This is a genomic window from Arthrobacter nitrophenolicus, assembly GCF_045833485.1.
GTDB classification, from domain to species: domain Bacteria; phylum Actinomycetota; class Actinomycetes; order Actinomycetales; family Micrococcaceae; genus Arthrobacter; species Arthrobacter nitrophenolicus.
Genome location: NZ_CP174504.1, coordinates 3,459,588 through 3,517,258, shown reverse-complemented (window position 1 = coordinate 3,517,258; position 57,671 = coordinate 3,459,588). Strand labels below are relative to the sequence as shown.

Genomic DNA, 57,671 nt, shown 5'->3' with positions numbered 1-57,671 from the left:
GGTCAGCCACCACGGCACCGGCGTGCAGGAACCCGCCGCCATGCAGGAAATCTGTGACAGCTCCCACAAGTGTGTCGGGCGCGTCGCGGTGGATCTGCCAGAACCCTGCGCCCGTGACGCGGTAGTCGTGGCCGGCAGCCGATTCCTGCACCCAGGTCCGGCCGCGGAGCTGTGTGACGTCCTCCGTGACGGGATCGAAGGATGCGACGGACACATCCCCGGGCAGCTGCGCTGCCACGGCGGCCAGCCGCTTCGCCTTTGTCCCGGGCGCGGGGGCGAGAAGCACCAGTGGCCGTGACCCGTTGGCCGGCGCGGCCACCTCCACCCGTTCGATCCCCTGCAGGTCCAGGTTCCAGAGCTGCAGGGCATTGATCGCGTCGGTGGCCAGCGGCATCTCGCGTACCGGGACGATGTGCCCGGACCGGTGCGCATGCATCCCGAGCTTGCCGCCGGGGGTGACCGAGAAGCTGGCGCGCGTCCGCCACCCGAGGCCCGTGCCGCCGTCGGGCGCTGCTCCCCCATCGCCTGTGCCGGCTCCCACTGGCTCAACTGCCGGGGAGAGTTCGACGCCGGCCAGCCGCCGCAGCTGCTCGGCCAGCACGTCGGCCTTGAGGCTGCGCTGCCGCGGGAGCGCGATGTGCCCGAACTCGGCCCCGCCGACGGGTGGGCGGCCCTGCTGCCAGGCGCGGCCTGAATCTGCGGGGCGCCAGAAGTGCTCCACGCGGTCAGGCGAGGCTTCCAGCACTTCAATGACGTCGGCCCGCCAGAACTTGGCGTTGTCCTCGGCGTCCGTCAGGCGCACCCGGACTTTTTCGCCGGGGATGGCGTGCCGGACGAAGATGACCCGTCCCTCGTGGCGGGCCACGCAGTGCCCGCCATGGGCGACCGGTCCGACGTCGAGGACGGCTTCCTCGCCGCTGTGTCCGCCCGCCTCCGGCGTGGCGGCGGGGGTGGTGGAGGTTCTGGCGGTCATTGGACGTCCTGGAGGTTCTTGGCTTCTTCGGATGATTTGAGCTGCCAGGGAACACTGGCCACCATGACCCCGGGTTCGAAGTGCAGCCGGGTCTTGATGCGCAGTGCGGTCTGGTTGTGCACCAGCTGCTCCCACCACTTGCCCACGACATATTCGGGGATATACACCACGATAAGGTCGCGCGGGGAGTCCAGCCGCATCTGCTTGACGTAGTCCATGATCGGGTTGACGGTTTCGCGGTAGGGACTGGCCAGCACGGTCAGCGGCACAGGGATCTCAAGTTTTTCCCAGTCCGCGACGGTCTGCGCGGTTTCTTCCGCGTCGATGTCCACGGTGATCGCGTCCAGGCGTGAGGGCCGTGACGCCCGGGCGTAGGCCAGGGCGCGCAGGACGGGCTTGCGCACGTGCGAGACCAGGAGGACTGCGTGCACCCGGGTGGGCAGGGCGCGCGGGGACGCGTCCTCGTCCACCGCCAGTTCCTTGGCCACGTTGTCGTAGTGCGCGCGGATGCTCCACATCACGAGGAAGAGGACGAACATGGCCAGCAGCGCGATCCACGCGCCCTGCTCGAATTTGGTGACCAGCACGATCACCAAGACCAGCGCCGTCATGCCGAAACCGATGCTGTTGATGGTGCGCGACTTCACCATGCGCCGCCGCACCATCTTGTCCTTCGCCAGCTTGAGCTCCCGGCCCCAGTGCCGGATCATCCCCAGCTGGCTGGCCGTGAACGAGATGAAGACGCCCACGATGTAGACCTGGATGAGCTTGGTGACGTCCGCGTTGAACGCCAGGATCAGCACCAGCGCACCGGCCGCGAGGGCCAGGACGCCATTGCTGAAGGCGAGCCGGTCGCCGCGGGTCCGGAGCTGGCGGGGCAGGTAGCCGTCCTGGGCCAGGATGGAACCCAGGACCGGAAAGCCGTTGAAGGCGGTGTTGGCTGCGAAGACCAGGATGATGCCGGTGGCGGCCACCACGATGTAGAACGGGATGGACCCGGGGCCGAAGATGGTCTGGGCGATCTGGCTGATGGCGGGGTTCTGGATGTAGCCCTCGGGCAGCGGATTGCCGTTCACCAGGAACTCGGTGGCAGGGTCCAGGACGATGTGGACCCTGGTGGCCTGGGCGAGGTACATGATGCCTGCCAGCATGGTGGCGCTGATGACGCCCAGGAGCAGGAGCGTGGTGGCCGCGTTCTTGCTCTTCGGCGGGCGGAAGTTGGGTACGCCGTTGCTGATGGCCTCCACACCCGTGAGCGCGGCGGCACCCGAGGAGAAGGCCCGAAGCAGCAGGAAGGCACCGGCGAGCCCCACCAGCCCCTCGTCGAAGCCAGGGGCGGGAACGATGGTGAAATCAGCGGACGGCGCCTCCCCCAGCTGCCCGGTGGCCGCCTGGAAGATGCCCACCGCCGTCATGCCGAGGATTGACGCCATGAAGATATACGTGGGAATGGCGAAGACGCTGCCTGCCTCCTTGATGCCGCGGAGGTTGACCAGGGCGAGGATCACGACGCCGGTCGCCGCGATGGCTGCCTGCTGCCCGTGGAGTGACGGAACGGCCGTGGTGAGGTACGTGGCGGCTGACGAGATGGACACGGCAACGGTCAGCACGTAGTCCACCAGCAGGGCGGAGGCGACGGTCAGGCCCGCGTACTTTCCAAGGTTGTCGCCGGCGATTTCGTAGTCCCCGCCGCCGGAGGGGTAGGCGTGGACGTTTTGCCGGTAGGAAGCAACCACGGTCAGGAGCACCACCATCACGGCGAGCCCCACCCAGGGTGAGAACGCCACGGCGCTGACGCCGGCCAGGGCGAGCGTCAGCAGGATCTCGTCCGGCGCATAGGCCACGGAGGACAGGGCGTCCGAAGCGAAAACCGGCAGTGCAATCTTTTTGGGAAGCAGGGTGTGGGCCATCCGGTCGTTGCGGAACGGCCTGCCCACCAGCACGCGTTTGACGGCGTTCAGTATTGTCAGCACCCCACAAAGCTAGTCTGATTCCCGGGTGATGTCATGACGGTCCCTTGACAGCGGCAACGCCGGATGCTGGCGGTAGAGTTCTAGCTGCACAACCTGCACAGGATTACAGAGGAGATACGGTGGCGCATTTCGTGATCATGGGATGTGGCCGGGTGGGGGCGACGCTGGCTCATACGCTGGAGGACGCCGGGCATTCCGTGGCCATCATCGACCAGGACGACCGCGCCTTCCGCCGGCTGCGCCAGGGGTTCACCGGCCGCAAGGTCACCGGCGTCGGCTTTGACCGTGACACCCTTAAGCAGGCCGGCGTGGCCGAGGCCTACGCATTCGCCGCCGTGTCCAGCGGGGACAACTCGAATATCCTCGCGACCCGCGTGGCCCGCGAGACGTTCCATGTCCCGCACGTGGTGGCCCGGATCTACGATCCCGGCCGGGCGGAAATCTACCAGCGGCTGGGGATCCCCACCGTGGCCGCGGTGCGCTGGAGCGCGGACCAGGTCCTGCGGCGCATCCTCCCGGAGCAGCACCTGGCGGGTGATTTCCGTGAGCCTTCCGGACGCCTGGTCCTGGCTGAACTGGACCTCGACGCCGGCTGGATCGGACACCGGATCAGCAGCATCGAAAAGGCGGCGGACGTCCGGGTGGCCTACCTCACGCGCTTCGGCGAGGGCATGCTCCCCGACGCCGGAACCGCATACCAGGACGGCGACACGGTGCACGCCATGATGCAGGTGGACCGCAGCGCGCACGTTGCCCAGGTCCTGGCCAAAGCCCCCGCCAAGGAGATGCAGTGAAAGTCGTTATTGTCGGCGCGGGAAGCGTCGGGTCATCCATCGCCAGGGAACTGCTGGCCCACAAGCATGAGATCCTGCTGATCGACCTGAAGCCGGAAGTGATCGGCCGCAGCGGACTGCGAGGCGCACACTGGCTGGTGGGTGATGCCTGCGAACTGAGCACGCTGCAGGGCGCCAAGGTGGAAGAGGCGGACGTGGTGGTTTCCGCCACCGGTGACGACAAAGTCAACCTTGTGGTGTCCCTGCTGGCCAAGACCGAGTTCGGCGTCGGCCGCACCGTGGGACGGGTGAACAACCCGAAGAACGACTGGATGTTCAATGATTCCTGGGGCGTGGACGTGGCCGTCAACACGCCGCAGCTCATGACGGCGCTGGTGGAAGAAGCCGTGGAGATCGGCGACCTGGTCCGGCTCCTGACCCTTCAAACCGGCGTGTCGTCCCTGGTCGAGTTCACCGTCCCGCACGATTCGCATGTGATTGGCCAGACGGTGGGGCAGATCTCCTGGCCGGAGGATTCCACCCTGGTGGCGATCCTGCGCGACCACGCCCCCATTACGCCCAGCCGCGACGACGTCATTGACGGGGGTGATGAGCTGTTCTTCGTGACGACCATTGCCGCCGAGGATGAACTGCGGGCACTGCTGTCACCGGAGGCGGCGGAGGCGGCCGATTCTGACGAGGAAGAGCAGCAGGAAGAAGGAGTGCCGGCAGGCCGCACGGAACAGCAGCCCCTTGAGGACGACGGTTTCGACGGCTGACGGACCCCGGCGCCGTCAGGCTTTCGGCGCCGGTTCCCCGTCCGTCAGGTCCTTGGCCGGCGCAGGACGGGTTACCAGCCAGGCCACCCAGACGCCCAGGATGTACAGCGGGGCGCCCATCAGCAGGCGGGTGGTTGCCAGTGCGGCAAGGCCGTCCGGGCCCATCAGGTACAGCGGCACCTGGACGAGAAGCCGGAGCGCCAGGACTCCCACGATGATCCAGGTCCCCAGCCGGTAGGCCTTGAGCCGGTCCGGGTCCTTCCGCCAGTCGAGGCCTTCATTGCGGATGAACCCGAACAGCAGCCCTGCCACCGGCCATTTGACCAGGATGGAGATCACCATCGCGATGATGTAGGCCGCGTTGGTGAAGAACCCCGGAAGGTAGAAGTCCTCGGCCTTCCCGGTGGTGTTGGCCAGCCACGCGGAAATTCCGACGCCGACAACGCCGGCGAGTGCCTGGGTCAGGGGCCGGCGCTGGATAAGGCGGACCACCGTGAACACGGCAGCGGTGCCCAGTGCGGCAACCAGCGACGGCGGGAGGTCCTGCGTGATGGTGAAGGCAACCAGGAACACCAGGCCCGGCATGATGCTTTCGGCGATGCCCTGGACACCACCGGCGCTGCGCAGGACATCCACCCTGCCGTCATGCGTCCTGTGCAGTCCCGCCTTGGCCGCGTATTCGGCCGCGAGGCCGGCCACGGGCGAAGAATCCTGCGCTGTCCCCGGCTCCTGCGCTGTCCCCGGCTCCTGCTCCGGGCTGTTGCTCCCGGGACGGGATCCTCCGGAGGACGGTTCGGGCTGGGGCGAAGTCATTCGTTCTCCTGACGGGACAATATCTCGTAGCGGGGGTTGAACATGGTGGGCAGGCCCTGGCTTTGGGAGAGCATTCCCTCGAGGCGGAGCTCGGTGCCGGCTTCGATCCCGGGCACCCGCCGGCGGCCGAGCCACACCACCCGGAGCCGGGGATGCCGGACCGCCGCGGGTCCCCGCCGGCCGGGCTCGGACTCGGAGACAATCGCGCTGAACGCGGCGGTCCGGTCCGCGGGGACGTAGGTGATGGACTCAATCCGTCCCTGGCAGAGCACCCGGCCTTTGACGGGCAACTGGCTGAGGGGGGTGGTGCGGCCACCGTCCCGCGCTGCTCCGTCCGGCAAGGAATCAGCCAATCTGGGTGATTTCGGGGCCACGCTCCGGTTCCTGCAGCCCGGGAGCAGCCGGCGGGGGCGTGGCGGTGGCGTCCTTCGGCAGGCGCAGCTGGAGAAGGTCACGGGGCGGCATGGGGCTGTCACCCCGGATGACCACTACCTTCTTGAACAGTGCTTCGAGTGGTCCGGCCGCGTCGCGGTCCAGTGCTGCAGCGCCGCCCAGGACGCCGCGGAGGAACCAGCGGGGACCGTCGACGCCGATAAAGCGGGCCACACGGTAGCCCTGGCTGCCGTCGGGCAGGCCGGCGGGAAGCTTGGCAACGAGTTCGGTCCCGAACTCGCCCTCCACTTCCTCGACCTGGCCGCCCTGGGCGCCAACGGACTGGCCGATCTGGCCGCGGATCTCATCCCACAGCTCTTCAGTCTTGGGTGCAGCGAACGCCTGCAGCTGAAGGCTCGAACCGTTGAGGTCCATGGTCACAGCCACCACGCGCTGTGTGGCCTCTTCAACTTCCAGTCGCAGCTGGAGGCCCTCGCTGGGCGTGATCAGGAGCGCACCGAGGTCAACATAGCCGTCGCGGCTGCTGATTTCGGATGCATCGAAGGGGCCGTTGGCGCGGCGTCCGGTGCTGCCCGCTTCCACGTCCGCGGGCTCCGCGAGCGTCAGCGGTTCGTCCGGTTCGGCCGCCTGTTCCTTCTTGGCTTTCCTGCCGAGCCCAAAGACCATCAGGGTGTCTCCTTTGTTGTGAAGTTCCGGTCCGGCCTGGGGAGGCCCCGCCGTCGTGCTTGTGCCGGCCGCCGGCGTCTGCGCCGGCACGAAACCGGCGTTAGGGAAGGGTGAATCCGCCGGTTGACCCGAACCCTCCGGTGCCGCGCACGGATTCGCTCAATTCTGCGACGGGGACGAACTGCGCGTGCTCTACGCGCTGGATGACCATCTGCGCAATTCTATCGCCGCGCCGCAGTTCGATGGGCTGGCTTGCGTCGGTGTTGAGCAGGGTGACGGAAATTTCGCCGCGGTAGCCCGCGTCCACCGTACCGGGGGCGTTGACGATGGTGAGGCCGTGCTTGGTGGCCAGGCCGGAGCGCGGATGGATCAGGGCCACATAGCCATAGGGAAGCGAGATGGCCACGCCGGTGGGAACGAGCTTGCGCTCACCCGGCTGCAGGACCACATCTTCCCGCGCCCGAAGGTCTGCACCGGCGTCGCCCGGGTGCGCGTAGGACGGTGCCTCCAGGCCGGGGTCCAGCATCTTCAGCTGGACCTGGAGGGTGGGTGCCGGGTTGTCCGCGGCCAGGGCTGCGGGTGCTTCGTGGGGGGCAGTGTCGAGTGTGGCGGGATGATCAGTCACAGTCACTCACTCTAACCCGCACGCCCGCACCGGACCTACTGCCAGCACCTCATCACGGCCCCGACCGACGCACGGGCAGGGGCAGCTTTGGTCTCCGTTCCAGCGGCACCCCCGGATGCCGGGCGCCAAGATGAAATAGCAGGGCAAAGGTGGAAAGCTTGGCGTATGCCCGAATCAAGCTCCCCTGCGCCCATGCCCAATTCTTCTTCCATGGGAGCGTCGGTGACCTACAAGGAAAAGCTTTGGCCGAACCTGTGGATCTGGATCATTGCTGCGGGTGTTTCGGGCGCCGGAATCCTGGTGTTTGCCCCCATCAGCGCGGCTGCCGGTTTTACGGCGGCGGCGGTTCTCTTCGTCATCATCGCCGTGCTGCTGGTGGTGTCCACTCCCACCATCCTGGTGACCGGGGACACGCTGACGGTGGGCCGTGCGACAATCGAGCGCAAGTTCGTGGGTGACGTCCAGGAATTCCGCGGTGAAGAAGCCACGGCGGAGCGCGGGACGCGGCTCAACGGCCTCGCCTACCTTTGCATCCGGGGCTGGATCGATCCCGTAGTGAAGATCGGCATCACCGACCCCGCGGACAACACGCCTTACTGGCTTACCTCCACACGGCACCCCGCCGAGCTCACGGCAGCCCTGACCCGCAGGTAGGCCCCGCTCCGGCGGCAACCGCGTCCGAGTCCCTTGCCGCCGACCCTTGGTCCACGGTTGCGGTCCTGGTTCTCCTGATATAGCGGAAAATCGCGGCACGCCCGGCCCCTTGAGGCAAAACACGTACACCGGGTGGCAGAGTTTCGATTGATAGTAATGCCAGGGTGGAGGATTTGGATGCAGGATCTACGGCTTGTGGGCGTGCACGACGACGGGACGCACCTCCTGTTGAGCGGAGCCGGCGGCGAGATGTTCCAGCTGCCGATCGATGAAGCCCTGAGGACGGCAAGCAGGTCAGCGGCATAGCGGCCCGCGGACCGGCCCGCCATTCCCATGTCTCCCCGGGATATCCAGGCCCGGATCCGTGCCGGTGCCACGGCCGCCGATGTTGCGGAACTGTCCGGGCTGCCGCTTGCCAAAGTGGAGCGCTATGAGGGGCCGGTCCTGGCGGAGCGCGAGTACGTGGCGCAGCAGGCCCGCAAGGTGGAAGTTGCCACCCCCTCCCCCGGGCACGACGTCTACCGGGCGGCGTTCGGTGACAACCCGGCCACCCTGGACGACATGGTCGCCCACCGGCTGTCCGCGCACGGCATCGATCCTTCAACAGTGGAGTGGGACTCCTGGCGCCGGCAGGACGGCACCTGGACTGTCTCCGCCAGCTTCGAACCCCTAACCGGCGGCGCAGCCGGCATCGGCGAGGAGCCTCCGGCGTTGTGGACGTTCAACCCGGTCCGCAAATCCCTGCAGAACACCAACCGGTGGGCGCAGCAGCTAAGCGAACTGGAACCGCTGGACGGTCCCGTCCCAGCGCGGCGGCTCTCGGCCGTCTCGGACAGGCCCTTCGACTTTGAGGCCGACGCGGACACCTCCCGTCCCGGCCCCGGCAACCAGGCCGGCCCTGCCCAGGGGTCTGGCAAGGACCCTGACGGGCTGCTGGACATGCTCCGCTCCCGCCGCGGACAGCGCCTGGGCGTGGACGAGGATTCCGACGACGCCCTTGCACTCCTGTTGACCCATGGCGTTCCGGCTGCCCACCCCCGCCCGTCGGAGGTCATCCCGGAACCGGAGGAGCAGGAGAACGGACCGCAGGACGACAAGGATGACGCGCCCGCCGCCAAGGGGGATTCCTTTATCCGCCGGCGCGACGCCCGCCCCTCGATGATGTCCAGGCTCAGCCTCATCCCGCCGCACCGCGATCCGGTGGAGGAGGCCCTGCGCCTGCACGACGGTGTCAGCACCGACACGCGCGAAATCACCATCGTCGCGTCCCCCACGCGTCCCTCGGGCAGCACGCCGGGCACGTCTTCCGGCTCTGACCAAACCGGCGAAGATGCGGAATCTTCAGCAACGAGCGGAGCCGCTGCATCGTCGAACGTTGGCCTGAACGAACTGCTGGGCGGAGCTCCCCGCCGGCGGGTTTCCCGGCACGACGACAGCACGCCTGCAACAGGCCAGCTGCCCGAGACGGAGGCACCTGAACGCCAGCCGTCCCGGCCGAAACGGTCCAGTGTGCCCTCCTGGGACGAGATCGTCTTCGGCACCCGCGGCGACTAAAGGCCACACTGGGACTGGCTCTGATGCTAGGACAGGCTCTCCACCAGCACGTGTTCGAGGTAACTCCATCCCACAGGCATCCCTGCTGGCAACTGACCTTCTGAGCGCTCTTCCCCAGGCAGGACCCGCCCGCCCGGAAGTCCTCGTGGCAGGTGTGGTGGTTCCCAGTCCTGGGATTCGCTGCTATAGGTGCGGCCCGACGGAGAGATCCAACCCGGAGGCCGGTCCTTGCTGGCGGGGGTGGGTTCCCAGCCGCTGGCGTGTTTCATCCGGTGATGTTTCGGGCAGAGCTGCCCCAGGTTCCTGATCCCGGTGGTCCCGCCGTGGTGCCAGGCGAGCAGATGGTCTGCCTCGTTATCGAGCGCGGCGTTGCTGCACCCCGGGAACGGGCACTTCCCGTCCCGCAACCGGAGCCACCGCCGCATTGCTGCCGGGATCCGGTAGTTCTTGCGGCCGATCTCCAGCGGCGCCCCGTCCCGCGGGTCCACCAGTACCCGGTAGAACGACGCCGCACCTTCGGCGACGAGTTGCCGGGCCATCGACGCCGGGACCGGACCATGGCCATCCAGCACGGCAGGTTCATCCGTGAGGCCAAGCAGGGAGAAGACCGGTACTGTGACGAGCACCTGCGCCCCCGGGGCAGGGACTTCCGCCAGACCGCCCGCGGCCCCGGCACCTGGGGTCACACCCGGCGCCACACCGCTCCCTGCGCCCAGGAGCGCCGCGGCCCCGGCACTTGGGGCCACACCCGGCGCCACACCGCTCCCTGCGCCCAGGAGCGCCGCGGCCCCGATATCGGCCATCAGCTGGGCCAGGGTGCGGGGCTCGTCCGGGCCCTGCAGCCCCCGGGCCAGTGCCCGGGTACGGTTCCACGCGGCGTTAGCCTGGTGCGCGGGCAGGCAGAGCGAGATCCACCCCATGCCGTCCCGGTCCGGGGTGTACTCCATCCGCCGTTGGGCCACACCCCGGGCGTGGCGGATTTCAATAGATTCGGGGTGGTGGCGTTCCCGCCAGGACCGGACCTTCCGCCGCAGCCTCGCCGGCGGCAACTCCCCCGCCAGACCACCGGCAACCACAGAGCCGGCAACGGGGGCGTCAGGAGTGTCGTCCAGCCCAAGGAAATGCGCTTCCAGCCTGGCGGTGGCAGCTGGGTCGAGCCCTGTGGTCTCGTCGACGATGACCTGGGCGTTCTGCCACGACACCGACCCGGCCTGCAGGGCATCCAGCGCGGCGGGCAGCGAACTGGTCAGCGCGTGCGAGGCACCAACCAAGGCACTCGCGGCCCGTTCACCGATGGTCAGGACGCAGGCAACCTCGGCCACCACGGCCATCTCCTGCCCCTTAGCCCACAGCGGGCTCGGATCCGGGTCCCCCAGCACAGCGGCGGCCTCCACATGCCCTGCGACCAGCCGCGCTTTCGCGGCCGCGGTAGATGCCTCTATTTTGGAAATCAACGCCAACCCGCCCAGGCAGGCATCCGCGAACGTCCGCAACGGATCACCCTCATCGGAACCACTGTCATCTGAACGGGCAGCAGAACTGCCCGCGGCCGTGGAATGAGCGGAATCGGCGGCAGAACGGCCCGCAACTACAACGGCGAGCTCATCGACAAACCCGGCCACCGACGCAACGGCAGCGAGAATCGCGTCCCTGCCATTGCCCTGCGTCGCTGTGCCGTCCATGAATCCAGCATGCCAAGGGGGTCTGACAAAACAGGCCCCTTCAGGGCGAGCGGGGAAAATGAATCTGGAAAATAGTGGCGGGGTGATGCAGCCCGCGGTGGCGTCAACCGGGAAGGCTAGATCGCGGTCCCGCCCGGAGCCCCCGCAGCGCCCGTTCCACCGGTTCCGTGCCAGAGGCAGGCATCCACTTCGAAGGGCAGCAACTGGTCCTGTTCCGCCATCAGGTTCGCCCCGTGGGCTGTCACGCGCCGCATAAAGTGCCGCCGGCACAGGGTCTCATAACCCACCACCGGGACATGCCCGCTCTCCACAGTGGCTGCCGGATCCATGGCCATATCAACGTCGCCCACCACCACCTGGGCACCCTCGGTGACCATGACGCCGTCGACCGTCCTGGCGTTGTGCGTGGCGCGCCGGCCACACCAGCACAAGGCCTCGACCTGGAGCACCTGCACCCGGTCGGCCAGTTCGATGAGCCGCTGGGAACCGGGAAACAGGCGGGTGCGGAAATCGGCCGTGATGCCGAAGGCGAAGACGTCGACGTCGATCTCGTCGACCACCTTGGCGAGCTGTTCCACCTGCTCCGGTGAGTAGAACTGCGCTTCGTCGCAAATCAGGTAGTCCACCCGCTGGCCCTGGGTGCGCCGGCGCATGACTTCCTCCCAGAAGTCGGTTCCGTCCCCGACCTCCACCGCATCCGTCTGGAGGCCGAGGCGGCTGGAGATGCGGGATTTCCCGGCGCGGTCGTTGCGGCTGAACCGGACCCCGCCCCGCCCGCGGGCGCGGTGGTTGTGGTCCATCTGCAGGGCCAGGGTGGACTTGCCGCAGTCCATGGTGCCGGAGAAAAAGACGAGTTCAGCCACGGCGCGCGCCCTTGCCGCTGGCGGTGAAGCACAGCAGCGGCACCTCGCGTTCGGCCTTGGTCAGCGAGCCGTGCTGGCCCACCACCTCCATGGCCGTGGGGCGGCTGCGCCGCGTGTCATACAGGGCCAGGCTGTCCCGGGCGGCGATCATGACGTCGCCGATCCTGCCTTCGACGGCGGGACGCACCGGGCCGAACAGGCCGGCGGACAGTGCGTCCTCGCGGGTGAACGCCCAGATCCTGCCGCGGAAGCGGGCACGCCAGGCTGCCAGCAGGCGGTCCCGGTCTGCGCCGTCTTCGAGGTACAGGTGCACCATCCGCGGTTCCCCCGCCGTGTGCCGGACACGGTCCACCAGTTGGGGGTCCGCGGAATAGTCGATGCGGTGCTGCTCGGGCACGTCCAGCATGCCGTGGTCGGCCGTGAGGAGGATGGTGGTGCCGGCGGGCAGGGAGGCGCTCAGCCGCTTGACGGTCGCGTCCAGTTCCTCGATCTGGTGCTCCCACTGCTCGGAGCCGCAGCCGTAGCGGTGCCCTGCCTTGTCCAGTTCGTTCAGGTAGAAGTACATCAATGACCGGTCGGAGCCGGCCATGGCTTCGGCGGCCGCGGCAGTGCGGGCGTGGGAGGTGGTCCCGGACACGAACTGGCCGCCACGGAGGGCGGCGCGGGTCATGGGTGAGTCACCGAACTGCGGCAGGCTGATGGTGGTGACGTCCACCTCGGCGGCAGCGCGCTCCAACACCGTGGGGAACGGCTGCCAGGCCTCGGGGTCCACCCCCGGGTCCCAGTTCCCCAGCAGGTTGACCACCTTGTCCTGCTTCGGATCGAGCACGTCGTATCCCACCATGCCGTGCTGGCCGGGCGGCAGTCCCGTCCCGAAGCTCGACAATGCCGCTGCCGTCGTGGAGGGGAAGGCAGAATCGAGCCACACCGGAACGTCGCCCTGCCCGGCCTGGATCACCGACCGCAGGAAGGGGGTGTGCGCCGTTTTCTGTTTCAGCAGGTTCCGCCCCAGGCCGTCCGCCAGGACCACGCAGACGCGCCGGGCGTCGGGCAGGCCAAGCGTGTTCGTGAAGCCCCCGACGCCGATGCTCGCCGCGGCGCTGGTGAGGACTTCCGCGACGGAGCGCCGGCCGTACGCAGGGGCGGGAGGCAGGTCCTGCGCCTGGCCTGCGGGGGCAAGGGGGGTGCTGACAGCCTGGTGCCGGTCTTCGGGCATCAGCGCTGCTGGTGGCCGCGGCTGAGCCGGGTGCCGAAGACACCGGCGCGCGGGCGTGGCGGGAGCGACTGCACGTGGGGTACCGGGGCGCTGGAGCCGGTGTTCACCGCGCGAAGGGCACGGGCGAAAAGCTTGGCGTCCTGGACCGCCTGCAGGCCGTCCGCCTCGGCACTGATCCGCAGGACGATGTCCTCCTGGGCGATGGTGCCGGTGTAGCCGTGGTCCGCTTCGCACTGCGGATCGCCGCAGCTGGCAGGGCCCATGTCCAGCCGCTGGCCGCCGGACCAGGCGATGGAGAGCGTGAGTTCGCGGACGGGATCGGAGGGCTTGTAGTTCTGCGGCTGGGAGTACATGTAGCTGAGGACCACGGAACGGATCTGCGCCACGGGTACCGATTCGGTGGAGATCTGGGCGACGATCTGCTCGCCGGCGTCGTCCAGCTGCTGGTCATCAACATGCGTGATCACCAGCATGTCCGAGGTCAGCACCAGGACGGTAATGTGGCGGCGCACCTCGGCACGGTCGAAGTGGGTTTCCAGGTGCACCAGGTGGGCCACGCAGTCGCGGCCGTCCAGGGCATCGTCCACGACGTCGGCCACCAGGCGGGGGTAGAAGCCGGCCTTCTGCAGGGCATCGTCCAGGCTCTGGCCCTGGGCACCGTGGCTGTGTGAGCTGTGGTGGCGGACGGCCTGGTTGTCATTGCCGGGCGTTTCGGGCGCCGACGCGGGAGGCTGTGAGCTCATGACCCCATTTTCACAGATCGGCCATCCACATTGCGAACCGCGCCGGTCCGGCACGGGCCGGTTCAGCCCAGCATGGCCCGCCGGGCGCTGTCAGTCCGCTGCGCGGCGTTGCCGATCCGGACGTCCGCGGCGAGGATGGTGGCGCCCGACGTGCCGCACAGCACCGGGTTGAATTCCACCAGGGCAATTTCCGGGTGGTTGTCCTTCATCCAGGCAAGCCTGCCGGCCAGGTCCTCCAGCGCTTCAACGTCCACCGCCGGAAGTCCCTGGTAGGCGAACAGCTTCCGGGCGGCCCGTGGAGCGCGGATGAAGTCGTGCACGTCGGCGGCGGACAGGGGCGGCACCCGGTGCGCCCAGTCATCCAGCAGGCTGGTGGCGTCACCGGCCAGGCCGAACGAAATTACCGGGCCCAGCAGCGGGTCCTCGATGGCCCGGAACGTGCACGCCTGGCCGACGGGCGCCATGGATTGAACCTCCAGCGCCGGGTCGCCATAGGCGGCGAGCGCCCGCCGCATCTGGAGGACGTTCTGCCGAAGCGACTCCGGGTCCTGGATGTCGAGCCGTACCCCGCCCAGGTCGAGCCGGTGCCGCAGCGCCGGGGCGGTGGTCTTCAAAGCGACTGGCCAGCCCAGCGCGTCAGCCGCTTCGACGGCCTGCTCCGGGGTATCGAAGCCCACGGACGGGAGCAGCCGGATGCCGTAGTGGCCCAGCAGGGACGCCGCCGCCGCCGGGTCCAGCTGCTTGAGCTGCTCGCCCCGGACATCCCGCAGGAGGACCTCGATCTCGGCGCGTGCCTGCTGCGGGTCGCAGCCTGCGGGTTCGACGAAATGTCCGTGGTCCCGCGATACCCACTCTGCATACCGCACCACGGCCGCGAGCGCGGCCACCGCTGCGCCGGGGTTCGAATAGCACGGAACGGTGTGGTCAGGCGACCCCACCATGCCCTCGACATAGACGGAGGGGTCCAGTATGCCGGTGAACGCAGCGACCACGGGTTTCCCGGCAGTGGCCGAGCATTCGGCCAGCACCTCGGCGATACTGTCCACCGTGAGTCCCCGCGCGGGCAGGAGTGCAGCCACCGCCGCGTGCACGGCTTCAGATTCCAGTGCCTTCAACAGCTCCGAGCGCAGGGCAGGCAGGGCAACGGACCGACCGGCGTCCAGGTCCACCCCGGCCACGAGCTGCGCGACGCTGAGCCCCTGGTCGGCGGCGCTGTCCGCCACCACCTTGCCCAGGGCCTGCGAGTTGCTGAAGATGGCGATGCCGGGACCGGCCGGCAGCGGCTGGCCGGACACAACCTGCGCCACGTCCACCAGCTGCTCGATGGTCTCCACCCGGATGACGCCGGACTGGCGCAGCATGGCATCCAGCGCCCCCACCGGCGCCTGAGTGGTGCGTACGGCGTGCCCCGGGGGCAGCCGCAGTCCCATGGTGTCCGATTTGGCCACGATCACCGGTTTGGTCCGGGCCAGCCGCCGGGCGAGCCGCGAGAACTTGCGCGGGTTGCCGATGGATTCCAGGTAGAGGCCGACGGCGGAGGTGTCGGCGTCGTCCTCCCAGTACTGCATCATGTCGTTGCCGGAGACGTCCGCCCTGTTTCCCGCGGAGAGGAACGTGGACAGGCCCAGCCGGCGCCGGCTGGACGCGGCGTAGAGCGAGACCCCGATGGCGGCGGACTGGCTGAAGAGGCCCAGGCTGCCGCGCAGGGCCAGTGTGGGCGCCATAGACGCGTTGAGGGAGACGTCCGGGTGCGTGTTCACGATGCCGAGCGAGGCCGGGCCGATGACGCGCATCCCGTTCGCCCGGGCCTGCCGCACCAGGTCCCGCTGCCGCTGGAGGCCGCGTTCGCCGTCGTCCGCGAAGCCTGCCGAGGCAATCACCAGGCCCTTCACCCCGGCCGCAGCGCAGTCGGCGACTACCCCCGGAACTTCCTCGTAGGGCACTGCCACGACGGCCAGGTGCACCGGGTCCGGCACTTCGGACAGGCTGCCGTAGGACAGCATGCCGGCCAGCTCGAAGGCCTCGGGGTTGATGGCGTAGACCGGCCCCGGGTACTTGCCTTCGATGATGTGTTCGAGCAACTGGTAGCCCACTGTCCCCCACTTGCGGCTGGCACCGATGACGGCAATGGACGACGGCGTCAGCAGGTCGCGCACGCTCCTCGCCTCCGCGCGGTGCTCGCGGGATTCCATGACGGCCCGGGATTTCTCGGTGGGGTCGATGTTGAACTCGAGGCTGACCACCCCGTCGTCGAAATGCCGCTTGACGTCATAGCCGGCATCGGAGAAGACCATCAGCATCTTGCGGTTCTCCGGCAGCACCTCGGCGGTGAACCGGCGGATCCCGTTTTCGTGCGCGGCGGCGGCGAGGTGTTCCAGCAGGATGGAGCCCAGTCCCCTGCCCTGGTGCGCGTCGGCGATGTTGAACGCGACCTCCGCCTCCGCTGGATCATCGAGCCGGTCGTAGCGGCCGATCCCGATGATTTCCCCGCGGCTGGTGATGACGAACGCCACCCGGTCCTTGTAGTCCACCTCCGTGAAGCGTTTGAGCTCCTTGCTGGACAGCCGGGCCTTGAAAGCGAAGAACCGCATGTAAATTGAATCCTGGGACTGGCGCATATGGAACGCCTGGACCGCATCGGCATCCGAGGGATGGATGGGGCGCAGGTGTGCTGTTCCGCCGTCACGCAGGACGACATCGGCTTCCCAATGTTCCGGATATTCGCCGTCCCCGGGCTGATCCACCATAGGCTTAGCCTAGCCAAAAACTTCCGGAGCACCGCCGCCCGCGCCCGAAAGACCGATTGCTCAGTAACCCCCAGAAGGATTCACCAACCCCATGGCCCGCCGCCAAAGTTCAGCCCCTCCCGTGGACACCACCCCCTACACGGAGAACATCGTTGACATCGATGTGACCTCCGAAATGGAGGGTTCCTTCCTGGAGTACGCCTATTCCGTCATCTACTCGCGCGCGCTCCCCGACGCCCGCGACGGGCTGAAGCCGGTACAGCGCCGCATCCTCTACATGATGAGCGACATGGGCCTGCGCCCGGACCGCGGCCACGTCAAGAGCGCCCGCGTGGTGGGCGAGGTGATGGGCAAGCTGCACCCGCACGGCGACACCGCCATCTACGACGCCATGGTGCGCATGGCGCAGGACTTCTCGCTCCGGCTGCCGCTGATCGACGGGCACGGCAACTTCGGCTCGCTCGACGACGGCCCCGCAGCCCCGCGGTACACGGAGGCCAGGCTTGCGGCCGCCGCCCTCACGCTCACCGACCACCTCGACGAAGACGTGGTGGACTTCGTCCCCAACTACGACAACCAGCTGACCCAGCCGGATGTGCTGCCGGCGGCGTTCCCCAACCTGCTGGTCAACGGCGCCACCGGCATCGCCGTCGGCATGGCCACCAACATGGCCCCGCACAACCTGGTGGAGGTCATCTCCGCCGCCCGGCACCTGATCGCCCACCCGGACGCCACACTGGATGACATCATGCGCTTCGTGCCGGGGCCGGACCTGCCCAGCGGCGGCCGGATTGTCGGCCTCGACGGCATCCGCGACGCCTACGCCACCGGACGCGGCTCCTTCAAGACCCGTGCCAAGGTCGAGGTGGAACAGCTCTCCGCGCGCCGCACCGGACTGGTGGTCACCGAGCTCCCCTACATGGTGGGCCCGGAGAAGGTGATCGAGAAGATCAAGGACGCCGTCAACGCCAAGAAGCTGACCGGCATCAGCGACATCGTGGACCTCACCGACCGCAAGCACGGTTTGCGCCTGGTCATCGAGCTGAAGAACGGCTTCAACCCGAACGCGGTCCTGCAGCAGCTGTACCGCTACTCGCCGATGGAGGACTCCTTCGGCATCAACAATGTCACCCTGGTGGACGGCCAGCCGCAGACCCTCGGCCTGGTGGACCTGCTCCGGGTGTACGTGAACCACCGGATTGACGTGGTCCGGCGCCGGACCGTGTTCCGGCTGGGCAAGAAGAAGGACCGCCTGCACCTGGTGGAGGGCCTCCTCATCGCCATCGTGGACATCGATGAGGTCATCCAGATCATCCGGTCCTCGGACGAGGCAGCCGCCGCCCGCGCCCGCCTGATGTCCATCTACGACCTCTCCGAGGTCCAGGCGAACTACATCCTGGAGCTGCGGCTCCGCCAGCTCACCAAGTACTCACGGATCGAGCTGGAGAAGGAGCAGGAGGAACTGCGCCGCGAGATCGAGGAACTGGAGGCCATCCTGGGCTCCGAGGAACTCCTGCGCGGTGTGGTGTCCGACGAACTGGGCCAAATTGCCGAACAGCACGGCACCCCGCGCCGCACGGTGCTGCTGGAATCGGAGGCCGTGTCCCCCACGGTGGCCGCCGAACTGGCCGGCGCCAACGGCAAAAAGGGCAAGCCCGCACCGCTGGCCCTGGAAATCGCCGACGATCCCTGCTGGGCCATCCTCACCGCCTCCGGCCAGATTGGCCGCACCACCAACCAGGAGCCGCTGGCCGAGGCGGGGCCGCGGAACAAGCATGACGTCTTCACCTCCGTCGTGAAGACGTCGGCCCGCGGGGAGATCGCGGCCCTCACCTCCCAGGGGCGGATGCTGCGCCTGCAGGTGATGGACATGCCCGTCCTCCCGGCCATGTCAGGACTGCCCAACCTCGCCGGCGGCGTGCCGGCCAAGGACTTCCTCACCCTGGTCAAGGGCGAAACCCTGGTGGCGTTCGTCCCCCTGGACGAGGTCCTCGCCATCGGCACCGCCCAGGGCGTGGTGAAGCGCGTCCAGCCCGACTACCCCCTGAACCGCGAGGACTGGGAAGTCATCGCCCTGAAAGACAAGGACTACGTGGTGGGCGTGGCCCCCGCGGGGGCAGACGATGCCGAACTGGTGTTCCTCACCAGCCAGGCCCAGCTGCTGAAATTCCCGGCAGCCAACGTCCGGCCCCAGGGCCGTACGGCCGGCGGCATGGCCGGCATCAAGCTGGGCGCGGACGACCGCGTGATCTTCTTCGGCGCCGTGCAGCCCAAGGACGAAGCCGCCGTCGTGGTCACCATCGCCGGCAGCAACGGCGCCCTGCCCGGCACCGCCCCAGGCACCGCCAAGGTGACGGCCTTCTCGGAATACCCGGTCAAGGGCCGTGCCACCGCCGGCGTCCGCGCGCACCGCTTCCTGAAGGGCGAGGACACGCTGCTGCTCGCGTGGGCCGGCCATGGCCCGGCAAAGGCATCCTCCGCCGCAGGTGTGGCCAGGTCCCTGCCGCAGGAGCACGGCCGGCGGGACGGCTCGGGCGTGCCGCTGTCCCAGCCGGTGGAAGCGGTGGGTCCGGCGATGGCGTGGGCGGATCCCGCCTAGACTGCTGCCATGCCTATCGTTCCTGATGAAAAGGACTGGACCTGGGTCCTGACCCGCCCCTGCCCGGAATGCTCCTTCGACGCCTCCACCGCCACGCCGTCAACGGTCCCCGGGACCATTGAAAACATGCTGCCGCGGTGGCGGGCGGTCCTCCGCCGGCCGGATGCGGCGGAGCGCCCGGACGACCACACCTGGTCCGCTCTGGAGTACGCCTGCCACGTGCGGGACGTCTTCAGCCTGTTCGACCAGCGGCTGAACCTGATGCTGGAAACGGATGACGCCCGGTTCGAGAACTGGGACCAGGACCGGACCGCCATCGAGAAGGACTACGCCAACGCGGACCCGGCGGTGGTCAGTGCCGAGCTCACGGCCGAGGGCAAGCAGGTGGCCGAGTCCTTCGCCGGCGTGCGGGAATCGGAGTGGGGCAGGAAGGGGCTGCGCAGCAACGGCTCCGAGTTCACCGTCCTGACGCTCGCGCGGTACTTCCTGCACGACGTCATCCATCACCTCCACGACGTGGACGGCTAAGCGTTCCCTGCGTTTGCTCCCCTCCGGGAGGCCACCAGGGCTTCTTCGCCGCCGGCCGCGGCAGCAAGCACGAGCCGGGCATCCTCCGGCTGGATGTCCGCCGGGTTGTGCGTCACCAGCACCACCGTGCGGCTGCGCAGCCCGTCCCGCAGGTCCGCCAGCATGTGGCGTGCCGATGCGGCGTCGAGGTGTGCCGTGGGTTCGTCCAGGAGGATCACGTCGGCCCCCGTCATCAGGGTCCGCGCCACGGCAAGGCGCTGGCGCTCTCCCCCGCTGAGGAACGCGCCGCCCGGGCCGATCCGGGTGTCCAGGCCGTCGGGCAGGCGCTCCATGAGGCTGGTCAAACCCACGGCCCCGATGACGGCGTCCATCTCCGCCTCCATGCCGTCCCCGCCGCGGTCAGCGGGGCGTCCCAGCAGCAGGTTGCCGCGGATGGTCGAGTCGAAGAGGTGTGCCTCCTGGGGGCACCAGGCGGCCCGGCCCGTCACGCGCGCCTGGCCCTCCGCCGCGGGAAGGAACCCCAGCAGGACCGAGAGCAGGGTCGATTTCCCCGACCCCGAGGAACCCGTCACGGCAAGCCAGCGCCCCGGTTCGGCAACAGCAGTGAGCCCGGTGAACACCGGCGGGCCGCCCGGCCACGCGGCGGCAAGGTTGTCCAGTTCGACGCCGGGGCGGTTTCCGGCGCGGGCCGGCACCGGGTGCAGCCCGTCGGACCCGTCCGCTGCCGGGTCCGGCCCCGCCAGCGCGCCGGACTCCGCCACCCGCTCCAGGACTGTCCGCAGCGCCGGGAACTGGCGTACCGCCGTCGTCATGGCTGCGTAGGGTTCCACCAGCGCGAGGAGGAGCAGGACCACCACCGCCGCAGTGGCCGGCTCGATCCGGCCGTCCAGCACTGCCGGGGCGGCGAGCCAGGCGGCCGCGAGGGCAGCGGCGCCGCAGGCGGCCGTCGTGATGGCGTGGCCCAGCCCGTCCGCCCAGGCGGAACGCCTGGACGCGGCAGTGGCGTTGCGGTCCTGGCGCTGCAGGTCCTCAAGGACCAGGGGTGCCACGCCGTTGGCATGCAGTTCCGCACGGGCGTCCAGCGCCGCGGAAATCCGGCGCAGCACGCCGGAGCGCAGGAGCTGCTCAGCCGTTGCCGACTTCCGGTCGCCCCACAGGGCAACCGCCGGCGCGAGCAGCAGGCCGGCAAGGGCGGCAGCGATGACGGCAGGCAGCGCGGACGGCAACAGCAGCCAGGTGGCAGCCAGCGCAAGCACTGACACCGCCACGCCGGTCGCCGGCGGCAGGACCACGCGGGGAAGCAGGTCCCGGACGGTATCGACGTCGTCAATCACCGTCCCCAGCACGTTGCCGCCCTGCAGCAGGCGGCGGAGTGCCAGGGCCCGCCGGCTCAGCGATTCCCAGAGCCTGCCCCGGAGCCTGGTGAGGGCCGCGAACACGGCGTCGTGCAGGAGCAGCCGCTCCCAGTAGCGGAAAACCGCCCGGCCGATGCCGAAGAACCGGACCCCCACGATGGCGGAGAGCAGGTACAGGATGGGCGGCTGCTCGCTGGCCCGGATAATCAGCCAGCCGGACAGTCCGGACAGGGCGACGGCGAATACCGCCGCCAGCGTGCCCACCGCGGCCGCGCCGGCGAACTTGCCCTGCACCGGTGCCAGGAGCGCGGCCAGGAGCCGGACGGGCGTCCGCCGCGCCCCGCCCGTATTGGCTTCCGGGGCACCGGGGCCGGCTGCCGCCGGTCCGCGGCCGGATCCGGCGGGTGCAGTCAGGGCGGCACCGCCGGCAGATCCGGCGGCAGCGGGCAGCGGTTGCCGGCCCGGCACGGCTGCGGCCGGCACGTCCGGGGCTGGGCCGCCAACCGGGACCAGGTGGTCGGCGAGGGCGCGGGTGCGGTCATTGTGCGCCACCAGGATCACGGTAGCCTGGCCGCGCAGCCTGCGGATGGCATCCTCCACCGCCACGGCCGATTCGTCGTCGAGGTGCGCGGTGGGTTCATCGAGCAGGAGGACCGTGGCGCCTGCCTCGATCCGGGCCAGCCCGCGGGCCAGGGCAACCCTGCGCAGTTCACCGGGGCTCAGCTCAGCGGGGTGTTTGGCAGCGAGGTGCCCCGCCGCGGCCCGCGCCAGGCAGGACCTGGCAACGTCCACTGTGAGCGCCCGGTCACGGGAATTCCGGGCGTGCGCGGACAAGTAGAGCAGCACCTCATCCAGTACGGTGTCGGCCACCATCACGGGATGCTGCGGGACCCATGCCACCGCGGTACGGTCCAGGCCTTTGACGGAACCGGTCACGGACGTGCCGCCGCCGTCCCCGATGGTCCCGGCCAGGACACCCAGGATGGTGCTCTTTCCCGCCCCGCTGGGCCCGTCCAGCGCGGTGATCCGGCTCTGCGGCGCCTCGAAGCCGAGGGGTCCGACGGCGGCCCGGGACCGTCCGCCGTAGGTGACCGTGAGCGCGGAGACAGTAATGGGGGCACCCGGCCGTCCCGCCCGCACGGCAGTCAGCGGCCGGGGCTCGGGTGCCCCGGTCACTGATGTGACCTCTGCGAGCGCCACGCGGCCGTCGTCGCTGGCGTGGTGGGCGGTACCAAGTTCGCGCAGCGGAAGGTAGCAGTCGGGGGCGAGGATCAGCGCCAGCAGCCCGGCCTCCAGCGGCATGTCGCCGTGCACCAGCCGCACGCCGATGAACACGGCCACGACGGCAACAGAGATGGTAGCGATCAGCTCAAGGGCCAGGGCGGACATGAAGGCGGTCCGCAGGGTGCCCATGGTGCGGAACCGGTACTCCTCGGAAATCTTTTCGAGTGCCCTGCGCTGGGCGGACGCGCGGCCCAGTCCCACCAGGACCGGGAGTCCCTTGGCCAGTTCCAGCATGTGGGCCGAGAGCCGGGCCAGGGCGGACTGCGCCTCGCGCACCTTGTCCTCGGTGTACCGGCCGATCAGCACCATGAAGAGCGGCACCAGCGGCACGGTGAGGACGACCACCACGGCGCTGACCCAGTCGGCAAAGAGGATCCGGGCGCCCAGCAGCAGCGGGATGGCGGCGCAGTTCACCAGGGCAGGCAGGAACTGGGTGTAGTAGCTGTCCAGCGCGTCCAGTCCCCGGGTGGCCAGCACCGCCAGGCCGCCGTCTGCCGGTCCGGTGCCCCGGGTGCCGTTCCGCAGTGCACGTTCGAGCAGGCCGGACCGCAGTTCCTCCTTGACGCCCAGGGCAGCCCGGCGGGCCGCAACGGCCTGTCCCCACACGGTGAGGGAGCGCAGGACCACCCCGGCCAGACCCGGGATCATCTGGCCGGCCCAGTCCGGTTCCCCTGCGGCCAGCCCCGCCAGGGCGGAAGCCACGGCCTGGCCCATGAGGACCAGCGAAAGCGCCTTGAGCGCGGCCAGGAGCCCGAGCCAGTAGAGGGCGGAGCGGGTGGCGGGACCGGCGGGGAACGTTGGCCGCACGTCAGCCCTTGGTGGTGAACGCCCTGGCGGCCACTGCCGGCAGGAAGCTGTGGGCCTCCGGGATGGACGCGGCGCTGACCCGGCGGCGGAACACCCAGTAAGTCCAGGCCTGGTAGGCAATCACCAGGGGCAGGCCGAACGTGGCGACGATGCTCATAAGGCCCAGAGTGTAGTCCGATGAGGAGGCGTTTGAAATGGTGAGGTCGAAGGCCCCGTCCAGGGTGGACGGCAGGACCACGGGAAACACCGCGCCGAAGATGGATGCCGTTCCGAGGACCAGGAATACGCCAAGCGCCAGGAAGGCCTTGCCTTCGGCCCCGGAGCGGGCCAGCAGCCAGGCTGCGGCGGCCGCTGCAACGGCGAGCAGGACCGCTGCCCAGGTCCACGGTTTTCCGTCCAGGAACTGGATGCTGAGCGCCCAGGCCGCGATGGGCAGGAGCAGGACCGGGAGCAGCCGGACGAACCACTGCCGGGCGCGGTGCCGGACCTCGCCGTCGGTTTTCAGCGCCAGGAACGCAAGGGCGTGGACCAGCGAGAAGCCCACCACGGCGAGCCCGCCCAGGACCGCGTAGCCGCTGAACCAGGCGAAGGGGCCGCCCTCGCGGTCGCCGTTCGCGTTCAGGGGCAGTCCGGTGGTGGTCAGGGCGAGGGCTGCGCCAACGCCGAAGGCGGCGAAGAAGGATCCCATGGCGATGGCCCAGTCCCACCGGGCCCGCCAGCGGTCGGTGTCCACCTTGCCGCGGTATTCGAAGGCCACGGCACGGAAGATCAGGGCCACCAGGACCACCAGCAGCGGCAGGTAGAGGGCGGAGAACAGGGAGGCGTACCAGAGCGGGAAGGCGGCGAACGTGGCACCGCCGGCCGTGAGGAGCCAGACCTCGTTGCCGTCCCAGACCGGCCCGATGGTGTTGAGCAGCACGCGGCGCTCGGTGTTGTTCCGGGCGAAGGCCTTCATCAGCATTCCCACGCCCAGGTCGAAGCCCTCAAGGAAGAGGTACCCGGTCCACAGCACCGCGATGGCGATGAACCAGATGGTCGGCAGCAGTTCCATAGTTCGTTTCCTCTGCGTTCTGTTCGGCTGCGGCTAGTAGGCGAAGGCCAGGACGTCGTCGGCGGGTTTGGCGCCGCCCGGTCCGCCGGGGCCCGGCGTGGCGTCCTCGTTTTCGTCCGCCGGGGTGTGCGCGAGCTCCGGCATGGCGGACACCACGCCGCCGCGGACGTACTTGACCAGCAGCTTCACCTCCACCACCAGCAGGACGGCGTATACGGCGGTCAGGGTGATGAGCGAGGCCAGCAGTTCCCCTGCCGATACGCCCGGGGAGACGGCCGCCGCGGTGAACATGAACACCTGGTCGATGCCGCTGGGATCGGGGTTGGGGGCAACCACGAACGGCTGGCGGCCCATCTCGGTGAAGATCCACCCGGCCGCGTTGGCACCGAAGGGGGCCATGACGCCCAGGACGGCCAGCCGCATGAGCCACGGGGAGGAGGGAACGGTGCCGCTGCGGGTGAGCCACAGTGCCACGAGGGCTGCCAGGGCCGCGAGCCCGCCGAAGCCGATCATCATGCGGAAGCCCCAGTAGGTGACTTCCATGACCGGCAGGTAGTCGATTTCCTGGCCGGCACGTTCGCCGTAGATGGGGTTGTCCGGAAGGTGGGTGCCGTAATTGGCCTGGTACTCGGGGAGCAGGGTGTTGACGCCCTTGACCTCGGTGGTGAAGTCGCCCTTGGCAAGGTAGGACAGGATACCGGGAACTTCGATCAGGGCCACGATGTCGTCACAGTCCTGGGAGCCCAGGTTGCCGATGCTGAGGACGGAGAATCCGGTGCCGTCGTGGCAGGCCGCCTCCGCTGCGGCCATCTTCATGGGCTGCTGTTCGAACATGAGCTTGCCCTGGAGGTCGCCGGTGAGGGCGGTGCCTGCGAAGGAGATCATGGCCACCACGGCGCCGATCCGCAGGGACCGGATCCAGACCGTGTGGTCCGCGCGGTCGCGGCCGGGGATGGCAGCGGACTCCCCCGGGATGACCTTGCCGTCGGCACCCACGGTGTCGACGCCGTCGCGCCGCCTCCGCCAGAGGTGGTACCAGGCGATGCCGAGGAGGAAGCCGCCGGCCACGGCCAGCGCACCGAAGAGGGTGTGCGGCACGGCCACCAGCGCGGTGTTGTTGGTGAAAACGGCCCAGGCGTCGGTCATGACCGGCCGGCCGTCCACCATTTCCACGCCCACCGGGTGCTGCATCCAGCTGTTGGCCACGATGATGAAGTAGGCGGAGAACATCGAGCCGATCACGGCCACCCACAGGCAGGCCAGGTGGATGGCGGGCTTGAGCTGCTTCCAGCCGAAGATCCACAGTCCCAGGAAGGTGGACTCGACGAAGAAGGCAAGCAGTGCTTCGAGGGCCAGCGGGGCGCCAAAGACGTCGCCCACGAAGCGGCTGTATTCGCTCCAGGCCATGCCGAACTGGAATTCCTGCACAATGCCGGTGGCCACGCCCATGATGAAGTTGATGAGGAACAGCTTTCCCCAGAACTTGGTCATGCGCAGGTACTCCGGCTTGCCGGTGCGGTGCCAGACGGTCTGGATGATGGCCACCACCAGGCCCAGGCCAATGGTCAGCGGGACCATCATGAAGTGGTAGACCGTGGTGATACCGAATTGCCAGCGTGCGATTTCCAAGGCGTCCAAGGCAGTCCCTACTGTGAGCAGATGCAGTTTTCTACGTTTCGTAGAACTCTAACTTCTACAAAGTGTAGAACAAGGGGTCCGCGGAGTGGAAACCGGCCCCCTCCACAAGGATGACGCGGGATCGGCCGTCGCGCCACGTGTTCTACCCAACGTAGAAAGTAACGTCGATTCGGGGTAGATTTATAGGTGTAGTTGAAGTAACCGCGTGCAGTCACCGGCGCCAGCAGGGCGAACGGTGCGGGGAACAAAGGAAAAGTGCAATGGCAAGTCTTGGTGAACTGGAACGGGCAGTGATGGATCTGCTCTGGGCGGGCCAGGAAGCAGCCACGGCCAATACCCTGCGTGACCGGCTTGCGCAGACTTCGTCAGGGCAGGGTGGCGCGGCCGCGCACGAAGGCAAGGAACTTGCCGTTACCACCGTACTTACGGTGCTGTCCCGGCTGGAGAAGAAGGGGCTGGTGGAGCGTGAACGCGGGACCCGGCCGCACCGCTACCAGGCCGTTTCCAGCCGTGAAGAACACACCGCGGAGCTCATGCACGAAGTCCTGGGCTCGGCTCCGGACCGCGAAGCCGTGCTGGCACGCTTCATTGGCTCCGTATCCGAAGGTGAAGCCGAGACACTGCGCAAACTGCTTGGCCACCTCTAGCCACCCATGTTCTGGGCCTCATACCTGCTGGCGGTCCTGGCGATAGTACTGGCCTGGCCGGTACCCATCCTCCTGTCGCGCGCACAGTGGCCCGCGCGCTCCCCCTTCACGGCCATGCTCCTGTGGCAGGCGATCGCCCTCGCCGGCGGGCTCTCCATGATCGGGGCCATGCTGGTGTACGGGCTGGAACCGATCGGCGACAACCTGATCGCCGGGCTCCGCGCGCTGGCCGCTATGGTGCTGTTCAACGCACCCACCACAGCCCTGGGGTTCTGGCACATTTTCGCTTTGTCGGCGGCCGCGCTGCTCACGGCCCACCTGGTCTTCACCCTGCTGCTGACGTACTACAAGATCGAGCGGCAGCGGCGGCGCCACCGGGAGCTGCTGGCCCTGCTTGCCTCCCCCTCCGGACAGGACGCCGCAACCCTGGTGATCAGTCACGACTCCCCCGTGGCCTACTGCCTTCCCGGCGGCGCCCGTTCGGTGACCGTATTGTCGGACGGACTGATGGCCGCCCTGGAGCCGGCGGAGCTGCGCGCGGTCCTGATCCACGAGAACGCCCATCTCAGCCAGCGGCACCACCTGCTCCTGTGGGCCTTTGCGGCCTGGCGGCAGGCCCTGCCCTGGCTCCCCACCACCCGGCTGGCGCAGGAGTCCGTTAACTCACTCATTGAGATGCTGGCGGACGACGTCGCCCTCAAGAGCGAGAGCAAAGCCACCCTGATCAAGGCCATCGCCATTGTTGCGAGCGGTTCGGCGCAGGGTACCGGTTCGGAGCTCGCCCCCACTGCCTCCACCGCTGCCCTCGCCGGCCTGGACCCGGGCAGCGGCGTCCTGGCGTCCGATTCAGCGCGGACCACCGCTTCGCGGGTCAGCCGGCTGCTGTCGCCCCAGCCCCAGCTGCCGGGAGCGGTGCGCAGCCTGGTCCTGACCGGCTGCGTTCTCCTGCTGGCCCTTCCCACGGCCCTGCTGGTGGTTCCGGGCCTGCTCGGCTGAGCCTTCCGAAACCCCTGGGTTTCGACAGGCTCAACCGTTCCGTCAGGCGTCGATGCGCTCCCGGTCCAGGCTGGCGGCGCCCGCGATGATGAAGTCCTTGCGCGGGGAGACGTCCGAGCCCATCAGGAGGTCGAAAATTTCCTCCGCCTGCTTGGCGTTCTCGATGCCCACCTTGCGCAGGGTCCGGTGCCGCGGGTCCATGGTGGTCTCGGCCAGCTGCTCGGCATCCATCTCGCCCAGGCCCTTGTACCGCTGGATGGGCTCCTTGTACCGCTTGCCTTCCTTGGCCAGCCGCGCCAGCAGCACATGCAGTTCAGCCTCGGAATAGGTGTAGATCATCTCGTTGGCCTTCTGGCCGGCGTTGATCACCTCCACCCGGTGCAGCGGCGGCACGGCGGCGAACACCCTGCCCTCGTCGATCATGGGGCGCATGTAGCGGAAGAACAGGGTCAGCAGGAGGGTGCGGATGTGCGCGCCATCGACGTCGGCGTCCGTCATCAGGATGACCTTGCCGTAGCGTGCGGCGCTGATATCGAAGCTGCGGCCGGAACCGGCGCCCACCACCTGGATCAGCGCGGCGCACTCGGCGTTGGAGAGCATGTCCCCCACCGAAGCCTTCTGGACGTTCAGGATCTTGCCGCGGATGGGCAGCAGGGCCTGGAAGTCGGAGGACCGGGCGAGCTTGGCGGTTCCCAGCGCCGAGTCGCCTTCCACGATGAAGAGTTCGGAACGTTCGACGTCGTCCGTCCGGCAATCGGCAAGCTTGGTGGGCATCGAGGAGGTTTCCAGCGCGTTCTTGCGCCGCTGGGTCTCCTTGTGCACGCGCGCCGAGATGCGCGACTTCATTTCGTTGACGATCTTCTCAAGCAGCAGTGCCGTCTGCGCCTTGTCGTTCCGGTTCGAGGAGGTGAGCTTGGCGTTGATTTCGCGCTCCACCACCTTGGAAACGATGGCACGGACTGCGGAGGTGCCAAGGATTTCCTTGGTCTGACCCTCGAACTGCGGTTCCGCGAGCCGGACCGTGAGCACTGCCGTGAGGCCGGCGAAGATGTCGTCCTTTTCGATTTTGTCGTTGCCGGCCTTGAGCTTGCGGGCGTTGCTTTCCACTGCCTTGCGGAAGGTCTTCACCAGGGCCTGCTCAAAGCCGGACTGGTGCGTGCCGCCCTTGGGAGTGGAGATGATGTTCACGAAGCTGCGGACGGTGCTGTCGTAGCCGATGCCCCAGCGCAGGGCAACGTCCACTTCACAGTCGCGCTCCACCTCAGCCAGCTGGCTGTGCCCGCGCTCGTCCAGCACCGGGACGGTTTCCTTGAACTTGCCGGCGCCGTGCAGCCGCCACACGTCGGTGACGGCGGGGTCGGCCGCCAGGAAGTCGACGAACTCGGAAATGCCGCCGTCGTGGTGGAACACTTCCTCGTGGGGTCCGCCTTCACCCGGGGTTCCGGAAATCCTGCGCTCGTCGCGGACAGTGAGCTTGAGCCCGGGAACCAGGAAGGACGTCTGCCGGGCGCGGGCCACCAGCTCGTCGTACGAAAACTTTGCGTCCGGGGTGAAGATTTGCCGGTCCGCCCAGTACCGGATCCTGGTGCCGGTGACGCCGCGCTTGGCTTTCCCCACAACGTCAAGGACAGAGTCCTCCACGAACGGGGTGAAGGGCGCGGCCGGATCCACCCGGGAGCCGGTGTCCTGGAACCGGCCCGGTTCGCCGCGGCGGAAGGACATCTTGTAGGTCTTGCCTCCGCGGTCCACCTCAACATCCAGCCGTGAGGAGAGGGCGTTGACCACCGATGCGCCCACACCGTGCAGGCCGCCTGAGGCAGTGTAGGAGCCGCCGCCGAACTTGCCGCCCGCGTGGAGCTTGGTGAACACCACTTCGACGCCGGTGAGTCCGGTCTTCGGTTCCTTGTCGATGGGGATGCCGCGGCCGTCGTCGTGGATTTCCACTGAGTTGTCCGCGTGCAGGATGATCCTGATGTCGTGGCCGAACCCGGCCAGTGCTTCATCCACGGAGTTGTCGATGATTTCCCAGAGGCAGTGCATGAGGCCGCGGGAGTCGGTGGAACCGATGTACATGCCCGGGCGCTTGCGGACGGCTTCCAGGCCCTCCAGCACAGACAGGTGCCGGGCAGTGTAGTCAGAACTTGGTGCCACTGGTGTTGAACTCCTTCAGGTAAAGCGGGCGCTCAAAGCGCTCCCTCTAGGGTAGTCGGCCGCGGCCCGGTCGGCTGGCTGCCACACTGTGCAGGGCCTGTGCACCGCGCCACTTGGGCACTTTTCCGGGCTGCTGGGTGAATCTTGACCGAACCTTGGGGATACGCGCACAGCGAACTTGCCCCATCCTTGCGATGGTTTTGTTACGAATACTGGTTATATAGACGTACTGATCTACTAAGGAGGCCGATATGACAACAGCAGTGGCGGACCGCACACTCAACGCCCTCGACCGGTGCGATCGTTGCGGAGCCCAGGCATATGTGCGGGTTGTACTCGAGTCCTCCGGCGGTGAGCTGCTGTTCTGCGCCCACCACGCGCGTGCGGTCGAGGCTACCCTCAAACCATTGAGCTCCGACTGGCACGATGAGACGGCCAAGCTTCATGAGAAGGCTGCCGTAGAAGTCGACTAGGCGCACCGAGACTTATCCAGGGAATGGGATTCCTCCTTTCGGAGGGGTCCCATTCCTCTTTTAAACCTCGTCTTTCACCTGCGTCCGGACCCGCGATGAATTCTCGTGGTGCCCTGCAGGCCCACCGGCAGCTCCACATTAAGCAGCGAACGCGGGCCATTCCGCGCCAGGAAACTTTCGTTCCCTGGCGCGGAATGGCCCGCGTTGCCGTGCTGCGTCCTAGTCCAGGTAGTCCCGGAGCACCTGCGACCGCGAGGGGTGGCGGAGCTTGGACATAGTCTTCGATTCGATCTGGCGGATGCGCTCACGCGTGACGCCGTAGACCTTGCCGATTTCGTCTAAAGTCTTCGGCTGTCCGTCGGTCAGGCCGAAGCGCATGGCCACCACGCCGGCTTCGCGCTCGGACAGGGTGTCCAGCACGGAGTGCAGCTGCTCCTGCAGGAGCGTGAAGCTCACGGCGTCGGCCGGCACCACGGCTTCCGAGTCCTCGATCAAGTCACCGAACTCGGAGTCGCCGTCCTCGCCCAGCGGGGTGTGGAGGGAGATGGGCTCGCGGCCGTACTTCTGGACCTCCACGACCTTCTCGGGGGTCATGTCCAGTTCGAGTGCCAGCTCTTCGGGCGTGGGTTCGCGGCCGAGGTCCTGGAGCATCTGGCGCTGCACGCGGGCGAGCTTGTTGATGACCTCAACCATGTGGACCGGGATGCGGATGGTGCGGGCCTGGTCCGCCATGGCGCGGGTAATGGCCTGACGGATCCACCAGGTGGCGTAGGTGGAGAACTTGAAGCCCTTGGTGTAGTCGAACTTCTCGACTGCACGGATCAGGCCCAGGTTGCCTTCCTGGATGAGGTCCAGGAAGAGCATGCCGCGGCCGGTGTAGCGCTTTGCCAGCGACACCACGAGGCGGAGGTTGGCCTCCAGCAGGTGGTTCTTGGCGCGCTTGCCGTCATGGATGATGAATTCCAGTTCCCGCTTGTACTTCGGGTCCATGGAGCCGTCATCGGCGGCAATCTTCTCTTCGGCAAACAGCCCGGCCTCGATGCGGAGCGCAAGGTCCACTTCCTGCTCGGCGTTGAGCAGTGCGACCTTACCGATCTGCTTGAGGTAGTCCTTGACGGGGTCAGCGGTGGCACCCGCCGACATGACCTGCTGCACCGGGGCGTCGTCGTCATCGGCATCGGAGTAGACGAAGCCCTTGCCGCTGCCGGCAACGGCCTTGGCGGGATCGGCGTCAGCGTCGGCGTCGGCCTCCTCAACCGCTTCCGGTCCCTCGAGGATGATGTCGTCGAGATCCTCGACGTCCTCTGCCTCGTTGGGGTCAACGTCACCGGCGGATGCCTTGTTCGCGGCCTCGGCCGCCGCCTTGGCGCCAGGCTTGGGCCCGCGCTTCTTCGGCTCGCGCTTGCCGTCCGCGCCGGCAGATGCCTTGGTGGCTGCCCGCTTGGCGCCGGTCGCAGCCTGCTTGTCCTCGGGGGACACATCGTCCTGGGCGGCGGGGTCCTTCTTCGTGGAAGACGGGGTCACAGAAAACCTTTCTAGCGGTGGTCTGTGGAATCGCCATACGGGCAACACCACTATGACCCTGTCAAGTCCGTGGTGAAAACCAAGCGCCACCACGGCCGGCAGAGTCACTTAAGACAACTGCCGAAGCCGCTGCAATGTTCCCCGGAGGGCACATCCACAGGCACTCGATACACGGACCCAACCGGGTCTCGGCATCCATTGTCTCATGTTTTCCCCGGATCGGGCCTCTCCGTGACCGAATCACCGCCGCGGGGCCCACCCCGCATCCCGTGCACCGCCCGATGCCCTCTGTCCGCGTATACAGTCGTTGCCAGCTGCTCCAGGCCAGGCGTGGGGCATCCGTTCAGAATTTTTGCCAGGCCGCTTCTTTCCGTCCGGCCCAGCCGCAGATTGCTCCACGGCCCACCAGTTCCAGCAGGAGCTCGGCAAAGCGGTACCCCGGCTGGACTTCCAGGGCAGAGGCAAAATGCGCGGCGGCGTAGGACCCCCGCCCGCGGCACCAGGAGATCCAGCCGCGAACCGTCAGCGCCGCCGCGGCGGCAGGCCCGCCCACCGCTGCAAGGTGATCGAGGACCGCGTCCAGGGCATCGAGGGCAGCCCAGTCCGGCACATCAGGCTGCACGCCCATCAGCACGTCGGCGTAGCCCGGGTTCGCGCCGGCAGGGCTGTTCGCCTTCACGCCCGCGACTCCATGGTCCGCCACGGCATGCACCGGAGCCGGGAACGGCCGCTGCAGCACTGACGGAGGATCCGCAGCCGGAAACGGGACTGGCGGAGTCACCGGGCGGAGATCCGTGCCGTCCTTGACGATGCCGAACACGGCGGCCCCCGCTTCGGCTGCGTTCTTCCCTGCAGCTGCCATCACCAGGACCGCGTCCCGCCAGCCCGGGATCAGCAGGGATGCCCGCAGGAACGCGTCGCGTTCCACCTCCGGAAGCCATGGTTCCCCTTGCGGCCTGGCGAGCACAGCCTCCCAGAGGTCGAGGACTGCGAGCAGCTGCGCCCTGCTCCCCCTGCGGAGGTCGAGTTCTCCAGCCCACCCGGCCTCGGCTTCAAGGACGGCCTCCCGATGCAGGCTCGGAACGGTGCGGGCGGTGGCGCCGTGCAGCGGAGGGGATTGTGCAGAGGTGGATTCTGCAGAGGTGGATTGTGCAGATTTGGAGTGTGCAGGGGCGGATTGCGGTTCGGGGGCCGGGCCCACGCTGCTGCCGCGGTACACCATTTCCGCATTCAGCGGGCTGTCCAGGATCTCCTGGAGCGGCCTGCCCGGGAAGGGACAGCACGTGGCATCAATGCAATACGCCTCCCGCCAGTAGTCGGTGCCGACGTACCATGCCTCCCTGACGGGCATCGCCGCGGACAGTATGGAGTCCAGTTCTGCAAGAAAGCGGCCGTAGGTGGCGGACGCCGATGCAGCGGCGCCGCCGGTAAAGATTGCCACCAGGGTGCCGTCCGCCTCCGTGTCAGCCTCCAAATAGCCGCGGACCGTCGAAAGGTATCTGCCCGGGTTGGCCAGGACCGGGCCTGCAGGCAGGTCCAGCCGGAGCGTGGCGCCGAGCCTTTTACCCTGCATGGTGATGACCACCAGGCTGCCCTTGGGCCAGTAACCCAGCGAATGGGGTATGTACCCGAGGACATCCTCGGGTCCGGTGATTCTGAGTTGTTCAGGAGCTGTCATGGCTCCAGCATTGGCCCGATGGCGCAGGCGCTTCAGCAGGAATTTTCCCTATGTGGGTAGTCCCGCCGGTGGAGGACTAGTCGCCGCTGTCGGGAGGAGACGTCTGCCGGCGGCGGGCGAGGTTCTCGCGGCGCTGCCGGGCCAGGGCCGTCCGCAGCGGTGGAACCACCACGCCCTGGGCCGCCATCTGCCGGCGCACCTTGCGCCGGCACACCAGCATGGCTGTGGCCCCGAATCCCAGCAGCAGGAACTGCACGCTCAGGGCGATGCGGAACGGGTCAAGCCCGTACAGGACGCCGTTGGAGAAGCCGCTGGCGTACAGGACGTCCAGGACAAGCCCGATCAGGTAGATGGCAACCAGCGCAGCGATGAATCCGCCCACGTTCACGATGCCGGTGGCGGTTCCAATCCGGTGGGCCGGGTTGAAGGTGCGGGCGAAGTCGAAGCCGATCATGGAGCCCGGGCCGCCGATGGCGAGCGCCACCACCAGGCCGGCCAGCAGCCACAGGGGGGCACGCCCGGGAGTCAGCAGGACCGCGGCCCACGCGGTTGCGGTGGTGCCTGCGATCAGCAGGACCAGGGTGGAGCGGCGGAGGGGATGCCGCGACACGAAGCGGCCGATGAACGGACCCACGGCCATTCCGGCAGCCACGTAAAGACCCATCAGCCCGGCCACCGTGCCGGCTTCCAGGCCCTGGCCGGAAATCAGGAACGGGTAGCCCCAGGTCATGGCGAACACCGTGCCGCTGAACTGGATGGTGAAATGGCTCCACATGCCCAGCCGTGTTCCGGGCTGGCGCCATGCCCTGGCCAGGGAGATGCCAGTGGCCTTGAGCCCCTGCTGCGCCTGCGGCCGCTCCGTCCCCGGCGGGACGTCCTTCAGGAGCACCACCACCAGGAATACTGCCAGGGCGGACAGCCCCGCCAGCATCAGGAAGGCCGGGGTCCAGCCGGCCGCATGCAGGACGAAGGCGAACGGGATGACGCTCACCAGCTGGCCCAGCTGGCCGGTCATGCCCGTCAGCTGGGTGACCAGGGGTACCCGCGCCGGGGCAAACCAGAGCGGGATCAGGCGGATCACCGAGATGAATGTCATGGCATCGCCGGCCCCCACCAGGACCCTGCCCAGGATTCCGCCCGGGATGCTGTCGGCGAAGGCAAGCTGCAGCTGGCCCATCCCCATGAGGACGGCGCCGCCGGCGATCATTGCCCGCGAGCCGAACCTGTCAACCAGGAGTCCCACGGGAATCTGCAGCGCCGCGTAGACCAGGAGCTGCAGGACGGTAAAGAAGGAGATGGCGGAGGCCGTGGCATTGAACCGTTCCGTGGCCTCAAGCCCCACGACGCCAAAGGAGGTGCGCTGTGACACGGCCACCAGGTACCCGAAGATTCCAACGGTCCAGATCAGCCAAGCGCGGGGTGCAGTCACGTCTTCATTATGCCCGCATGCCCGGCGGCACCCCCGCAGCTGCGCGCCGGCTGCCGCCCGGGACGCCTACTGCCCCGGGTTCTCCCGGGCAAGGTAGGCCTCGACGGCGGCGCCCAGCACATCGGCGTCGGGCAGTTCGTCATTTTCGTCGGCGAGCAGCGAGCGGCGCACGATGCCGTCAGCCTTTTCGTCGTAGCGGGTCTCCAGCCGTGACACCACCTGCTGGACCTCGTCCGACGCGTCGATCTGCTCGGCGATCTGGCGTGTCACTTCGCGGCCCGCCTCGCGCAGCCGGTCCGTGGGCAGCATGAGGGACGTTGCGGCGCCGAGGTACTCGAGGCCGGCCACCGCCGCGGCCGGGTACTCCGCTTCGGCGAGGTAGTGCGGGACGTGGATGACGTAGCCGGCGACGTTCCGCCCGGCTTCCACCAGCCGGAGCTCCAGGATGTGGCCCACGGCGGCCGGAACTTCCACGGTGGGCTTCCAGACGGAGATGCCCTCGATCAGCTCGGGCCTGTTGCCGTGCACGGTGACGCCGATGGGCCGTGTGTGCGGGACCGGCATTGGAATGGAGTGGATCCAGGTCACCAGGTTGACGTCCAGCTTCTCCACGATCCCGACGACGGCACGGGCAAACCGCTCCCACTGCAGGTCCGGCTCGAACCCGGCCAGGAGCAGGAAGGGCTTGCCCAGGCCGTCAACTAGCCGGTACAGCGCCAGCCGCGGCTCCTGGTAGTCCTGGAGGTGGTCTTCGACGAAGGTCAGGTGCGGCCTGCGGGACCGGTAGTCGATCAGCTGGTCCGCGTCGAAAACGGCAACGGGCTGGGCATCGAGGGAGTCGAGCAGCTCGGCGTTGACCTGCTTCACCACGTGTCCGGCGTCGGCGAATCCGGTAAAGCCCATCACCAGGTTCAGCCCGCGGAGCTCCGGGCTGTGGAACAGCTCGATGTTGCTCGCATAGAGCGCGTCAGGGTCCAGCAGGGAGCCGGAGATCCGTTCAAGCACGGCATGTTCCTTTCATGGATGCGGGTGGACATCAATTACAACGCGGGCGGGCGGCCGGGCATTCCGGGCGGCGCTGTGGCGCACATCTCAGAAGATTCTTCGGCCGGCGCACCCAAGGGCTACGATCGGAACTGGCCTGCCAGGCGGCCTTGCACCTCCCCGGATGGCATCCGGAAGGGCCGTCATCCGGCTTTCCATGGCAGAGCGCCGAACATGCACCCCTGCCCGTACCGATCTTCGAGAATTGAGGACTCATCCCTGTGGTCAAGAATACGGAAATCAACCTTAGTACCCTCTCCCGGGACCTGAAAAAGAGCCCCAGCGACGCAGTGGTCATCGGCGTGGGGCAGGGTACGGACGGGCCGGTCCTCCTGGACAACCCGCTGGCCGCGAAGTCCGCCGAAGCGCTCACCGATTCCCTCAAGTCGCTCGGGGTGACCGGTGCCGCAGACCAGATCGTCCGCCTGCCCGGCCTCCCCGAGACAGGCGCCGGCATCCTCGTCCTCGCCGGTGTCGGCAAGGTTCCGGCCGGCACGGCACCCACCGGCGAGGCCCTCCGGCGCGCCGCCGGTTCCGCTGTCCGCCAGCTGGCCGGGCTGGGCACGGTTGCCCTGGCCTTCCCGACGGCGTCGGTGGCCGACGTCGCGGCCGTCGCCGAGGGCGCCGCGCTGGGCGCCTATTCCTTTACGGAGTTCCGGTCCGCGAAGGACGGCCTGAAGGATCCGGTCTCGAAGGCAATCGTCTTCACCGATGTGGCCGACCAGAAGGAACTCGATACTGCCCTGAAGCGCGCCGCCCTGATCGGCCGGGCCGTCAATGCCACCCGCTCCCTGGTCAACACACCGCCCAGCCACCTGTACCCCGAAACATTCGCCGAGGCTGCCAAGGACCTGGCCAAGGGCCTTCCCGTTAAGGTGACGGTCTGGGACGAGAAGCGGCTGGAGAAGGAAGGCTTCGGCGGCATCATGGGCGTCGGCAAGGGTTCCTCCCGCCAGCCCCGCCTGGTCAAGGTGGAGTACTCCCCCGCCCGGGCGACGGCGAAGATCGCCCTGGTGGGTAAGGGCATCACCTTCGACACCGGTGGGATCTCCATCAAGCCGGCCCTCGGCATGGGCGACATGAAGAGCGACATGGCGGGCGCCGCCGTCGTCCTTAACACTGTCCTGGCCCTCGCCGGACTGGGCCTGCCGGTCAAGGCGACCGCTTGGCTGTGCATCGCCGAGAACATGCCCTCGGGTGCCGCGTCCCGGCCCGCCGACGTGCTGACCATGTTCGGCGGGAAGACCGTGGAGGTCCTGAACACCGACGCCGAAGGCCGCCTGGTCATGGCGGACGGTATCGTAGCGGCGAGCCGCGAGTACCCGGACGCCATTATCGACGTCGCCACCCTGACGGGCGCCCAGCTGATCGCCCTGGGCAACCGCACCGCCGGCATCATGGGCTCCGAGGTCGTCACCACGGCCCTCAAGGCGGCGGCCGACCGCGCGGGGGAACTTGTCTGGCCGATGCCGCTGCCGGAGGAACTGCGCCCCAGCCTCGACTCCCAGGTGGCGGACCTGGCCAACATCGGCGAACGCCACGGCGGCATGATGACCGCAGCCGTCTTCCTGCAGGAATTCGTGGGCAAGGACAAGGACGGCGTGCAGATTCCCTGGGCACACATCGACATCGCCGGCCCGTCCTTTAACAACGGCAGCCCGTACGGCTACACGCACAAGCAGGGCACCGGCTGCACGGTCCGGACCCTGGTGGCCTACGTTGAGGACATCCTGGCGGCCGCCTGACGCACCCGGCCAGTGCCGCGCTGCGTTGTGGCGCGGGGTGATCCCTCTGCCACAATGCCGCGTGACACTCGACACAAAGCGCTCCCCAAACACTGTGCCAAGGTGGAGCATGGATAAGTGGTTCGCTAAGGTGAACCACGGTAGTCACAAATGCAAGAGAGTTGCCCTGCTGACATAATCACGGCAGTGCAAGTTCCAAGACCAGATGATGCGCGCAGAAACGCGTCATCGTTCACGCGAGGGAGCGTTTAAGTGGCCGATCAGGCAACTGCGCAAGAATTCGACATCCTGGTACTCGGTGGCGGCAGCGGCGGATACGCTGCGGCGCTGCGGGCAGTACAGCTTGGCCTCACCGTCGGCCTCGTGGAAAAGGCAAAGCTGGGCGGCACCTGCCTGCACAACGGCTGCATCCCCACCAAGGCCCTGCTCCACTCCGCCGAACTGGCGGACCACGCGCGTGACTCCGCCAAGTACGGCGTGAACGTCACCCTCGACGGCATCGACATCACCGCCGTCAACGCGTACAAGGACGGCATCATCGCCGGCAAGTACAAGGGACTCCAGGGCCTCATCAAGTCCAAGGGCATCACCGTCATCGAGGGTGAAGGCAAGCTCCAGGGCACGGACACCGTCGTGGTCAACGGCACGGCCTACAAGGCCAAGAACATCGTCCTGGCCACCGGTTCGTACTCCCGCACGCTGCCCGGCCTCGAAATCGGCGGCAAGGTCATCACCTCCGACCAGGCCCTCACCATGGACTCCATCCCGAAGAGCGCCATCATCCTGGGCGGCGGCGTCATTGGCGTTGAATTCGCCTCGGTGTGGAAGTCGTTCGGCGTTGACGTCACGATCGTTGAAGGCCTGCCCTCCCTGGTCCCCAACGAGGACGCCACGATCATCAAGAACTTCGAGCGTGCATTCAAGAAGCGCGGCATCAAGTTCTCCACCGGCGTGTTCTTCCAGGGCGTCGAGCAGAACGAAAACGGCGTCAAGGTCACTCTGGTTGACGGCAAGACGTTCGAAGCAGACCTCCTCCTGGTCGCCGTCGGCCGCGGCCCCGTCACCGCCAACCTCGGATACGAGGAAGCCGGCATCACCATCGACCGCGGCTTCGTCATCACCAACGAGCGCCTGCACACCGGCGTGGGCAACATCTACGCCGTCGGCGACATCGTTCCCGGCGTCCAGCTCGCGCACCGCGGCTACCAGCAGGGCATCTTCGTGGCCGAGGAGATCGCCGGCCTGAAGCCCGTGATCGTCGAGGACATCAACATCCCCAAGGTCACCTACTCCGAGCCTGAAATCGCCACCGTGGGCTACACCGAAAAGGCCGCCAAGGAGAAGTTCGGCGAGGACCAGGTGCAGACCCAGGAATACAACCTGGCCGGCAACGGCAAGAGCTCCATCCTGGGCACGTCCGGCCTGGTCAAGCTGGTCCGGCAGAAGGACGGCCCCGTGGTGGGCGTCCACATGATCGGTGCCCGCATGGGCGAGCAGGTGGGCGAGGCCCAGCTGATCGTGAACTGGGAAGCCTACCCGGAGGATGTGGCCCAGCTGCTGCACGCACACCCCACCCAGAACGAGTCCCTGGGCGAAGCCCACCTGGCACTCGCGGGCAAGCCGCTCCACGGCTGATTTTCCGCAGCACCATCGAGCCTGGTGCGCCCGGCACGGAAAACCCGGGGCACCAGGCTCAAAATCAGGCAGCATTCAATCGCACTAAAGATCAATAAGGAGAACGGGGACGACATGTCTGAATCCGTTAACTTGCCCGCCCTCGGTGAGAGCGTCACCGAAGGAACCGTCACCCGCTGGCTTAAGCAGGTAGGTGACCGGGTAGAGGTGGACGAGCCGCTGCTCGAGGTTTCCACCGACAAAGTAGACACTGAAATCCCCTCTCCTGTAGCTGGCGTGATTGAGGAAATCCTGGTGGCCGAAGACGAGACCGCCGAGGTAGGTGCACCCCTGGTGCGTATCGGCGACGGCTCCGGCGGCGGTTCGGCTGCCCCGGCAGAAGAAGCTCCCGCCGCTGCCCCGGCCGAAGAGGCACCGGCACAGGAAGCCCCCGCACAGGAAGCTGCTGCACCGGAAGCTCCGGCACAGGAAGCTCCTGCTGCAGCACCGGCAGCAGCTGCACCCGCCGGCGGCGGCGAAGGCCACGAAGTCACCCTCCCCGCCCTGGGCGAGAGCGTTACCGAAGGCACCGTCACCCGCTGGCTCAAGGCCGTGGGCGACAGCGTCGAGGTTGACGAGCCACTGCTGGAGGTCTCCACCGACAAGGTGGACACCGAAATTCCGTCCCCGGTGGCCGGTACCCTCCAGGAAATCCGCGTCAACGAGGATGAGACCGCTGAGGTTGGTTCTGTCCTGGCCGTCATCGGATCCGGCGCCGCCGCTGCTCCCGCGGAGGCTCCGCAGGCTGCTCCGGCCGCCCCGGCCCAGGAGGCTCCCGCCCAGGAGGCCCCGAAGGAAGAGGCCCCCAAGCCCGCACCTGCACCGGAGGCCCCGAAGGAAGAGGCTCCGCAGCAGGCAGCACCCGCCCCCGCGGCCGCACCGGCAGCAGCCGAAGCCCCGTCCGCAGGAGGCGAGTCCGGCTACGTCACTCCCCTGGTCCGCAAGCTGGCCAACCAGCACGGCGTCGACATCGCCTCCCTCTCCGGCACCGGCGTCGGCGGCCGCATCCGCAAGCAGGACGTCATTGCCGCTGCCGAGGCCAAGGCAGCACCTGCCGCCGCTCCGGCCGCAGCACCGGCGGCAGCAGCCCCGGCCGCTTCTTCCGCTCCGGTTTCCTCCCTGCGTGGCACCACGCAGAAGGCTCCGCGCATCCGCCAGGTCATCGCCCGCCGCATGCGCGAGTCCCTGGAAATCTCCACCCAGCTGACGCAGGTCCACGAAGTGGACATGACCAAGATCGCCAAGCTGCGTGCCCGGGCCAAGAACTCGTTCCAGGCCCAGAACGGCACCAAGCTGACCTTCCTGCCCTTCATCGCCAAGGCTGTTGCCGAGGCCCTCAAGCAGCACCCCAAGCTCAACGCTGCCTACGATGAGGACAAGCAGGAGATCACGTACCACAACGCCGAGCACCTGGCGATCGCCGTGGACACGGACAAGGGCCTGCTGGTACCGGTCATCTCCGACGCCGGCAACCTGAACCTCGCCGGCCTGGCCGGCAAGATCGCCGACGTAGCAGCCCGTACCCGCGACGGCAAGATCGGCCCGGACGAGCTGTCCGGCGGCACGTTCAGCATCACCAACATCGGCTCCGTGGGCGCCCTGTTCGACACCCCGATCATCAACCAGCCGCAGGTGGGCATCCTCGGCACCGGCGCGATCGTCAAGCGCGCCGTGGTGGTTGCCGACGAAAACGGTGACGACTCGATCGCCATCCGCTCCATGATGTACCTGTCGCTGACGTACGACCACCGCCTGGTGGACGGCGCAGACGCCGGCCGCTTCCTCCAGACCCTGAAGGCCCGCCTTGAAGAGGGCGCCTTCGAAGCGGACCTGGGACTGTAGCAGCCAGCCACGGACGACGGCGGTGCGGGCCAACGGTGGGACAACCACCTGCGGCCGGCGCCGCCGTCGTCGTTTAAGGCGCTGCAGGCATTGCGCCGGCGGGTCAGCGCGTCTACTACCGGACGTAGAACAACTGGCTACACTGGTCCCATGAACATCCTCTACAACATTGTGGTTTTCCTGCACATCGTCGGCGCGGCCATGATCGTGGGCATCTGGATCGGGCAGATGAAGAAGCCCACCGTCCACCCCCGCCAGTTCGACGGCGCCATGCTGCAACTCCTCACCGGCGTCGCCCTGATGGGCCTCATCCCGGCCCTCGACATGGATGCCAACTACGCAAAGCTGGGCATCAAGCTCGTCATCGCCGTGGTTGTCGGCGTCCTCGCCTTCATCGGCCGCCGGAAGTACAAGGCGGGCCAGGACGTCAGCCCCGGCCTGGCCCATGCCGTGGGCGGCCTGGCCCTGCTGAACATCGCCATCGCCACCATCTGGAACTGACCCCCATCCGTTTCCCGTCCCCCGGAGTCACAATCCACCGGGAGCGGACACGGATGCACCCGCCGGGTGAAGTCCCTAGGATGGAAAACGGCGGGGTCCAGGCAGCGGCCTGCCCCGGTACACATCGACTTGAGGAGTGAACATGGCAGCAACACGTTCAGCTAATGCAGTATGGAACGGCAACCTGACGGAAGGTGCCGGCACCACCAGCCTGGCCACCTCGGGCCTGGGCACGTTCGATGTCACCTGGAAAGCCCGCACCGAGGCGGCGAACGGCAAGACCAGCCCTGAGGAACTGATTGCCGCAGCCCACGCGGCCTGCTTCTCCATGGCCTTCAGCAATGAACTTGCAAAGGCCGGACACACTCCCGAAGAAGTCCGTGCCAAGGCCGACGTGACCTTCGTTCCGGGTACCGGCATCACCGGCAGCCACCTGACGGTCGAAGCCAGGGTCCCGGGAATCTCGGAGGACGAGTTCCAGAAGATTGCCGGCGAAGCCAAGGTGGGCTGCCCGGTTTCAGGCGCCCTGGCAAGCATCGACATCACGATGGACGCCACCCTGAAGTCCTGATCCCCAGGTAAACGGCAAAGGCCCTGCACGCCCGGAGGATTCCGGAGGTGCAGGGCCTTTTCTTGTTCCCGGACTTACCTGGCCTGGCTGCGGGCCGGCAGCGGGGCGGGACGGAGCCGCCGGTACCCCTCGCGGGCCGGCGGGCGGTCGGTAGGAAGCTCCTGGATCATTTCCTTCAACGCACCGATTCCGAACTCCAGCTGCGGATCCCGGCCGGCGGCGTACGCGTGCGGCGGGTAGGCCACTTCGATGTCGGGGTCCACGCCGTAGTTTTCGACGCTCCACCCCACGCCCCCGCTGAACCAGTTGGCGTAGCGCGGCTGGGTGACGCCGGTGCCGTCCGCCAGGGCGAACCTGTTATCGATGCCGACCACGCCGCCCCAGGTACGGGTTCCGATGACGGGACCGATACCACGCAGCTTGGAAACCTGGGTGATGATGTCCCCGTCCGAACCGGCGAACTCGTCCGCCAGCACGATGACTGGTCCACGCGGTGCGTGGTGCGGATAGGTCCGCGGCTTCTCGCCGCGCGGCATGCTCCAGCCGGTGACCTTCCGGCCGATCAGCTCCGCCACCAGCTGGGACGTGTGGCCGCCACGGTTCCTCCTGACGTCCACGATGAGCCCGTCCAGTGCGGTTTCGGTGTCCAGGTCGCGGTGCAGCTGTGCCCAGCCGTTGGCCATCATGTCCGGGATATGCAGGTAGCCGAAGGTTCCGGCGGATGCTTCCCGCACAGTGCGGCGGTTCCCGGCCACCCATTCCTGGTACCGCAGGCGCTCCTCGTCCTTGACCGGAACGACGGCGACCCGCCGCTGGGTGCCGGCCGCACCTGCGTGTGCCGGACCGTTGAGGAGGGTCAGCTCCACGGCCCGGCCCGCCGCGCCCACCAGCTGCATGGCCGGGGTGACGGACGCCGAGAGCGGGACACCGTCGATGGCCAGCAGGATGTCTCCGGCCTTCGCGTCCACGCCGGGCCGCGTCAAAGGAGACGTTGCCAACGGGTCCGAGGACTCGCCGGCCAGGATCCGGGTTATTTCCCACCCCGCCGGGGTGTGGGCAATATCGGCGCCCAGCCGGCCCTGCCCCTGGCTGCCGTTTTCGGTGACCGGCGCCGGACGGACATAGGCGTGGGAGGTGCCCAATTCGCCGTGCATCTCCCACAGGAGGTCCACCAGGTCATCGTGCGATCCCAGGCGCTCCACCAGCGGCCGGTAGCGCTTATGGATGGATTCCCAGTCCTGCCCCGCCATGTCCTCTGCCCAGAAGAAGTCCCGCTGCAGCCGCCAGGCCTCGTCGAAGGCCTGGCCCCAGACACTGAGGGGATCCATCATCACGCGGATCCGGCCCAGGTCCACCTTGACCAGCTTCCCCGATTCCTCGTCCGCTTTCGCATCCGCCGGAACCGCCGTGACCTGCTTGTCGGAGATCAGCACAATGGTGCTGCGGTCGCCGGAAAGCCGGTAGCTGTCCAGCGACTCGACGAGCGTGGCCTTTTTGCGCCGGGCGATATCGAACCGGACAAGGCTGGGGCGGGCTTCCTTGTCGTCCTGGCTCGCTTTTCCGTCGCCGGTGACGCCCGCCAGGGCCCAGTCAAGCCACAGAAGCGCGCCGTCCGCGGTTCCCAGGGAGGTGTAGTTGCCTTGCGGCACGGGGACGGTGATGACGCGGTGGGCAAGGCCCTCCGGGTCGACGGCGACTTCCGGAGTTTCGCCGGATTCCTGCCCGCCGGAGGTATCCGTCCCGGAGCCTTCGCCGCCGTCGGGTGCCACCGCCGGGCCAAAGGGCGACGGCGTCCCGGCGGCAAGTGCCACCAGGTACGGCTTGATGGGGCTCGGGAACGAGAGATCGAAAGAGTGGCCGTCATACACCGGGTCAAAGCTGCGGTTGGACAGGAACGCCAGGTATTTGCCGTCCGGGGTGAAAGCTGGTGACTTGTCGCCGAAACGGCCGTCCGTCACGTCCACGGGGGACGTGCCGGGGTTTGCCATGTCAGCCAGCCGGAGCCGGCTGCGCGAACCAAAGGACGTGACCGGCTCGGACCAGACCAGCCACCGGGAATCCGGTGACCATGCCAGCTCCCCTATGGTGCCTTCCCCGATGCTCGCCACCAGGACAAAGTCACCTGTTCGGGTGTCTGCCACGTACACCTCGCCGAAGGAAGTGCCAACGGCTACCCGGCGCCCGTCGGGGCTGGACTCCAGGGCACTGGCCCGGGACGGCAGGGGGATGCTGATCCCCGGGGCGTCCGCCCCGGACTGGGCGTCCGCTGCGGAGACGGTGTCCTCCGGGGCGACGTCGGCCTGCTGGGTATCCGCCTGCTGGTCGTCAGCGGGGACGAAGGTGCCTGCGCCGGCCAGCACCGCGGCGCCGGCCGCGGGGACGGGCTGCGGCAACGCCGTCGCCCCGTCCCCGGCCTCACCGGGAAGCTGTACGGCGCCTGCCGGGGCTGCCGCTGTCCCGTGTCCCTTGCCGGCGTGTTCCTTGCCGACGGGCAGGGCGGCGTGCGGCACCGTTGCCACAATGTCCCTGATGTGCAGCGCCTCCACGCCGCCGTGGTCGGCAACGTAGGCGATCCGGCCGTCGCCGAGCGGCCGTGGCAGGCGCCCGCGCACCCCCGGCGTCGCCTCAACGATCCGGGAGGGCCCGTCCTTGTGGCGGAGCCAGTGGATGGTGCCGTGCGATTCAACCGCGCTTGCTGTTCCTGTAGCGTCGGGCACCACTGCGCCCAGGTGCTTTGAGGTCTTCAGCAGTGCCGGGCGCCGGGACTGGGATGCGGAGCCCAGCGCAATATCCAGCCGGACGGCCTCGGAGTCCAGGCTGTCCAGGATCCACAGTTCGCCGGCCGATTCGAAGACGACCCGCTTCCCGTCGCTGGCGGCATGCCGGACGTAGAAATCCTCGTGGTCCGTGTGGCGGCGCAGGTCCTTCCCGCCGGGAAGGACCGAATAAAGGTTGCCGTAGCCCTCGTGGTCGGACAGGAAGGCGATTCGGCCATCCACCCACATGGGGTCGGCGAGGTTGCCGTCAAGGTCCGGCAGAAGGCGCTCGAACTCCCCGTTGCCGTCCGCGTCGATCCACAGCTTTCCTGCTGTGCCGCCACGGTAGCGCTTCCACCAGGCCGGTTCGCGGGACAGGACGCTGCCCACCACCACAGGACGCTCATCCCCCACCTCGGGTCCGAACGCCACGGACTCCACGGGGCCGAAGGGCAGCTCTTCCGCCCAGCCGCCGTCCACCGGGACGCTGTAGGCGTAGGTATGCCGGCTTTCGGCCTGGCGGAAGGCGCTGGTCACCAGCACGGACCCGCTGGCCGTGAAGCCCTTGACCCGGGTGGTGCTGTGGCCGAAGTAGGTCAGCTGCCGGTAGTTCCCGCCGTCAACGTCCGCGGACACGACTTCCGGTGCCGTCCCCTGGACCACGGTCCACACCAGGCGCTTCCCGTCGGGGGTGAAACGGGGGTTGCGCGCGGGCAGCTGCAGGGAGGAGACCCGCCAGGCCCGGCCACCCTCCAGCGGGGCGATCCACACGTCGTCCTCGGCCACGAAAGTGACGAGGTCACCATGCACATGCGGGTAACGGAAGTAGCTCGAAGAAGTCATCGTTTGATCATAGTCAACCCTTCCGCGGCCCTGCCGGAGGTGCCGCCGGCCGCACCCGTGGTGTGATGGAGCATGCGCATCGTTATGGCAGGAGCCTCCGGGCTGCTCGGAACCCACATGTCCGAAACTTTCCGCGACGCCGGCCACGAGGTGACCGCCCTGGTCAGGCGCGAACCAGCCTCGAGCGGGGAAATCCGCTGGGATCCGGCGAACGGCCTGCTCGACCCCTCCGTGCTGGCGGGGGCCGACGCCGTCGTGAATCTGTCAGGTGCCGGCATCGGCGACAGGCCATGGACGCGGAAGCGGGTTGATGAGCTGTTGAGTTCGCGCATTGAGCCAACCCGCACACTGACGCAGGCAATGCGGCAGCTGGATGTCCCGCCCGCGACGTTCATCAGCCAGTCAGGTGCCAACTACTACGGCGACACGGGGAACACAGTCCTCCGGGAAGACGCGCCGGCCGGCTCGGGCATCCTGTCCCGGATTTGCGTGGAATGGGAAGCGGCAGCTGCAACTGCGCCCGCGGGAGTCCGGGTTGTCACGCCCCGCACCGGTGTGGTCCTCAGCCGCTCGGGCGGGGCCATGGGCAGGCTGCTGCCGCTCCTGCGGCTCGGCGTTGGCGGGCCTTTCGGCGACGGCAGGCAGTTCTGGCCGTGGATCACCCTTCCGGACGTGTCCGCCGCCTTCCTCTTCCTGCTGGAGTCGCCGGTCAGCGGACCGGTCAACCTGTGTGCTCCCGAAGATGCCGATGTCAACACCATCGTTGAAGAACTCGCACGTGCCCTGCACCGGCCGGCCATCTTCCGGGTTCCGGCGCCGGTGCTGCGGCTCGTCATGCGGAACCTGGCCGAAGAACTGCTGCTGTCCAGCCAGCGGATGGAACCTGCCGTCCTCGCGGGCGCCGGATTCCGGTGGCAGCATCCGGCGCTGGCGCAGGCAGCGCAGTGGGTGGCCGGAACCGAAGGCGCCGAGGCCCTGGACTAGTTCCGCCGGCCCCGGCTGAAGTTCAGGACCCGGGCAGGATCTCACTGATCCGCCACCTGCCGTCAACAGACACCAGGACCAGGCGCAGGCGCTGGCCGGCGCTCGCGGCACCTGATGCAAGCACCGTTCCTGCACGGTCCTTCTCCTCGTACGCGGATGTGGCCGAAGTTGCCCCGACCACGGCCCGCCCGCCCGAGGCACCTTCCGTGACGACATCGGACAGGAGGCTGGCGAACCCGGCCAGCACATGGCCTGGGCCGCGGAGCCTCCCGGCGGTCCTGGCGTCTGCGGCAGCCGCCGGTGATCCTTTCGCGTTGACTTCATCCAGCAGTTCCAGCCTGCCACTGGCGAACGCATGGTCGCGGAGTGCCGCAAGGCCGGCCACGGCCACGGCCGGGTCTGGTGCAGCGGCATGCTGCCTTGCCTCCCGGACCGCGTCGGCGCCTGCAGCTGCCTTCCCGGCACCAGCCACAGTTTCGGCTGGCGCTCCGGTTGTACTGCCGGGTTCGGGTGTCAGCGGGCCTGCCGGCGCCGCCGCCATCCACCAGGCAACAGCCAGGGCCGCGGCACCCGCGGCAGGCATGACCAACCGCCGCAGCCGCCGGCCCGGCATGCCCCTGGGAGCGGCGTGCTTTCCGTGCACAGCGTGTTTATCGTGCACAGCGGGTGCGGTGGCAGTGGCCGGGAACGGCAGCCGCGGACCGGCGGCCCGCCCCTTGACCCACCGTGCCGCCAGATGCCGGCGATTCCAGCCATCCAGCTTCTCCTTAAGCCTGGAGGGCCGGATGATCCTGTGCCACCCGGACGACGGCGGGACATGCCTGCGCGTCACCAGTTCCGGAAGGACGGTGGGATGGACTGAGGCCGCCAGGTCGACAGGGCGGGGCGGGGCGCTCCGATAGACGGCAGCAGCCAGGGCCGCGGCCGTCGGCCGGAGCCGCCTGTCCTCGTTGAGCCCGGCTTCCAGGACGGCGGCAAGTTCCTCCGGAACGTCCGGAACGAGCAGGGAGAGCGGTGGGCGCTCGGCCGTCGCCGGCGGGGCGGCGCCGGTGAGGCAGTACCAGCCGACGGCGGCCAGCGAATAGACATCCCGTTCCGGCTGGAGACCGGCACGGACCGCATCCACCGGTGCAGGATCGAGGAAACCGGGCGTGCCGAAGGCTTGCCCATGGCCGGGATCACCCAGGATCCGTGCGATCCCGACGTCGGAGAGCAGCGGCTTGCCCTGGCTGGTGAACAGCACGTTCCCGGGCGAAACGTCAGAATGTGTGAACCCTTTGCCGTGCAGGTACGAAAGCGCCTGGGCAATCGGCGTCACAACGGTGACTGTCTCCCCCACGCCCAGCCTGCCCCGGGCGGCAACGAGCTGGGCGAGGGAACCACCCGGTGCGTAGTCCAGGACCAGCGCCGTGCCGCCGCCGGAGCTGGAATCGAAACGGACGGCGTGGTGCGCGGTGGTGAGGTGCTGATGATCCAGGACGGAGAGGATGCGGATCTCCCGCTGCACAGCAGCTTCCTGTGCGGCGTTGTCTTCCTGTACAGCGCCTTCCTGTGCAGCGTCTCCCTGTCCAGCCTCTTCGGACCGGCAACCACTGCCGCGCCGGCTTCCACGCGCCGGGCGGAAGCACTTCAGGGCGAACTCCCGGCCCGTCTGATGGTCAGTACCGAGCCAGACCGTGGCGCTTCCGCCGCAGCCGAGCAGGCGACCGGTGGTGTAGCCGGGAACCAGCGGAGCCGTTGTCTCGTCCATCCCTCATGTCTAGCCGAATCCGCCGCTCCCTGCAGAAGTTATCCACAGGCAGTGCCATACTGCGAGGTGGTGCGGGCAGGTGGTGAGGTTGGCCACTAAACCGGGTACGCGGCGCTGCGGGGTCTAAGCTGGATGCCATGACTCTTGAGTTTTCACAGCTGGGTCTGGCCCCCGAACTCGTGGATTACCAGCAGGCGTGGGACATCCAGCGCGAACTCCATGACAAAGTAGTCGCCGGCCAGGCACCAAGCACTGTGCTCCTGCTGGAACACGCTGCTGTCTACACCGCGGGCAAGCTCACGGAAGACCACGAGCGGCCCTTCGACGGCACGCCTGTTGTGGCCGTGGACCGCGGTGGAAAGCTCACCTGGCACGGACCCGGCCAGCTCATTGCCTACCCCATCCTCAAGCTGAAGAACCGCGCGGGGATCCGGGACTACGTTGAGCGGCTGGAAGCGATCATGATTGCCGTCATGGCCGACTACGGCATTCCGGCCGAACGCATCAAAGGCCGGGCCGGCGTCTGGATCAGGGCGGACGAAAAGGGTCCCGACCGCAAAATCGCCGCCATTGGCATCCGGGTCCTGAACGGTGTGACGATGCACGGCATCGCCATCAACTGCAGCAATGACCTGGCGCCGTACGGGCAGATCATCGCCTGCGGCATCACGGACGCGGGAGTGACCACCATGTCCCTGGAGACGGGGCAGGACATCCGCCCGGCCCACATCGTTGAACGCATTGTGGAAGAATTCCGCAAGCACGAAGAAGCACTCGTATCAAGCCCTGAAGGAGCTCTACTGTGACACTGGCACCCGAAGGCCGGAAGATGCTGCGGATCGAGCAGCGCAACGCGGCCGTCCCGGTGGAGCGCAAGCCCGAGTGGATCAAGGCCAAGGTCCAGATGGGCCCGGAGTTCGTCGGACTGAAGAACCTCGTCAAAAAAGAAGGCCTGCACACCGTCTGCGAGGAAGCCGGCTGCCCCAACATCTTCGAATGCTGGGAAGACAAGGAAGCCACCTTCCTCATCGGCGGCTCCGAATGCACCCGCCGCTGCGACTTCTGCCAGATCGACACCGGCAAACCCTCACCCCTGGACCGGTTCGAACCCACCAAGGTGGCCCGCTCCGTCCAGTCCATGCAGCTCCGCTACGCCACCGTCACCGGCGTCGCCCGCGACGACCTCGAAGACGAAGGCGTCTGGCTCTACGCCGAAACCGTCCGCAAAATCCACGAACTGAACCCCGGCACCGGCGTCGAACTGCTCATCCCCGACTTCTCCGGCAACCCCGGGCACATCACCGCGATCTGCGACTCCAAACCCGAAGTCTTCGCCCACAACGTAGAAACCGTGCCCAGGATCTTCAAGCGCATCCGCCCCGCGTTCCGCTACGAACGCTCCCTGGACGTCATCACCCAGGGCCGGAACCAGGGCATGGTCACCAAATCCAACCTCATCCTGGGCATGGGCGAAACCCGCGAAGAAATCAGCGAAGCCCTCCGCGACCTCCACCAGGCCGGCTGCGACCTGATCACCATCACCCAGTACCTTCGCCCCTCCGAACGGCACCTGCCTGTGGACCGCTGGGTCAAGCCCCAGGAATTCCTGGACCTCCAGCACGAAGCCGAGGAAATCGGCTTCCTCGGCGTCATGTCCGGCCCCCTGGTCCGTTCCTCCTACCGCGCCGGCCGGCTCTGGGCCACCGCCATGCGCAAAAAAGGACGCGACATCCCCGCCGAACTGGCCCACATCGCCGACGGCATCCAGGACTCCGGCACCACCCGCCAGGAAGCCGCCAGCGTCCTTGCCGCCCACTCCTGAGGAAACAGCAACTTCATATCGCAGAGCGTGCCCCAGGGGCCGGACGCCGATGATTCGGCGTCCGGCCCTTGGCCTTAAGTCACGTAGAATTGAGGCACTATGGCGAAATCCCCTGATTCCAGCAACTCCACTCCGGCGGGCTCCAGCGCGGTGAAGCGCGGCCTCTTCTCGCGCAAGCCGAAAGAAGCCAAGGCCAAGAAGCCCAGCAGGCTCAAGCAGATCCGCGAAGTCTTCACCATGACCCGCAGGCACGATCCCATGGTGCCGTGGCTGATGCTGCTGGTGTTCCTTGGTGTCGTGGCCGTGAGCTTCCTGGTGGGTTTCTGGCTGGACAACTGGATTACGGGCCTGATCATCGGTATCCCGCTTGGTTTGCTGGGCGCAACCCTGATCCTCTCGCGCCGTGCAGAGCGCGCCGCCTTCGCCCAGATCGAGAACCAGCCCGGCGCCTCCGGCGCAGCGCTCGGAACCCTGCGCCGCGGCTGGATCACCGAAGAACAGCCCGTTGCCGTTAACCCGCGCACCCAGGACGCCGTGTTCCGCGCCATCGGCCGCCCCGGCGTCGTCCTGGTCAGCGAAGGCCCCAGCCACCGCGTTAAGCCGCTGCTGGATGCAGAGCGGAAGCGCCTTGCGCGGATCCTGCCCAACGTCACCGTGCACGTGATCGAGAGCGGCCGCGGCGAGGGCCAGGTGCCGCTCAGCCAGGTTGCCAAGAAGATGGGCAAGCTGAAGAAGGAACTGACGAAGGTCGAAGTCAACGCCGTGGCCAAGCGCATCGCGTCGCTGGGCAACAGGCTCCCCATCCCCAAGGGCATCGACCCCTACAAGGCGCGTCCCAACCGCGGACGCTAGGTCTGGAAACGCCCCGGTTACCGGTTCCGGCCGGCCACCGGGGCGTTTTTCTTGCACCTGCAAATCCCTTTTCCACTGCCCCCCACGGACAGGACGTCACCATGCCATTGAAGAACCCGGTCATCCGCGCTTTCCGGATCCTCGCCGTCGCCGAAGCCATCAGTTGGGCCGCCCTGCTGGCCGGCATGTATTTCAAGTGGATTGCCGGTACCACCGAGGTTGGAGTGCAGGTGGCCGGGCCGATCCACGGCGCGCTGTTTGTGGCCTACGGTGCTGCGGCGCTTGCCTTGTGGAGGCTGCAGCGCTGGCCGTTCATGGTGGCCTTTTTCGCCGGTATTTCCGCAGTTTTCCCGTTCGCCACCATCCTGTTCGAGCGGTGGGCGGGTAAGCGGGGATACCTCGGCGGTGTTCCTGCGGAGGCCAGCCCCGATGTTACGAAGGAGTCCGCACGCGTCTAGGAGACGCCTGCGGGCGGCCCTGCATAGTGGGCCTTACCGGCGGATCAGCAGGGTGTTCATTGCCTTGTCGTGCAGTCCGCGCTGGTCAGGGTCGAAGATGACGGCGGGGATCACCAGGCAGAGCAGCACCGCCCGCACCAGGGCAGCCAGCGGGCCCGGGACTCCTCCGCCCGGCTTCACCACGGCAAGGCCCATGGCGCGGTGCCCGATGCTGTAGCCGAGGGTGCCCACCAGGAGCGTTTGCTCGACGGCGAACACCGCCAAAGTGGCCCAGGAATTCCCACCAAAGGCAAAGTTGCTGATCAGCAGCGCGATGCCCCAGTCGATCATGATCGCCAGGATGCGCCGCCCTGCCCGCGCAATCGAGCCCGGGCCTGATTCCGGAAGTCCCAGCCGTTCCCCGGGATACCTGGAGATACCTGACGTGTCCGGTCCGCTGAGCCAGGAACCAATGTCTTTGCGATCTACCACTGTCCAAGCTTACCGACCGGCGGGCCTGCGTGCGCCCACATCGCGGATGGGGTTAGACCACAGTGTGGACGGGCTGTAGCGTTGCCATATCAGGGCATTCTGTAACCTGCCCGAAACAATGCGGACACGGACGGGAAATGCCTCGTCCATAGGCTGTTGGAAGTTTCAAGCAATCCCCCGGCAGGGAACTCACAGCAGGGAAACCCTCGGTTATCCCTGCTTTCGGATTGCGCTGGATCAGATGGCTTGCACGCCAGATATTACATATGCGTTAGGAGCATAGATGTTCAAGACTGCGGACGAAGTCCTCAAGTTCATCAAGGACGAAGATATTAAATTCGTCGATATCCGCTTCACCGATCTTCCGGGCGTCCAGCAGCACTTCAACGTCCCCGCCAAGAGTGTTGACGCCGACTTCTTCATCAACGGCCAGCTCTTCGACGGTTCCTCCATCCGCGGCTTCCAAGGCATCGCAGAGTCCGACATGCAGCTGATCCCGGACGTGACCACCGCGTTCCTGGACACCTTCCGCATGGAGAAGACCCTCGCCCTGAACTTCTCCATCGTCAACCCCCGCACCGGTGACCCGTACCACCGCGACCCCCGCGGCGTAGCAGAGAAGGCTGAAGCCTACCTCGCATCCACCGGCATCGCCGACACCGCGTTCTTCGCTCCCGAAGCTGAGTTCTTCGTGTTCGACAACGTCCAGTACCAGTCCTCCCCGCAGGGCAGCTTCTACAAGATCGACTCCGAGGAAGCCCACTGGAACACGGGCCGCGAGGAAGAGGGCGGCAACCTGGGCTACAAGACCCCCGTCAAGGGCGGTTACTTCCCGGTCTCCCCCACGGACAAGCAGGCTGACCTGCGCGACGCCATGTGCGTTGCCCTGGACGAAGCAGGCCTCGAAGTTGAGCGCAGCCACCACGAGGTCGGCTCCGCCGGCCAGGCTGAAATCAACTACAAGTTCACCACCCTGACCCACGCTGCCGATGACCTGCAGAAGTTCAAGTACGTCATCAAGAACACCGCAGACGCCTGGGGCAAGTCAGTGACCTTCATGCCGAAGCCCGTTTTCGGTGACAACGGCTCCGGCATGCACTGCCACCAGTCGCTGTGGAACGGTGGCCAGCCCCTGTTCTACGACGAGAAGGGATACGCAGGCCTGTCCGACACCGCCCGCTGGTACATTGGCGGCCTGCTGAAGCACGCCTCCGCCGTCCTGGCCTTCACCAACCCGACGGTTAACTCCTACCGCCGCCTGGTCAAGGGCTTCGAGGCCCCGGTCAACATGGTCTACTCGCAGGGCAACCGCTCCGCCGGTATCCGCATCCCCATCACGGGCAGCAACCCCAAGGCCAAGCGCATCGAATTCCGCGCACCGGACCCCTCCTCCAACCCGTACCTGGCCTTCGCTGCCCAGCTGATGGCCGGCATTGACGGCATCCGCAACCGCATCGAACCGCCGGCTCCGATCGACAAGGACCTCTACGAGCTCCCCGCCGAAGAAGCCAAGGACATCCCCAAGGCACCGGGCACCCTCGAGGAGGCCCTGGAGGCCCTCCGCGAGGACAACGAGTTCCTGCAGGCCGGTGGCGTGTTCACCCAGGACCTGATCGACACCTGGATCGAGTACAAGTACGAAAACGAGATCCGCCCGCTGTCCCTGCGCCCGAACCCCTACGAGTTCGAGCTCTACTACGGCGTCTAGCCGGACCTGCGGGTGATGCTGCGATAGTCCGCAGACAGTCCGCAGATTCCAGTACGAATAAAGGCGGCTACGGGTTTTCCTAAACCTGTAGCCGCCTTTCGTCTATCCGCCCGCGTTTCAGCTGGCCCCGATTTGCGGGGCCACCCTACTGCCCAGTAACTTTGTGTCGGTTACTTCGCAATCCCCCAAACAGTGAAGTAGCCCGAGAGGTCCCGCGATTCCCCCAAGCCGCGGGGCCTTTCGCTGTTCAGGGAAAGTTCCTGGCTTGCGCCGGAGGACTGGCTGCCGCTGTGTTGTTCGCCGGCCGTCACCCCATGATCGTCCGGGTCGGGTTCATGGACCTTTCGCGGGATCTTGCCCTCCACGTCAGCAGGTACGGGAGGGTCTTTCTCTTCATCAGCAGCCATTGGCCAAGCATTAGCCGCGCCGAAGAGAACGGGAGCCTGCGCGCTGGCGCCGCTGTATTCGCTGAAGGTGGGAGCCCGGCCCCTGACGTGCTGAGACCGGGAGCCGGACCCCCTGACGAATGCCCCCCGAGACGAAGACTGATCAAGCCTTCCCCCCAACAAGGTTGAAGAACACCGCCAATCCACATAATCGGCCAATCCGCCAGGGAGTGCAATGCCGGCCTGCCGCTGTTACCTCATCGTGGCATCCGGAAAGCGCCGGAACATGGTCCGTTGCGGCCCGGAGGGGCCGCCGTCGTACCGGCCGTGGTCAGTGAATCCGGCGACGCGGTAGGCGGCCAGCCCTGCAGGGTTGGCTTCGTTGACAGACAGCACGACGCCGGACTCCCCAGTGCGGTGCCGCGCCGTCAAACGGGCGGCGGCCAGCACGGCAGCGGCGGCTGCGTGGCGGCCGATCCCACGTCCCTGCAGCCGCCGGTCAACAAGGAATCCCCTGAGGAGCCAGGCACTGTCATCGTCCGGCCAGCCGGCAAGGCGTGCCGCCCCGCGCTGCAAAGTGAGCACTCCGGCAGCACGCCCGTCCGACTCAATGACGTAGGGGCGCCGCGATTCCTCGGCCAGGCCGGCCAGGGCCATCCGCAGGGGGTCCCCCACAAAGCGTTCCTGGCCCGGGCTGAGCTGCAGCTGCGCTACCTCGTTGAGCTGGATGGCTTGGGCGTCGGCGTCGAGGTCCCGCAGCGGGATGAGCCAGACCCGTTCCCCGTTCAGGACTGCACCGCCGTTCAGGATTGCCCCGCCGTTCAGGACTGCACGGGCGGTCAGGACGGCACAGCGCCGGAGGTGCTGCCGGCAGCGGGGTCGGCCATGCCGGCAGGATCCATCCAAAAGACCTCCCAGAGGTGCCCGTCTGGATCCTGGAAGCTGTGGTTGTACATGAAGCCCAGGTCGCGGGGATCCTCCGACAAGCTGCCGCCGGTGGCAAGGGCAGACCGGACTGCCTCGTCAACGGCCTCCCTGCTGTCCACGCTGTAGGACATGATGGCTTCCGCCGCCCCCGCAGTGCCGGCGACGTCCTTGGAGTTAAAGGTCCGGAAGTAGTCCTCCACCAGGAGCATCACGCAGGCGTTGTCATTGACGATCATGCAGGTGGCATTCTCATCCGTGTAGTCCGGATTGAAGGAAAAGCCGAGGGAGGAGAAGAATTCGACGGAGCGCTGGAGGTCCTTGACGGGCAGGTTCAGGAAGAGTTGGGTAGCCATGGGCCAAAGGTAGCACCGGGCCCGGACAAAGGGACAGCAGCCGGAAGCCGGTTATTGCCCGTAAAACACGCGTTCAAACACGGCCCGGGCACGGCGGCTGACCCGCAGGTAGTCCTCCTCCAGTGCGGCCGCGCGGCCGGGTTCGTAGCCGCACCACCGTGCCACGGCTTCCAGGTCGCGGCGCGACGACGGCAGGAGGTCCGATGCCTTGCCGCTCCAGATGACGTTGGCGGACCTGATCCGGCTGGCCAGCCGCCACGCCTGCGCCAGGAGGTCCGCATCCTCCCGTGCGAGGAGTCCCAGCCGGGCAGCGGCCTCCATAGCCTGCACCGTGGAGGTGGTGCGCAGCTCCGGGTGCTTGCCGGCGTGCTGCAGCTGGAGCAGCTGGACCAGCCATTCGACGTCGCTGAGGCCGCCGCGGCCAAGCTTGAGGTGCCGGGCGGGATCAGCCCCGCGGGGCAGGCGTTCGGATTCCACCCGCGCCTTGATCCTGCGGACTTCCCGCACGTCCTGGTCGGACACCGCTTCGGGATAGCGGATGGGGTCGATCAGGGCCAGGAAGTCCGCCGCCAGTTCGTCGTCGCCCGCCATGGGGCGTGCCCGCAGCAGCGCCTGGGCCTCCCAGATGAGCGACCAGCGGCGATAGTACTCGGCGAAGGAGTCCAGGGACCGCACCATGGCCCCGTTCTTCCCCTCCGGCCGGAGGTCGGCGTCCATCTGGAGCACCCGCTCTGCCATAATGGCCGGCTTCACGGGCTGGGTCAGCAGGCTTGAGACCTTGGTGACGATCCGGGCAGCCTGTTCCTGGGCCTCCGCCTCCGTGTAGCCCGGGAGCGCCCGGTGCACGTACATCACGTCGGCGTCCGAACCGTACCCGATTTCACGGCCGCCCTGACGCCCCATCGCCACGACCAGCACGGCCGTCTTCAGCGGGCCGCCGGCGGAGACGATGCCCTCGGCCACCCGCAGGGCGCCCAGGACTGCCGCCCTGTCAGTGTCGGCCAGCGCGGCTCCCACCTGGTCCTGGTCCAGCAGCCCCGCGGAATCGGCGATGGCGATCCGCAGGATTTCCCGCCGCCGGATCAGCCTGATGAGGCGCATGGCACTTTCGGGATCGGCGTGCCGCGACATTTTGGAAGTGATTTCCTGCCACTGCGCCTCGAACGGCACCGGCACCAGGTCCTTGTCGTGGCCGAGCCAGGCGACCGATTCAGGCGAAACTTCCAGCAGGTCGGCGATCAGCCGCGAGTTCGAGAGCATGTGGCAGAGACGCTCGGCAGCGGCATTGGAGTCCCGGAGCATGCCCAGGTACCAGTGCGTGGTGCCCAGGGCCTCGCTGACGCGCCGGAAGGCGAGCAGGCCGGCGTCGGGGTCCACTCCTTCCGCGAGCCAGTCGAGGAGGATCGGAAGCAGCTGTTTCTGCAGTGCCGCCCGCCGGCTGACTCCAGCCGTCAGGGCCTCGATGTGGCGCATGGCGCCCTGCGGATCCCGGTAGCCGAGGGCCGCCAGCCGGCCCTGGGCAGCTTCCGGAGTGAGCCTTGCATCTTCGCTGCTGAGCCTGGCGGCGGTATTCAGCAGGGGCCGGTAGAAGATCCGCTCATGCAGTTCCCGCACGGAGCGCTTGGTCTTCTGCCAGGCGGCCAGCAGCGCGTCGGGATGCGGCCGCTCGTTCGAGAACGGCCCCAGGACTGCCTTGGCCAGGGCCCGCAGCGCCGGTTCGGCGACGGGCATGAGATGGGTCCTGCGCAGCTGGAACAGCTGGATCCGGTGTTCCAGCAGCCTCAGGTACCGGTAGGCGTTGTCGAACGCGGCGGCGTCTGACCTGCCGATGTAGCCGCCTGCGGACAGGGCCGCGATCGCGGAGGTGGTGTCCCGCCGTCGGAGGGTCTCGTCCGCCTTGCCGTGGACGAGCTGCAGCAGCTGGACGGTGAACTCGACGTCCCGCAGTCCGCCGCGGCCCAGTTTGATCTGCCGCTGTTCCTCCGCGGCAGGAATATGCTCGGTGACCCGCCGCCGCATGGCCTGGACAGATTCCACGAACCCGTCTCTGCCCGCCGAACTCCAGATCAGCGGTGCCACGGCGTCCTCGTACCGCCGCCCCAGTTCGGCATCCCCGGCGATGGTCCGGGCCTTCAGGAGCGCCTGGAACTCCCAGCTCTCCGCCCAGCGGGCGTAGTAGGTCTCATGGGAGGCCAGGGTGCGCACCAGGGGCCCCGACTTGCCTTCGGGGCGCAGGTTGGCGTCCACCTCCCACAGGCCGGGTTCCCGCGCCACCGAGGAGATGGCGCGGGAGATGCCGCTGGCCAGCGCCGTGCCGATGGTGTTGGCGCGGGCGTCCTCCAGGCCGCCGCCGTCCACGACATAGATGAC

Annotated in this window: 45 protein-coding genes and 1 pseudogene (2 of these 46 cut by a window edge); 20 read left to right on the top strand and 26 right to left on the bottom strand. The window is 67.7% G+C overall.

Annotated elements, in window-relative coordinates:
- Together ACJJV6_RS16195 and ACJJV6_RS16190 are read right to left on the bottom strand one after the other, a co-directional pair.
- On the bottom strand, positions 1–973 hold the 5' portion of the coding sequence (locus ACJJV6_RS16195) for a class I SAM-dependent RNA methyltransferase (RefSeq protein ID WP_009357968.1). Its footprint begins 422 nt before the window's first position; the window shows 973 of its 1,395 coding nt (coding positions 1–973); it begins with the start codon at positions 971–973; its stop codon lies off the left edge, out of view.
- Entirely contained in the window at positions 970–2,946 is a 1,977-nt protein-coding gene (locus ACJJV6_RS16190) for an APC family permease (RefSeq protein ID WP_407709433.1), read from the bottom strand. The genes ACJJV6_RS16195 and ACJJV6_RS16190 overlap by 4 nt, the downstream gene beginning before the upstream one ends.
- A 119-nt stretch (positions 2,947–3,065) precedes the next feature.
- Here ACJJV6_RS16190 and ACJJV6_RS16185 point away from each other — a divergent pair, with 119 nt between their 5' ends.
- Both ACJJV6_RS16185 and ACJJV6_RS16180 read left to right on the top strand, forming a co-directional pair.
- Positions 3,066–3,740: a TrkA family potassium uptake protein gene (locus tag ACJJV6_RS16185; protein ID WP_009357967.1), complete on the top strand. Its 675-nt coding sequence runs from the start codon at positions 3,066–3,068 to the stop codon at positions 3,738–3,740.
- Positions 3,737–4,498, top strand: a complete 762-nt coding sequence (locus ACJJV6_RS16180; protein WP_009357966.1) for a TrkA family potassium uptake protein — start codon at positions 3,737–3,739, stop codon at positions 4,496–4,498. The genes ACJJV6_RS16185 and ACJJV6_RS16180 overlap by 4 nt, the downstream gene beginning before the upstream one ends.
- Positions 4,499–4,513: 15 nt before the next feature.
- Here ACJJV6_RS16180 and ACJJV6_RS16175 read toward each other — a convergent pair whose 3' ends face one another.
- From ACJJV6_RS16175 to dut, 4 genes are all read right to left on the bottom strand, one after another.
- The gene (locus ACJJV6_RS16175) at positions 4,514–5,311 is read right to left on the bottom strand and encodes a DUF3159 domain-containing protein (protein ID WP_035752754.1); all 798 of its coding nucleotides are present in this window, start codon (positions 5,309–5,311) and stop codon (positions 4,514–4,516) included.
- Positions 5,308–5,652 carry an OB-fold nucleic acid binding domain-containing protein gene (locus ACJJV6_RS16170; protein ID WP_133350966.1) on the bottom strand — a complete coding sequence of 115 codons (345 nt, stop codon included), beginning with the start codon at positions 5,650–5,652 and terminating at the stop codon, positions 5,308–5,310. The genes ACJJV6_RS16175 and ACJJV6_RS16170 overlap by 4 nt, the downstream gene beginning before the upstream one ends.
- Positions 5,653–5,656: 4 nt before the next feature.
- Positions 5,657–6,370: a DUF3710 domain-containing protein gene (locus ACJJV6_RS16165; protein ID WP_009357963.1), complete on the bottom strand. Its 714-nt coding sequence runs from the start codon at positions 6,368–6,370 to the stop codon at positions 5,657–5,659.
- A gap of 100 nt (positions 6,371–6,470) precedes the next feature.
- A complete protein-coding gene (gene dut, locus ACJJV6_RS16160) occupies positions 6,471–6,995 on the bottom strand; it encodes a dUTP diphosphatase (RefSeq protein ID WP_009357962.1) in 525 nt (174 codons plus the stop codon).
- A 165-nt stretch (positions 6,996–7,160) separates the two neighbouring features.
- Here dut and ACJJV6_RS16155 point away from each other — a divergent pair, with 165 nt between their 5' ends.
- Both ACJJV6_RS16155 and sepH read left to right on the top strand, forming a co-directional pair.
- Entirely contained in the window at positions 7,161–7,649 is a 489-nt protein-coding gene (locus tag ACJJV6_RS16155; protein WP_035752751.1) for a DUF3093 domain-containing protein, read from the top strand.
- Between the two features lie 177 nt (positions 7,650–7,826).
- Positions 7,827–9,203, top strand: a pseudogene (gene sepH / locus ACJJV6_RS16150) (septation protein SepH).
- A gap of 26 nt (positions 9,204–9,229) precedes the next feature.
- Here sepH and ACJJV6_RS16145 read toward each other — a convergent pair.
- From ACJJV6_RS16145 to ACJJV6_RS16125, 5 genes are all read right to left on the bottom strand, one after another.
- Complete coding sequence (locus ACJJV6_RS16145) at positions 9,230–10,885, bottom strand: HNH endonuclease signature motif containing protein (protein ID WP_083875045.1); 1,656 nt, start codon at positions 10,883–10,885, stop codon at positions 9,230–9,232.
- 116 nt (positions 10,886–11,001) lie between these two features.
- The gene (locus ACJJV6_RS16140) at positions 11,002–11,748 is read right to left on the bottom strand and encodes a thymidine kinase (protein ID WP_009357958.1); all 747 of its coding nucleotides are present in this window, start codon (positions 11,746–11,748) and stop codon (positions 11,002–11,004) included.
- The gene (locus tag ACJJV6_RS16135) at positions 11,741–12,964 is read right to left on the bottom strand and encodes an alkaline phosphatase family protein (RefSeq protein WP_009357957.1); all 1,224 of its coding nucleotides are present in this window, start codon (positions 12,962–12,964) and stop codon (positions 11,741–11,743) included. Before ACJJV6_RS16135 ends, ACJJV6_RS16140 begins: the two co-directional genes overlap by 8 nt.
- On the bottom strand, positions 12,964–13,707 hold the full coding sequence (locus ACJJV6_RS16130; protein ID WP_009357956.1) for a DUF5998 family protein: 744 nt from the start codon (positions 13,705–13,707) through the stop codon (positions 12,964–12,966). Before ACJJV6_RS16130 ends, ACJJV6_RS16135 begins: the two co-directional genes overlap by 1 nt.
- A 62-nt stretch (positions 13,708–13,769) precedes the next feature.
- A complete protein-coding gene (locus ACJJV6_RS16125; RefSeq protein WP_009357955.1) occupies positions 13,770–16,454 on the bottom strand; it encodes a GNAT family N-acetyltransferase in 2,685 nt (894 codons plus the stop codon).
- A 91-nt stretch (positions 16,455–16,545) separates the two neighbouring features.
- On the opposite strand from ACJJV6_RS16125, the gene ACJJV6_RS16120 reads away from it, so the two are divergent.
- Positions 16,546–19,053: a DNA topoisomerase (ATP-hydrolyzing) subunit A gene (locus ACJJV6_RS16120; RefSeq protein ID WP_009357954.1), complete on the top strand. Its 2,508-nt coding sequence runs from the start codon at positions 16,546–16,548 to the stop codon at positions 19,051–19,053.
- A 9-nt stretch (positions 19,054–19,062) separates the two neighbouring features.
- Positions 19,063–19,581: a DinB family protein gene (locus ACJJV6_RS16115; protein ID WP_009357953.1), complete on the top strand. Its 519-nt coding sequence runs from the start codon at positions 19,063–19,065 to the stop codon at positions 19,579–19,581.
- Here the strand turns inward: ACJJV6_RS16115 and cydD are convergent.
- From cydD to ACJJV6_RS16100, 3 genes are read right to left on the bottom strand one after another with little or no spacing between them, the layout of a single operon-like run.
- On the bottom strand, positions 19,578–23,027 hold the full coding sequence (gene cydD / locus ACJJV6_RS16110; RefSeq protein WP_407709432.1) for a thiol reductant ABC exporter subunit CydD: 3,450 nt from the start codon (positions 23,025–23,027) through the stop codon (positions 19,578–19,580). The genes ACJJV6_RS16115 and cydD overlap by 4 nt on opposite strands.
- 1 nt (position 23,028) lies before the next feature.
- On the bottom strand, positions 23,029–24,078 hold the full coding sequence (cydB, locus tag ACJJV6_RS16105; RefSeq protein ID WP_407709431.1) for a cytochrome d ubiquinol oxidase subunit II: 1,050 nt from the start codon (positions 24,076–24,078) through the stop codon (positions 23,029–23,031).
- A 33-nt stretch (positions 24,079–24,111) separates the two neighbouring features.
- A complete protein-coding gene (locus ACJJV6_RS16100; protein WP_407709430.1) occupies positions 24,112–25,716 on the bottom strand; it encodes a cytochrome ubiquinol oxidase subunit I in 1,605 nt (534 codons plus the stop codon).
- 260 nt (positions 25,717–25,976) lie between these two features.
- Here ACJJV6_RS16100 and ACJJV6_RS16095 point away from each other — a divergent pair, with 260 nt between their 5' ends.
- On the top strand, positions 25,977–26,363 hold the full coding sequence (locus ACJJV6_RS16095; protein WP_009358951.1) for a BlaI/MecI/CopY family transcriptional regulator: 387 nt from the start codon (positions 25,977–25,979) through the stop codon (positions 26,361–26,363).
- Positions 26,364–26,369: 6 nt separating this feature from the next.
- Positions 26,370–27,359 carry a M56 family metallopeptidase gene (locus ACJJV6_RS16090; RefSeq protein WP_407709429.1) on the top strand — a complete coding sequence of 330 codons (990 nt, stop codon included), beginning with the start codon at positions 26,370–26,372 and terminating at the stop codon, positions 27,357–27,359.
- A 42-nt stretch (positions 27,360–27,401) separates the two neighbouring features.
- Here the strand turns inward: ACJJV6_RS16090 and ACJJV6_RS16085 are convergent, their stop codons facing one another.
- On the bottom strand, positions 27,402–29,510 hold the full coding sequence (locus ACJJV6_RS16085; RefSeq protein WP_009358953.1) for a type IIA DNA topoisomerase subunit B: 2,109 nt from the start codon (positions 29,508–29,510) through the stop codon (positions 27,402–27,404).
- A 251-nt stretch (positions 29,511–29,761) separates the two neighbouring features.
- Here ACJJV6_RS16085 and ACJJV6_RS16080 point away from each other — a divergent pair, with 251 nt between their 5' ends.
- A complete protein-coding gene (locus ACJJV6_RS16080) occupies positions 29,762–29,983 on the top strand; it encodes a hypothetical protein (protein WP_009358954.1) in 222 nt (73 codons plus the stop codon).
- A 219-nt stretch (positions 29,984–30,202) separates the two neighbouring features.
- On the opposite strand, the gene ACJJV6_RS16075 is transcribed toward ACJJV6_RS16080, so the two are convergent.
- The 4 genes from ACJJV6_RS16075 to ACJJV6_RS16060 all read right to left on the bottom strand — a co-directional run bounded on the left by ACJJV6_RS16075 (position 30,203) and on the right by ACJJV6_RS16060 (position 35,619).
- The gene (locus tag ACJJV6_RS16075; protein WP_407709428.1) at positions 30,203–31,507 is read right to left on the bottom strand and encodes an RNA polymerase sigma factor; all 1,305 of its coding nucleotides are present in this window, start codon (positions 31,505–31,507) and stop codon (positions 30,203–30,205) included.
- 343 nt (positions 31,508–31,850) lie between these two features.
- A complete protein-coding gene (locus ACJJV6_RS16070) occupies positions 31,851–33,185 on the bottom strand; it encodes a DUF4192 family protein (protein WP_407709427.1) in 1,335 nt (444 codons plus the stop codon).
- 76 nt (positions 33,186–33,261) lie between these two features.
- Entirely contained in the window at positions 33,262–34,614 is a 1,353-nt protein-coding gene (locus ACJJV6_RS16065) for a nitrate/nitrite transporter (RefSeq protein WP_407709426.1), read from the bottom strand.
- 66 nt (positions 34,615–34,680) lie between these two features.
- Positions 34,681–35,619 carry a proteasome assembly chaperone family protein gene (locus ACJJV6_RS16060; protein WP_009358959.1) on the bottom strand — a complete coding sequence of 313 codons (939 nt, stop codon included), beginning with the start codon at positions 35,617–35,619 and terminating at the stop codon, positions 34,681–34,683.
- A gap of 260 nt (positions 35,620–35,879) precedes the next feature.
- Here ACJJV6_RS16060 and ACJJV6_RS16055 point away from each other — a divergent pair, with 260 nt between their 5' ends.
- The 5 genes from ACJJV6_RS16055 (at position 35,880) to ACJJV6_RS16035 (ending at position 41,991) form a co-directional block, all read left to right on the top strand.
- Positions 35,880–37,403 carry a leucyl aminopeptidase gene (locus ACJJV6_RS16055; RefSeq protein WP_407709425.1) on the top strand — a complete coding sequence of 508 codons (1,524 nt, stop codon included), beginning with the start codon at positions 35,880–35,882 and terminating at the stop codon, positions 37,401–37,403.
- A gap of 252 nt (positions 37,404–37,655) precedes the next feature.
- Positions 37,656–39,038, top strand: coding sequence for a dihydrolipoyl dehydrogenase (lpdA, locus tag ACJJV6_RS16050; protein WP_407709424.1), 1,383 nt, complete (start codon positions 37,656–37,658; stop codon positions 39,036–39,038).
- 114 nt (positions 39,039–39,152) lie between these two features.
- A complete protein-coding gene (sucB, locus tag ACJJV6_RS16045) occupies positions 39,153–40,919 on the top strand; it encodes a 2-oxoglutarate dehydrogenase, E2 component, dihydrolipoamide succinyltransferase (RefSeq protein WP_133350928.1) in 1,767 nt (588 codons plus the stop codon).
- A 150-nt stretch (positions 40,920–41,069) separates the two neighbouring features.
- A complete protein-coding gene (locus tag ACJJV6_RS16040; RefSeq protein ID WP_354176267.1) occupies positions 41,070–41,420 on the top strand; it encodes a hypothetical protein in 351 nt (116 codons plus the stop codon).
- A gap of 142 nt (positions 41,421–41,562) precedes the next feature.
- Positions 41,563–41,991, top strand: coding sequence for an OsmC family protein (locus ACJJV6_RS16035; protein WP_009358962.1), 429 nt, complete (start codon positions 41,563–41,565; stop codon positions 41,989–41,991).
- 74 nt (positions 41,992–42,065) lie between these two features.
- On the opposite strand, the gene ACJJV6_RS16030 is transcribed toward ACJJV6_RS16035, so the two are convergent.
- Positions 42,066–45,590 (bottom strand): S41 family peptidase, encoded by a 3,525-nt coding sequence (locus ACJJV6_RS16030; RefSeq protein ID WP_009358963.1) that lies wholly within the window; start codon positions 45,588–45,590, stop codon positions 42,066–42,068.
- A gap of 72 nt (positions 45,591–45,662) precedes the next feature.
- Between ACJJV6_RS16030 and ACJJV6_RS16025 the strand changes: the two genes are divergently transcribed.
- Positions 45,663–46,574, top strand: a complete 912-nt coding sequence (locus ACJJV6_RS16025) for a TIGR01777 family oxidoreductase (protein WP_035753485.1) — start codon at positions 45,663–45,665, stop codon at positions 46,572–46,574.
- A 22-nt stretch (positions 46,575–46,596) separates the two neighbouring features.
- Here the strand turns inward: ACJJV6_RS16025 and ACJJV6_RS16020 are convergent, their stop codons facing one another.
- The gene (locus ACJJV6_RS16020) at positions 46,597–48,324 is read right to left on the bottom strand and encodes a serine/threonine-protein kinase (RefSeq protein WP_009358965.1); all 1,728 of its coding nucleotides are present in this window, start codon (positions 48,322–48,324) and stop codon (positions 46,597–46,599) included.
- A 137-nt stretch (positions 48,325–48,461) separates the two neighbouring features.
- Between ACJJV6_RS16020 and lipB the strand changes: the two genes are divergently transcribed.
- From lipB to ACJJV6_RS16000, 4 genes are all read left to right on the top strand, one after another.
- Positions 48,462–49,130: a lipoyl(octanoyl) transferase LipB gene (gene lipB, locus ACJJV6_RS16015; protein ID WP_354176265.1), complete on the top strand. Its 669-nt coding sequence runs from the start codon at positions 48,462–48,464 to the stop codon at positions 49,128–49,130.
- Positions 49,127–50,146 carry a lipoyl synthase gene (lipA, locus tag ACJJV6_RS16010; protein WP_354176263.1) on the top strand — a complete coding sequence of 340 codons (1,020 nt, stop codon included), beginning with the start codon at positions 49,127–49,129 and terminating at the stop codon, positions 50,144–50,146. The genes lipB and lipA overlap by 4 nt, the downstream gene beginning before the upstream one ends.
- A gap of 99 nt (positions 50,147–50,245) precedes the next feature.
- Positions 50,246–50,998, top strand: a complete 753-nt coding sequence (locus tag ACJJV6_RS16005; RefSeq protein ID WP_009359099.1) for a DUF4191 domain-containing protein — start codon at positions 50,246–50,248, stop codon at positions 50,996–50,998.
- A 101-nt stretch (positions 50,999–51,099) separates the two neighbouring features.
- Entirely contained in the window at positions 51,100–51,456 is a 357-nt protein-coding gene (locus tag ACJJV6_RS16000) for a DUF3817 domain-containing protein (protein WP_035753608.1), read from the top strand.
- Positions 51,457–51,489: 33 nt separating this feature from the next.
- Here the strand turns inward: ACJJV6_RS16000 and ACJJV6_RS15995 are convergent, their stop codons facing one another.
- Positions 51,490–51,927, bottom strand: a complete 438-nt coding sequence (locus tag ACJJV6_RS15995) for an RDD family protein (protein WP_009359101.1) — start codon at positions 51,925–51,927, stop codon at positions 51,490–51,492.
- 283 nt (positions 51,928–52,210) lie between these two features.
- Between ACJJV6_RS15995 and glnA the strand changes: the two genes are divergently transcribed.
- On the top strand, positions 52,211–53,635 hold the full coding sequence (gene glnA, locus ACJJV6_RS15990) for a type I glutamate--ammonia ligase (RefSeq protein ID WP_133352157.1): 1,425 nt from the start codon (positions 52,211–52,213) through the stop codon (positions 53,633–53,635).
- Positions 53,636–53,805: 170 nt separating this feature from the next.
- Here glnA and ACJJV6_RS15985 read toward each other — a convergent pair whose 3' ends face one another.
- From ACJJV6_RS15985 to ACJJV6_RS15970, 4 genes are all read right to left on the bottom strand, one after another.
- The gene (locus tag ACJJV6_RS15985; protein WP_009359102.1) at positions 53,806–54,042 is read right to left on the bottom strand and encodes a hypothetical protein; all 237 of its coding nucleotides are present in this window, start codon (positions 54,040–54,042) and stop codon (positions 53,806–53,808) included.
- A 231-nt stretch (positions 54,043–54,273) separates the two neighbouring features.
- Positions 54,274–54,810: a GNAT family N-acetyltransferase gene (locus ACJJV6_RS15980; protein WP_152419614.1), complete on the bottom strand. Its 537-nt coding sequence runs from the start codon at positions 54,808–54,810 to the stop codon at positions 54,274–54,276.
- Between the two features lie 50 nt (positions 54,811–54,860).
- A complete protein-coding gene (locus tag ACJJV6_RS15975) occupies positions 54,861–55,301 on the bottom strand; it encodes a VOC family protein (RefSeq protein WP_009359104.1) in 441 nt (146 codons plus the stop codon).
- A gap of 51 nt (positions 55,302–55,352) precedes the next feature.
- Positions 55,353–57,671 carry the 3' portion of a bifunctional [glutamine synthetase] adenylyltransferase/[glutamine synthetase]-adenylyl-L-tyrosine phosphorylase gene (locus ACJJV6_RS15970; protein WP_354176260.1) on the bottom strand. 693 nt of this gene lie beyond the right edge of the window, so only the last 2,319 of its 3,012 coding nucleotides appear in the window; its start codon lies off the right edge, out of view — the gene reads right to left on this strand; the stop codon is at positions 55,353–55,355.

Excerpts from the sequence above, each read along its gene's own strand:
- ACJJV6_RS16175 (WP_035752754.1), bottom strand. The coding sequence starts at position 5,311 with ATGACTTCGCCCCAGCCCGAACCGTCCTCCGGAGGATCCCGTCCCGGG.
- ACJJV6_RS16165 (WP_009357963.1), bottom strand. The coding sequence starts at position 6,370 with ATGGTCTTTGGGCTCGGCAGGAAAGCCAAGAAGGAACAGGCGGCCGAA.
- ACJJV6_RS16155 (WP_035752751.1), top strand. The coding sequence starts at position 7,161 with ATGCCCGAATCAAGCTCCCCTGCGCCCATGCCCAATTCTTCTTCCATG.
- ACJJV6_RS16145 (WP_083875045.1), bottom strand. The coding sequence starts at position 10,885 with ATGGACGGCACAGCGACGCAGGGCAATGGCAGGGACGCGATTCTCGCT.
- ACJJV6_RS16135 (WP_009357957.1), bottom strand. The coding sequence starts at position 12,964 with ATGCCCGAAGACCGGCACCAGGCTGTCAGCACCCCCCTTGCCCCCGCA.
- ACJJV6_RS16130 (WP_009357956.1), bottom strand. The coding sequence starts at position 13,707 with ATGAGCTCACAGCCTCCCGCGTCGGCGCCCGAAACGCCCGGCAATGAC.
- ACJJV6_RS16125 (WP_009357955.1), bottom strand. The coding sequence starts at position 16,454 with ATGGTGGATCAGCCCGGGGACGGCGAATATCCGGAACATTGGGAAGCC.
- ACJJV6_RS16120 (WP_009357954.1), top strand. The coding sequence starts at position 16,546 with ATGGCCCGCCGCCAAAGTTCAGCCCCTCCCGTGGACACCACCCCCTAC.
- ACJJV6_RS16115 (WP_009357953.1), top strand. The coding sequence starts at position 19,063 with ATGCCTATCGTTCCTGATGAAAAGGACTGGACCTGGGTCCTGACCCGC.
- cydB (WP_407709431.1), bottom strand. The coding sequence starts at position 24,078 with ATGGAACTGCTGCCGACCATCTGGTTCATCGCCATCGCGGTGCTGTGG.
- ACJJV6_RS16095 (WP_009358951.1), top strand. The coding sequence starts at position 25,977 with ATGGCAAGTCTTGGTGAACTGGAACGGGCAGTGATGGATCTGCTCTGG.
- ACJJV6_RS16090 (WP_407709429.1), top strand. The coding sequence starts at position 26,370 with ATGTTCTGGGCCTCATACCTGCTGGCGGTCCTGGCGATAGTACTGGCC.
- ACJJV6_RS16080 (WP_009358954.1), top strand. The coding sequence starts at position 29,762 with ATGACAACAGCAGTGGCGGACCGCACACTCAACGCCCTCGACCGGTGC.
- ACJJV6_RS16070 (WP_407709427.1), bottom strand. The coding sequence starts at position 33,185 with ATGACAGCTCCTGAACAACTCAGAATCACCGGACCCGAGGATGTCCTC.
- sucB (WP_133350928.1), top strand. The coding sequence starts at position 39,153 with ATGTCTGAATCCGTTAACTTGCCCGCCCTCGGTGAGAGCGTCACCGAA.
- ACJJV6_RS16040 (WP_354176267.1), top strand. The coding sequence starts at position 41,070 with ATGAACATCCTCTACAACATTGTGGTTTTCCTGCACATCGTCGGCGCG.
- ACJJV6_RS16035 (WP_009358962.1), top strand. The coding sequence starts at position 41,563 with ATGGCAGCAACACGTTCAGCTAATGCAGTATGGAACGGCAACCTGACG.
- ACJJV6_RS16030 (WP_009358963.1), bottom strand. The coding sequence starts at position 45,590 with ATGACTTCTTCGAGCTACTTCCGTTACCCGCATGTGCATGGTGACCTC.
- ACJJV6_RS16025 (WP_035753485.1), top strand. The coding sequence starts at position 45,663 with ATGCGCATCGTTATGGCAGGAGCCTCCGGGCTGCTCGGAACCCACATG.
- ACJJV6_RS16020 (WP_009358965.1), bottom strand. The coding sequence starts at position 48,324 with ATGGACGAGACAACGGCTCCGCTGGTTCCCGGCTACACCACCGGTCGC.
- lipB (WP_354176265.1), top strand. The coding sequence starts at position 48,462 with ATGACTCTTGAGTTTTCACAGCTGGGTCTGGCCCCCGAACTCGTGGAT.
- ACJJV6_RS16005 (WP_009359099.1), top strand. The coding sequence starts at position 50,246 with ATGGCGAAATCCCCTGATTCCAGCAACTCCACTCCGGCGGGCTCCAGC.
- ACJJV6_RS16000 (WP_035753608.1), top strand. The coding sequence starts at position 51,100 with ATGCCATTGAAGAACCCGGTCATCCGCGCTTTCCGGATCCTCGCCGTC.
- glnA (WP_133352157.1), top strand. The coding sequence starts at position 52,211 with ATGTTCAAGACTGCGGACGAAGTCCTCAAGTTCATCAAGGACGAAGAT.
- ACJJV6_RS15985 (WP_009359102.1), bottom strand. The coding sequence starts at position 54,042 with ATGGCTGCTGATGAAGAGAAAGACCCTCCCGTACCTGCTGACGTGGAG.
- ACJJV6_RS15975 (WP_009359104.1), bottom strand. The coding sequence starts at position 55,301 with ATGGCTACCCAACTCTTCCTGAACCTGCCCGTCAAGGACCTCCAGCGC.